Annotated in this window: 60 protein-coding genes (1 of these 60 only partly in view); 12 read left to right on the forward strand and 48 right to left on the reverse strand. The window is 41.4% G+C overall.

The window, feature by feature from the left end; all coding sequences use genetic code 11:
* Window positions 1-263: 263 nt before the first annotated feature.
* From ABFY09_RS10570 to ABFY09_RS10600, 7 genes are all read right to left on the reverse strand, one after another.
* Entirely contained in the window at window positions 264-506 is a 243-nt protein-coding gene (locus tag ABFY09_RS10570; protein ID WP_347984285.1) for a hypothetical protein, read from the reverse strand.
* 494 nt (window positions 507-1,000) lie between these two features.
* Window positions 1,001-3,634 carry an aminopeptidase N gene (pepN, locus tag ABFY09_RS10575; RefSeq protein ID WP_347984286.1) on the reverse strand — a complete coding sequence of 878 codons (2,634 nt, stop codon included), beginning with the start codon at window positions 3,632-3,634 and terminating at the stop codon, window positions 1,001-1,003.
* A 10-nt stretch (window positions 3,635-3,644) separates the two neighbouring features.
* Window positions 3,645-4,469, reverse strand: coding sequence for a DUF2797 domain-containing protein (locus ABFY09_RS10580; protein WP_347984287.1), 825 nt, complete (start codon window positions 4,467-4,469; stop codon window positions 3,645-3,647).
* Entirely contained in the window at window positions 4,469-4,750 is a 282-nt protein-coding gene (locus ABFY09_RS10585) for a DUF1315 family protein (RefSeq protein ID WP_347984288.1), read from the reverse strand. Before ABFY09_RS10585 ends, ABFY09_RS10580 begins: the two co-directional genes overlap by 1 nt.
* Window positions 4,751-4,793: 43 nt before the next feature.
* Window positions 4,794-5,666 (reverse strand): rhomboid family intramembrane serine protease, encoded by an 873-nt coding sequence (locus ABFY09_RS10590; RefSeq protein ID WP_347984289.1) that lies wholly within the window; start codon window positions 5,664-5,666, stop codon window positions 4,794-4,796.
* 61 nt (window positions 5,667-5,727) lie between these two features.
* A complete protein-coding gene (locus ABFY09_RS10595; RefSeq protein ID WP_347984290.1) occupies window positions 5,728-6,609 on the reverse strand; it encodes an NAD(+) kinase in 882 nt (293 codons plus the stop codon).
* 133 nt (window positions 6,610-6,742) lie between these two features.
* Window positions 6,743-7,678 (reverse strand): cysteine desulfhydrase, encoded by a 936-nt coding sequence (locus ABFY09_RS10600; protein ID WP_347984291.1) that lies wholly within the window; start codon window positions 7,676-7,678, stop codon window positions 6,743-6,745.
* A 201-nt stretch (window positions 7,679-7,879) separates the two neighbouring features.
* Between ABFY09_RS10600 and ABFY09_RS10605 the strand changes: the two genes are divergently transcribed.
* The 4 genes from ABFY09_RS10605 (at window position 7,880) to ABFY09_RS10620 (ending at window position 13,325) form a co-directional block, all read left to right on the forward strand.
* Entirely contained in the window at window positions 7,880-10,954 is a 3,075-nt protein-coding gene (locus tag ABFY09_RS10605) for an FAD-binding and (Fe-S)-binding domain-containing protein (protein WP_347984292.1), read from the forward strand.
* Window positions 10,955-11,036: 82 nt separating this feature from the next.
* Window positions 11,037-11,777, forward strand: coding sequence for a spermidine synthase (locus ABFY09_RS10610; protein ID WP_347984293.1), 741 nt, complete (start codon window positions 11,037-11,039; stop codon window positions 11,775-11,777).
* A 160-nt stretch (window positions 11,778-11,937) separates the two neighbouring features.
* On the forward strand, window positions 11,938-13,086 hold the full coding sequence (locus tag ABFY09_RS10615) for a Na/Pi symporter (protein WP_347984294.1): 1,149 nt from the start codon (window positions 11,938-11,940) through the stop codon (window positions 13,084-13,086).
* 14 nt (window positions 13,087-13,100) lie between these two features.
* A complete protein-coding gene (locus tag ABFY09_RS10620; RefSeq protein ID WP_347984295.1) occupies window positions 13,101-13,325 on the forward strand; it encodes a hypothetical protein in 225 nt (74 codons plus the stop codon).
* 66 nt (window positions 13,326-13,391) lie between these two features.
* Here ABFY09_RS10620 and pgm read toward each other — a convergent pair whose 3' ends face one another.
* Entirely contained in the window at window positions 13,392-15,035 is a 1,644-nt protein-coding gene (pgm, locus tag ABFY09_RS10625; protein WP_347984296.1) for a phosphoglucomutase (alpha-D-glucose-1,6-bisphosphate-dependent), read from the reverse strand.
* A gap of 469 nt (window positions 15,036-15,504) precedes the next feature.
* Here pgm and ABFY09_RS10630 point away from each other — a divergent pair, with 469 nt between their 5' ends.
* Window positions 15,505-16,644, forward strand: coding sequence for a patatin-like phospholipase family protein (locus tag ABFY09_RS10630; protein WP_347984297.1), 1,140 nt, complete (start codon window positions 15,505-15,507; stop codon window positions 16,642-16,644).
* A 16-nt stretch (window positions 16,645-16,660) separates the two neighbouring features.
* On the opposite strand, the gene murI is transcribed toward ABFY09_RS10630, so the two are convergent.
* The 8 genes from murI to ABFY09_RS10670 are packed head-to-tail and all read right to left on the reverse strand — an operon-like array spanning window position 16,661 to window position 23,257.
* On the reverse strand, window positions 16,661-17,464 hold the full coding sequence (gene murI, locus ABFY09_RS10635) for a glutamate racemase (RefSeq protein ID WP_347984298.1): 804 nt from the start codon (window positions 17,462-17,464) through the stop codon (window positions 16,661-16,663).
* A gap of 14 nt (window positions 17,465-17,478) precedes the next feature.
* A complete protein-coding gene (gene murB / locus ABFY09_RS10640; RefSeq protein WP_347984299.1) occupies window positions 17,479-18,546 on the reverse strand; it encodes a UDP-N-acetylmuramate dehydrogenase in 1,068 nt (355 codons plus the stop codon).
* A 5-nt stretch (window positions 18,547-18,551) separates the two neighbouring features.
* Complete coding sequence (locus ABFY09_RS10645; protein WP_347984300.1) at window positions 18,552-19,034, reverse strand: low molecular weight protein-tyrosine-phosphatase; 483 nt, start codon at window positions 19,032-19,034, stop codon at window positions 18,552-18,554.
* Window positions 19,031-19,228, reverse strand: a complete 198-nt coding sequence (locus ABFY09_RS10650) for a Trm112 family protein (protein WP_347984301.1) — start codon at window positions 19,226-19,228, stop codon at window positions 19,031-19,033. The genes ABFY09_RS10645 and ABFY09_RS10650 overlap by 4 nt, the downstream gene beginning before the upstream one ends.
* On the reverse strand, window positions 19,221-20,258 hold the full coding sequence (gene lpxK / locus ABFY09_RS10655; protein ID WP_347984302.1) for a tetraacyldisaccharide 4'-kinase: 1,038 nt from the start codon (window positions 20,256-20,258) through the stop codon (window positions 19,221-19,223). Before lpxK ends, ABFY09_RS10650 begins: the two co-directional genes overlap by 8 nt.
* Window positions 20,255-20,677: a biopolymer transporter ExbD gene (locus tag ABFY09_RS10660; RefSeq protein WP_347984303.1), complete on the reverse strand. Its 423-nt coding sequence runs from the start codon at window positions 20,675-20,677 to the stop codon at window positions 20,255-20,257. Before ABFY09_RS10660 ends, lpxK begins: the two co-directional genes overlap by 4 nt.
* Complete coding sequence (locus tag ABFY09_RS10665; RefSeq protein WP_317003758.1) at window positions 20,674-21,300, reverse strand: MotA/TolQ/ExbB proton channel family protein; 627 nt, start codon at window positions 21,298-21,300, stop codon at window positions 20,674-20,676. The genes ABFY09_RS10660 and ABFY09_RS10665 overlap by 4 nt, the downstream gene beginning before the upstream one ends.
* A gap of 13 nt (window positions 21,301-21,313) precedes the next feature.
* Window positions 21,314-23,257 carry a ComEC/Rec2 family competence protein gene (locus ABFY09_RS10670; protein ID WP_347984304.1) on the reverse strand — a complete coding sequence of 648 codons (1,944 nt, stop codon included), beginning with the start codon at window positions 23,255-23,257 and terminating at the stop codon, window positions 21,314-21,316.
* A 20-nt stretch (window positions 23,258-23,277) separates the two neighbouring features.
* On the opposite strand from ABFY09_RS10670, the gene ABFY09_RS10675 reads away from it, so the two are divergent.
* The gene (locus tag ABFY09_RS10675; protein ID WP_347984305.1) at window positions 23,278-23,817 is read left to right on the forward strand and encodes a DUF2062 domain-containing protein; all 540 of its coding nucleotides are present in this window, start codon (window positions 23,278-23,280) and stop codon (window positions 23,815-23,817) included.
* A gap of 84 nt (window positions 23,818-23,901) precedes the next feature.
* On the opposite strand, the gene ABFY09_RS10680 is transcribed toward ABFY09_RS10675, so the two are convergent.
* The 5 genes from ABFY09_RS10680 to dapA form a co-directional block, all read right to left on the reverse strand.
* Entirely contained in the window at window positions 23,902-24,588 is a 687-nt protein-coding gene (locus ABFY09_RS10680) for an ATP-binding cassette domain-containing protein (RefSeq protein WP_347984306.1), read from the reverse strand.
* Complete coding sequence (locus ABFY09_RS10685) at window positions 24,581-25,825, reverse strand: lipoprotein-releasing ABC transporter permease subunit (protein ID WP_347984307.1); 1,245 nt, start codon at window positions 25,823-25,825, stop codon at window positions 24,581-24,583. Before ABFY09_RS10685 ends, ABFY09_RS10680 begins: the two co-directional genes overlap by 8 nt.
* An 85-nt stretch (window positions 25,826-25,910) precedes the next feature.
* Complete coding sequence (gene purC / locus ABFY09_RS10690) at window positions 25,911-26,627, reverse strand: phosphoribosylaminoimidazolesuccinocarboxamide synthase (protein WP_347984308.1); 717 nt, start codon at window positions 26,625-26,627, stop codon at window positions 25,911-25,913.
* A gap of 34 nt (window positions 26,628-26,661) precedes the next feature.
* Window positions 26,662-27,735 carry a hypothetical protein gene (locus tag ABFY09_RS10695; protein ID WP_347984309.1) on the reverse strand — a complete coding sequence of 358 codons (1,074 nt, stop codon included), beginning with the start codon at window positions 27,733-27,735 and terminating at the stop codon, window positions 26,662-26,664.
* The gene (dapA, locus tag ABFY09_RS10700; protein WP_347984310.1) at window positions 27,732-28,613 is read right to left on the reverse strand and encodes a 4-hydroxy-tetrahydrodipicolinate synthase; all 882 of its coding nucleotides are present in this window, start codon (window positions 28,611-28,613) and stop codon (window positions 27,732-27,734) included. The genes ABFY09_RS10695 and dapA overlap by 4 nt, the downstream gene beginning before the upstream one ends.
* 192 nt (window positions 28,614-28,805) lie before the next feature.
* Here dapA and bcp point away from each other — a divergent pair, with 192 nt between their 5' ends.
* On the forward strand, window positions 28,806-29,255 hold the full coding sequence (gene bcp, locus ABFY09_RS10705) for a thioredoxin-dependent thiol peroxidase (protein WP_347984311.1): 450 nt from the start codon (window positions 28,806-28,808) through the stop codon (window positions 29,253-29,255).
* Between the two features lie 94 nt (window positions 29,256-29,349).
* On the opposite strand, the gene queF is transcribed toward bcp, so the two are convergent.
* Genes queF through ABFY09_RS10720 form a run of 3 tightly spaced genes read right to left on the reverse strand, consistent with a single transcriptional unit; the run spans window position 29,350 to window position 31,864 of the window.
* Entirely contained in the window at window positions 29,350-30,159 is an 810-nt protein-coding gene (gene queF / locus ABFY09_RS10710; RefSeq protein WP_347984312.1) for an NADPH-dependent 7-cyano-7-deazaguanine reductase QueF, read from the reverse strand.
* A gap of 12 nt (window positions 30,160-30,171) precedes the next feature.
* Window positions 30,172-30,945 carry an ABC transporter permease gene (locus ABFY09_RS10715; protein ID WP_347984313.1) on the reverse strand — a complete coding sequence of 258 codons (774 nt, stop codon included), beginning with the start codon at window positions 30,943-30,945 and terminating at the stop codon, window positions 30,172-30,174.
* Window positions 30,946-30,949: 4 nt separating this feature from the next.
* On the reverse strand, window positions 30,950-31,864 hold the full coding sequence (locus ABFY09_RS10720) for an ABC transporter ATP-binding protein (RefSeq protein WP_347984314.1): 915 nt from the start codon (window positions 31,862-31,864) through the stop codon (window positions 30,950-30,952).
* A 60-nt stretch (window positions 31,865-31,924) separates the two neighbouring features.
* Between ABFY09_RS10720 and ABFY09_RS10725 the strand changes: the two genes are divergently transcribed.
* Window positions 31,925-32,332: a PA2817 family protein gene (locus ABFY09_RS10725; protein WP_347984315.1), complete on the forward strand. Its 408-nt coding sequence runs from the start codon at window positions 31,925-31,927 to the stop codon at window positions 32,330-32,332.
* 41 nt (window positions 32,333-32,373) lie between these two features.
* Here ABFY09_RS10725 and fabF read toward each other — a convergent pair whose 3' ends face one another.
* From fabF to ABFY09_RS10760, 7 genes are all read right to left on the reverse strand, one after another.
* Window positions 32,374-33,615: a beta-ketoacyl-ACP synthase II gene (gene fabF, locus ABFY09_RS10730; protein WP_347984316.1), complete on the reverse strand. Its 1,242-nt coding sequence runs from the start codon at window positions 33,613-33,615 to the stop codon at window positions 32,374-32,376.
* 105 nt (window positions 33,616-33,720) lie between these two features.
* On the reverse strand, window positions 33,721-33,954 hold the full coding sequence (acpP, locus tag ABFY09_RS10735; protein ID WP_347984317.1) for an acyl carrier protein: 234 nt from the start codon (window positions 33,952-33,954) through the stop codon (window positions 33,721-33,723).
* Between the two features lie 130 nt (window positions 33,955-34,084).
* A complete protein-coding gene (gene fabG / locus ABFY09_RS10740; protein ID WP_347984318.1) occupies window positions 34,085-34,819 on the reverse strand; it encodes a 3-oxoacyl-ACP reductase FabG in 735 nt (244 codons plus the stop codon).
* Window positions 34,820-34,862: 43 nt separating this feature from the next.
* A complete protein-coding gene (gene fabD / locus ABFY09_RS10745; RefSeq protein ID WP_347984319.1) occupies window positions 34,863-35,786 on the reverse strand; it encodes an ACP S-malonyltransferase in 924 nt (307 codons plus the stop codon).
* Between the two features lie 12 nt (window positions 35,787-35,798).
* Window positions 35,799-36,743: a fatty acid synthesis protein gene (locus tag ABFY09_RS10750; protein WP_347984320.1), complete on the reverse strand. Its 945-nt coding sequence runs from the start codon at window positions 36,741-36,743 to the stop codon at window positions 35,799-35,801.
* Window positions 36,744-36,754: 11 nt separating this feature from the next.
* Window positions 36,755-36,934 carry a 50S ribosomal protein L32 gene (gene rpmF, locus ABFY09_RS10755; protein ID WP_347984321.1) on the reverse strand — a complete coding sequence of 60 codons (180 nt, stop codon included), beginning with the start codon at window positions 36,932-36,934 and terminating at the stop codon, window positions 36,755-36,757.
* A gap of 17 nt (window positions 36,935-36,951) precedes the next feature.
* Window positions 36,952-37,494: a YceD family protein gene (locus ABFY09_RS10760; RefSeq protein ID WP_347984322.1), complete on the reverse strand. Its 543-nt coding sequence runs from the start codon at window positions 37,492-37,494 to the stop codon at window positions 36,952-36,954.
* A gap of 116 nt (window positions 37,495-37,610) precedes the next feature.
* Here ABFY09_RS10760 and ABFY09_RS10765 point away from each other — a divergent pair, with 116 nt between their 5' ends.
* Complete coding sequence (locus tag ABFY09_RS10765) at window positions 37,611-38,219, forward strand: Maf family protein (RefSeq protein WP_347984323.1); 609 nt, start codon at window positions 37,611-37,613, stop codon at window positions 38,217-38,219.
* Between the two features lie 25 nt (window positions 38,220-38,244).
* Here the strand turns inward: ABFY09_RS10765 and ABFY09_RS10770 are convergent, their stop codons facing one another.
* The 9 genes from ABFY09_RS10770 to dinG all read right to left on the reverse strand — a co-directional run bounded on the left by ABFY09_RS10770 (window position 38,245) and on the right by dinG (window position 47,838).
* Entirely contained in the window at window positions 38,245-39,180 is a 936-nt protein-coding gene (locus ABFY09_RS10770; RefSeq protein ID WP_347984324.1) for a patatin-like phospholipase family protein, read from the reverse strand.
* 19 nt (window positions 39,181-39,199) lie between these two features.
* Window positions 39,200-39,994 carry a DUF4892 domain-containing protein gene (locus ABFY09_RS10775; protein WP_347984325.1) on the reverse strand — a complete coding sequence of 265 codons (795 nt, stop codon included), beginning with the start codon at window positions 39,992-39,994 and terminating at the stop codon, window positions 39,200-39,202.
* 42 nt (window positions 39,995-40,036) lie between these two features.
* Window positions 40,037-40,900, reverse strand: coding sequence for an alpha/beta hydrolase (locus ABFY09_RS10780; RefSeq protein ID WP_347984326.1), 864 nt, complete (start codon window positions 40,898-40,900; stop codon window positions 40,037-40,039).
* A gap of 71 nt (window positions 40,901-40,971) precedes the next feature.
* A complete protein-coding gene (gene sixA, locus ABFY09_RS10785) occupies window positions 40,972-41,451 on the reverse strand; it encodes a phosphohistidine phosphatase SixA (RefSeq protein WP_347984327.1) in 480 nt (159 codons plus the stop codon).
* Window positions 41,438-41,722, reverse strand: coding sequence for a DUF4389 domain-containing protein (locus ABFY09_RS10790; RefSeq protein ID WP_347984328.1), 285 nt, complete (start codon window positions 41,720-41,722; stop codon window positions 41,438-41,440). Before ABFY09_RS10790 ends, sixA begins: the two co-directional genes overlap by 14 nt.
* Complete coding sequence (locus tag ABFY09_RS10795) at window positions 41,715-42,743, reverse strand: NAD(P)H-dependent glycerol-3-phosphate dehydrogenase (RefSeq protein WP_347984329.1); 1,029 nt, start codon at window positions 42,741-42,743, stop codon at window positions 41,715-41,717. The genes ABFY09_RS10790 and ABFY09_RS10795 overlap by 8 nt, the downstream gene beginning before the upstream one ends.
* Window positions 42,744-42,786: 43 nt before the next feature.
* Window positions 42,787-44,208 (reverse strand): protein adenylyltransferase SelO, encoded by a 1,422-nt coding sequence (locus ABFY09_RS10800; RefSeq protein ID WP_347984330.1) that lies wholly within the window; start codon window positions 44,206-44,208, stop codon window positions 42,787-42,789.
* A 27-nt stretch (window positions 44,209-44,235) separates the two neighbouring features.
* Window positions 44,236-45,597, reverse strand: coding sequence for a DEAD/DEAH box helicase (locus ABFY09_RS10805; RefSeq protein WP_347984331.1), 1,362 nt, complete (start codon window positions 45,595-45,597; stop codon window positions 44,236-44,238).
* A 120-nt stretch (window positions 45,598-45,717) separates the two neighbouring features.
* Window positions 45,718-47,838, reverse strand: a complete 2,121-nt coding sequence (gene dinG / locus ABFY09_RS10810; RefSeq protein ID WP_347984332.1) for an ATP-dependent DNA helicase DinG — start codon at window positions 47,836-47,838, stop codon at window positions 45,718-45,720.
* A gap of 69 nt (window positions 47,839-47,907) precedes the next feature.
* Between dinG and lexA the strand changes: the two genes are divergently transcribed.
* The gene (lexA, locus tag ABFY09_RS10815) at window positions 47,908-48,528 is read left to right on the forward strand and encodes a transcriptional repressor LexA (RefSeq protein ID WP_347984333.1); all 621 of its coding nucleotides are present in this window, start codon (window positions 47,908-47,910) and stop codon (window positions 48,526-48,528) included.
* Between the two features lie 68 nt (window positions 48,529-48,596).
* On the opposite strand, the gene ABFY09_RS10820 is transcribed toward lexA, so the two are convergent.
* From ABFY09_RS10820 to topA, 3 genes are read right to left on the reverse strand one after another with little or no spacing between them, the layout of a single operon-like run.
* Window positions 48,597-48,863, reverse strand: coding sequence for a hypothetical protein (locus tag ABFY09_RS10820; RefSeq protein WP_347984334.1), 267 nt, complete (start codon window positions 48,861-48,863; stop codon window positions 48,597-48,599).
* Between the two features lie 2 nt (window positions 48,864-48,865).
* Window positions 48,866-49,333 (reverse strand): DUF6586 family protein, encoded by a 468-nt coding sequence (locus ABFY09_RS10825; protein WP_347984335.1) that lies wholly within the window; start codon window positions 49,331-49,333, stop codon window positions 48,866-48,868.
* Window positions 49,330-51,957 carry a type I DNA topoisomerase gene (gene topA, locus ABFY09_RS10830; protein ID WP_347984336.1) on the reverse strand — a complete coding sequence of 876 codons (2,628 nt, stop codon included), beginning with the start codon at window positions 51,955-51,957 and terminating at the stop codon, window positions 49,330-49,332. The genes ABFY09_RS10825 and topA overlap by 4 nt, the downstream gene beginning before the upstream one ends.
* A gap of 189 nt (window positions 51,958-52,146) precedes the next feature.
* Between topA and ABFY09_RS10835 the strand changes: the two genes are divergently transcribed.
* On the forward strand, window positions 52,147-52,926 hold the full coding sequence (locus tag ABFY09_RS10835; RefSeq protein WP_347984337.1) for a DNA topoisomerase I: 780 nt from the start codon (window positions 52,147-52,149) through the stop codon (window positions 52,924-52,926).
* 4 nt (window positions 52,927-52,930) lie between these two features.
* On the opposite strand, the gene ABFY09_RS10840 is transcribed toward ABFY09_RS10835, so the two are convergent.
* Entirely contained in the window at window positions 52,931-53,422 is a 492-nt protein-coding gene (locus tag ABFY09_RS10840; protein WP_347984338.1) for a hypothetical protein, read from the reverse strand.
* Window positions 53,423-53,486: 64 nt separating this feature from the next.
* Between ABFY09_RS10840 and ABFY09_RS10845 the strand changes: the two genes are divergently transcribed.
* A complete protein-coding gene (locus tag ABFY09_RS10845; protein ID WP_347984339.1) occupies window positions 53,487-53,921 on the forward strand; it encodes a universal stress protein in 435 nt (144 codons plus the stop codon).
* Between the two features lie 71 nt (window positions 53,922-53,992).
* Here ABFY09_RS10845 and cysS read toward each other — a convergent pair whose 3' ends face one another.
* The 4 genes from cysS to ABFY09_RS10865 form a co-directional block, all read right to left on the reverse strand.
* Window positions 53,993-55,375 (reverse strand): cysteine--tRNA ligase, encoded by a 1,383-nt coding sequence (gene cysS, locus ABFY09_RS10850; RefSeq protein WP_347984340.1) that lies wholly within the window; start codon window positions 55,373-55,375, stop codon window positions 53,993-53,995.
* 4 nt (window positions 55,376-55,379) lie between these two features.
* The gene (locus ABFY09_RS10855; RefSeq protein ID WP_347984341.1) at window positions 55,380-57,053 is read right to left on the reverse strand and encodes a glutamine--tRNA ligase/YqeY domain fusion protein; all 1,674 of its coding nucleotides are present in this window, start codon (window positions 57,051-57,053) and stop codon (window positions 55,380-55,382) included.
* A gap of 142 nt (window positions 57,054-57,195) precedes the next feature.
* The gene (locus ABFY09_RS10860; RefSeq protein WP_347984342.1) at window positions 57,196-57,519 is read right to left on the reverse strand and encodes an AzlD domain-containing protein; all 324 of its coding nucleotides are present in this window, start codon (window positions 57,517-57,519) and stop codon (window positions 57,196-57,198) included.
* Window positions 57,516-57,671, reverse strand: partial view of an AzlC family ABC transporter permease gene (locus tag ABFY09_RS10865; protein ID WP_347984343.1) — the 3' end only. The gene runs 597 nt beyond the window's last position; the window shows 156 of its 753 coding nt (coding positions 598-753); its start codon lies beyond the right edge, outside the window — the gene reads right to left on this strand; its stop codon occupies window positions 57,516-57,518. Before ABFY09_RS10865 ends, ABFY09_RS10860 begins: the two co-directional genes overlap by 4 nt.

Genomic DNA, 57,671 nt, shown 5'->3' on the forward strand with positions numbered 1-57,671 from the left:
ACTAAGAAGAATAGATATTATAATACCCAAACCACACCCCAATATAGCTATGCGGATATACTTATTATCTATAGTTAGTATGACACCAGTTATTTGAATATCTGTTTTAAATACATATCCATAAACAAAGTACCCAGCCACGCTATATAACATAAGAATAGTTATAAAATCATCCCACTCCCTTATATCAGACATATAATAAAAAATTAAAAATAAAAAATAAAAAAACAATATAAATATTTTTTTATAACAAACTTTTCTCATTATTTAGTACCTTTTTCATTATTCTGTTTTACCTCATAGCTTATTAAGGTTCCAATGCGGGTGGAAGCGGCTTCTGAAAAATCACCAGTCTTATTCAATCCGAAAGGCGTAATGGTGCTCCAAAATAGTGCTTTAGCGGTAGTTTCACTGCTTCCATCATTTGAAGTAAAGATTGAAAAAACATCAGTAAATATACTTGTAAATCCAGAAACGGCCGCAACTCGACCTACAGGAGTACGCAATAAAATGGCATCTGCTGTAGACTTTTTAAGGTGCCTGTCCTAGTAAGACTAGTAAGCAGCTAAAAAAGACCTAGGTAGTTTCTTTAAAATTTTCACAACTCTTTTCATTTACTATTCCTCAATATCGTCTGTTATGTTTGTAATAATATCTCGAAATATTTCTGTAATACCGCCTTTCTTGCTTTTATTCGAAACATTAGAGACATCAATTTTTTCTGACATCAAAATATTATTATACAGATTAAAATCACTTAAAGAGTTGTCTTGAGTGTATGTGGCCGTTATCTCAGGCAATTCAGATAATTAATTTGATAAAAGCTGACTCTTATTAATAATTGGGGTCAAAATAAAATTAAACTTTACACCATCCATTTTTACTTCTTCGTTTTATTGATTTAATTTCATTCTACCCCAAATTATAGAAGCTATAAAAAAACCTCCAAGATATTCTCAAGGAGGTTTTGAAAATGCTTATCTATAAAGCTTGCTTATATTTAAGCAAGGCACTTAGAAATCACTTCATAAACATCTTTCGACAAATCTTCTGCCAAAATTCGTTCAAGCTCTGCTTTCATTTTTTCACTTAACTCAGGCTGCATTTTTTTCCAGCGGGTAAGAGGTGTGCAAAGTCTAGATGCAATCTGTGGGTTACGTTTATTAAGCAAAATAATTTGATCTGCCAAGAAGCGATAGCCACTGCCATCTTCCTTATGGAAAGCCGCCATATTTTGACCAAACCCACCGAGCACTGAACGTACTTTATTTGGATTTTTAAGATCAAACGCAGGATGCTCCATTAACCCTTTCACTCTAATTAAAGCATCATCACTTTCTTGCCCTGCACTCAACATTAACCACTTGTTCACAACCAAAGGTTCGTTTTTCCATTTATCGTAGAAAGCCGCCAACATGTCCGCGGCTTTTTCATGCTGAGAATGCACTGCAATCGATAAAGCAGAGAATTGATCTGTCATATTATTTGCCGACTCAAATTGCTGGACAACCGCTTGCTGAGCCTCTGCCGAGTCAGTTTCAACCCAATAAGACAAAGCAAGGTTTTTTAATGAACGACATGCGATGTCTTCTGCATTAGCCTGATAAGCGCCTTGGCTTTGGTTGTTTATGTAAAGGCCTTCAAACTCGCTAGACAAAGCATTCGCAAGCTGAGTTTTCAAATAGTGCCGCGCTTGTTTTATCGCAGCTGGGTAAATCGGATTAGCCAACTCAGATAAATAAGCTTGGCTTGGCAAGGTTAAAATCAAAGCCACCATTGCAGGATCTAAACTGCTGTCACCGACCAAAGCCTTAAAACCATCAATCAGCTGAGACTCAATCGACAGTTTTTCCCCAGCGATAGCTTGCCCAATAAGCGCTTGAAGTTCATTCACTGCTAACTGCTGCGCGGAACTCCAACGATTAAAGCCATCCGAATCCGATGACATTAACAACAATAAGTCGGCTGGCGTGTAGTCATAATGCAGTTTCACTGGTGCCGAGAAACCTCTTAATAAAGAAGGCACTGGGCGAGCAGTTAACTCAGAAAACTCGAACACTTGCTCTGATGACGTTAAATGCAATACATGATCGTCGGCTGTGGTTCCATCCAAGGTCGTCGATAACTCGCTACCATTCTGATCAAGCAAACCAACACGAACCGGAATGTACAACGCTAACTTTGTTGGTTGATTAGGCGTAACAGGCGTTTCTTGTTTCATCGTCAATCGGTAAGTTCCAGACGCTGCATCAAACTCATCTGTTACAGTAACCACTGGCGTACCAGCTTGAGAATACCAGCGTTTAAATTGCGTCAAATCAACACCTGAAGCGTCTTGCATCGCGGCAACAAAATCATCGCAAGTCACAGCTTGACCATCGTGTCGCTCGAAATACAAATCTGAACCAGCTCGGAACTTTTCAGCACCCAATAAGGTGTGAATCATGCGAACAATTTCCGCGCCTTTTTCATACACAGTTAACGTGTAAAAGTTGGAGATTTCAATAAAAGAAGCCGGACGCACAGGATGCGCCATTGGACCTGCGTCTTCAGCAAACTGAGCGGTTCTTAAGAAAGAAACATCTTCAACACGTTTCACTGTCTCTGAGTGCATATCGGCCGAGAAAGTTTGATCACGGAAAACCGTAAAACCTTCTTTTAAACTCAGCTGAAACCAATCGCGACAAGTGACACGGTTACCAGACCAGTTATGAAAATATTCATGGGCAACGATGGCTTCCACGCGCAAGTAAGAATCGTCCGTTGTGGTTTCTGGGCTAGCAAGTAAACAGGAAGAGTTGAAGATATTTAACCCTTTGTTTTCCATCGCCCCCATATTGAAGTCATCAACCGCAACGATCATAAAAATGTCTAAATCGTATTCTCGACCGTACGCTTCCTCATCCCAACGCATAGAACGCTTAAGCGCTTCCATCGCGTAATCCACTTTGTCGATGTTGTGGGTTTCTGTGAATATTTGCAGTTTTACATCCCGCTTACTCTGCGTTGTAAAAATGTCATTTTTAACGGCAAGATCACCAGCAACCAAAGCGAACAAGTAAGCCGGTTTTGGGAAAGGGTCATGCCAAACAACAAAGGTTTTACCCTCTTCCGTTTTGCCACGTTCAATTTCATTACCATTAGAAAGCATGACTGGATAGCGCTCTGCATCAGCAATGATAGTCGTAGTAAAAACAGACATAACATCAGGACGATCTAAGTAATAAGTAATATGACGGAAACCTTCCGCTTCACATTGAGTACAGAACATTGAAGAAGAACGGTAAAGCCCTTCTAAACTGGTGTTATTTTGTGGCTCAATCAAGGTTTCACAGGTTAAAACAAATTCGTCAGCTGTTGCCGTAATAATCAGCTTGTTTTCGCTGATTCGATATTCTTCAGGAGGCAATGCGTAATCATCCATTGCCAGACCAATCAGCTTAACGCCTTCTCCACCGTCGAGAGTCAAAGGAACTGTGGATTTACCGTAAGCTGGGTTACGTCGCATGTGCAAACGTGACGTAACTATCGTCACAGCTTCGTCTAGATCGAAAGTCAGCTCAGTTTTGTCAATAAGAAAAGGAGGAACTGTGTAATCTTTCAAATATATCGTTGAAGGTTGACTCTCTTTCATCTCTTTTCTCCTAAAATGTCAGTGTCGCTTGATAACCAGTGTACTTGCGAATATTGATCACCCCTGTGTCGAGCATCCAATATTGGCCTTTTATGCCCATTAAGGTGCCTTCAATCTGAGGTGTTTTCTCAGCGTTAATGCTGGTTATCTTGGTCGGATATTCTAAAACTGGATAGTTAAATTCGTGGGTTTCGTTTTCATCCGATAAATCGGTAATAGACTGTAAGCCAAATTCATTTTGTAACGCGTCTAATCCTTCATAAAGCTGGCCAATTAAACGCTCTTGTTCACACTCAAGATCCATCACAATGGAAGAGCCTTTGAGCATGTTGCGCCAATTGGTTTTATCCGCCACTTCGTTTTTGAACAGTACTTCCACAAGACCAGACATTCTTCGGTTCTCTACACGAAACAATGGCCGAGCCTGTGTTGCGCCCTGATCAATCCAACGAGTAGGCAATTGATCACCACGAGTAATGCCGACTTTTAGAGCCGATGAATTTGCCAAATAAACATAATGACTTTGCATACAATACTTTTCGGCCCATTCTGGTTCCCGACAAGTTCCCAAATGAAAATGACACTTTTCTGGACTCATGATGCAGATATCGCAAGCCGCTAGCTTCCGAAAGCAGTTGAAACAAAAACCTTGGCTAAACGACTTCTTCGTTACCTTTCCGCAGTTTGTACAATGAATGGTTCCATCAATATGCAGAGCGACCTTTTGACCAAGCAAGTCATTCACAGCCACTCGATTAGTACCAAGGTTCAAGTAATAATGCACCTGTTTGTCTTGTACTTCTGTGGACATTTTCTTCAGCGTGCCTTGCAGCATTAATGCTTACCCTCAGGGCCTTCACCAACCCATTTTATGGTTTCATGCTCATTGGTTGATGTCTTGCTATCGCACGCATCATGTACTTTCGTATTGATGTAACCTACTCGATCTTCTTCCGATTTATTGCTGTAGTCGTAGGTGATGACTGCCTGCAAACAAAGCTCTGTTTGTTCTTCTGTTAAACGCACACCATTTGGCCACTTTCCAAGTTCTACTGCCTGTTTTAGGCTGGCATAAACTTCAGGAGACATGTTATCGATCATTTCTTTAAAATTCATTTGCTCTTCTCTCAAGGCTCAAACGAGCTTTTGTTTCATTCGTTTAGCGGTGACGACCTTTTGTCAAAAGCCAATACACAATACATAACCCTAAACCTACTAATAATCCAATACTGTGGGCAGTATTTGCGATGCTACCAAGACCGATCATTTCAGGGAAAGGTGTATAACCAATTCCCAGCCATACAATGAAAAAAACCATTAATTGCTTACTTATCATAGTTGGGAAACTTGTCTTCAAAACTGGCAGCAACCAAGCAAAACCAATCACCCCATAAACTACACCAGACAAGCCGCCAAATAAGGGATAACCACTTATCTCGTATTGCAGAATATTACTCAGCACCGCGACAATAAAGACACCAACAACCCATACAACCGAGCCGAGTATGCGCTCAAGCTTTCGGCCTATATCCCAAATCCAAAGAGTATTAAACACGAGATGCAAAACACTAAAATGCAACAATGTTGGCGTAAAAAGCCGCCAATATTCATATCTGGCCATCACTTCAGATAAGTTATAGAAATAAATTTGACCGTTCCTAACCTCAAAAGCGCTAATGGTAAATTGCCCTACCATATCTAAATTCGCCCCAAGCTCAGTCAAAGCAGCAACAAGTAGAGTCACTAACAGCAAAACGATGGTGACAGGAAACCGTTTAAATTGGGCGATTAAACTCACATTTGAAGATGATGAAACGCTAGAAACATTGGCTTTAGAGTAATCCAATTCTGAAGGAGACTCTTTCCATAAAGCGAAGATTTGCTCTAAAGCAGGAAGCTGACGCGGGTCTCGTAACCAAAGTTCATTATGGCCTTCGTTAAAAATAATTTGATGGGCAATTTTATGGTGCCATAAGGCCTCAGTTAATACCTTGGGATCTTCTGTTTTTTCAAACCGATAAACAAAATACATGGAGCCCTAAACAACCTTACTTTATGACACTTATTAAAAACCTTAGCCAAACGCGTTTTGACTAAGGACGATAACTCGACTGCCAGCCCAATTTATCACGGCAAACATTATAGAAATCATGATTTTTCGGGTGTATTAAGCGGATATTACCTGCTTTCTTGGTAATGTGAATTTCGTCACCAGGAGCCGCCGTGATGTTTAGCTGACCATCACAACTTACGCTTGGATAAGTTAAATTGGATTCACAAACCACAATACGAATAAGGGCGTTAGCATCGATCACTATCGGGCGATTACTTAGAGTGTGCGGGTGCATAGGCACCAATACTAAAGCGTCTAATTTAGGCAATAAAATTGGCCCACCAGCAGACAAAGCATAAGCCGTTGAGCCAGTTGGAGTAGATACGATCAAACCATCTGATTTTTGGTTCATTACGAACTGATCATCAATAAACAGATCAAAGCGAATCATTCGTGCCGATTTACCCGGATGAAGTACTAAATCGTTAAGCGCAATGCCTTCGCCGCTCGGGCGATTCTGACGCTTGATCTTCGCCTCTATCATAAAGCGTTTTTCTTCATGGTATTCACCACGAAAGATAGGATCTAATTCTTCTTGTAGACGGTGAGGAGAAATGTCCGTCAGGAAACCTAAAGTGCCTCGGTTAATACCCAAGACTGGAATATCATAGTTACAAATCGCACGAGCCGCGCCTAGAAAACTACCGTCGCCACCAACGACCATGACCATATCGCAGTTATCGCCTAGCTCTTTTAATGGCGAAGACGACACCTTGATACCAGGCATCATAGCGGCCAGTTCATCTTCCAAAACTGGAATGATGTTTTTTATTTCCAGATACTCCATCAGCTTCTTAACCGTATCTAGAATCTGAGGTTTATCTAATCGAGCAATAATACCAACACGTCTAAAAAGACTCATGCGTCACTCTCTTCCGTCTGTCTATGTAGTAAAACGGCCCATCGGGCAATCTTGTAACGGCTTTATTTTATTAATATAGGTTTTACCTAAGCTGCGCCACTTTAACATGAAGAACCCCATATTCGCCATCTCGTTAGGCCAACGAAAACGGATTACTGGCATCAGAATAACCTCGCCAACCTTGTAAACCACCAGTGTGAATAAATAATGTACGACGGTATGGCCAAGCTCTTTGTTCCATTAATGACAATACAGCAAACATGCTTTTGCTGGTATAAACAGGATCCAATGGCATAGCTGGATTTGTCGCCGCAAAAGATTCAAGAAACGCTAAGAGTGCAGGACTGTGTTTCGCATAGCCGCCTTCGTGACAATCTGAGTGAAAGAATAATCTATGACTATGGTTATCCTTGAGGTCGCCCCTTGCCACTTCATGAGTTTGCTCAATAATTTCATCCCGCTGACCCGACGTGCCTTTTAAAGCACTGAACACATGTAGGTCCGGTGTTGTTCCGTTCGCCAGAAAACCAGCGGCCGTGGTTCCCGTTCCTGCAGAAACAACCCAAGCATCATATTGATCATACGCCGCACAGATTTTCGAAGCCCAGTCTCGACAACCTAATGCTCCTAGCTTTCCTCCTCCACCTTCGGGAACCCAATACACATTTTTGTATTGGTGATTTATCGCTTGAGCAACGTCTGATTGTTCTCCCAACCGATAATCCGACCGTAACGAGGGCCATAACTCCACGCCACAGGCCACCATATCTAACAAAGTAGGTGTAAGTTTCGGCTGTAGCTCACCTCGAACGATGGCAACCGCTTTGAAAGATGTTTGCGCAAGAGTAGCTCCAAAAGCATGCAGATGATTTGAAAAAGGCCCACCAAAAGTAGCGATAACATTGGCATTCTGTCGCTGAGCTTCAACTAAGTGATGTTGAAGTTTATGCCACTTATTCCCAGGCGCTTTTGGATGTTCCAGATCACCACGATAAACATCCATTTCATATTGTGGTTGATAAGTATTTTCAACTAGAAAAGGGAGAGTTAGCGGAAATATTAACGACACCAGACAACCTAATAAAACATCAATAAAATGAAAATAGAGAGTAGCATATTAATCGATAAAAACGCCCGATCCCTCTACCGGGAATCACATGACAAATGAAAAAAGTAAGTTATTTGATCAGTAAATTTCATGTCAGAAATATCCCTATCTATAAGCTTTCTTTGTTAAAATCGGCGCGATCATCATTTATGGAGATGAAACATGATTCCTAAGCTTTCTGAAGTCTCGCCGATTCAGACAAAGTACCTTTCTTTTATTGAACGTCTGAATGCTTCAGGTTTTGCAGGAGACACCAATCCTGATTATGCTAACCGCGTTGTTCTATCAACTGATAACTCTATATATCAAGTACTTCCACAAGGCGTCATTTACCCTAAAAACACAGACGACATTCAGCGATTGATTCGCTTATCTAATCAAAAAGAATTCCATGACATTATACTGAGCCCAAGAGGCGGCGGCACAGGAACCAATGGTCAATCACTCACTGATGGTTTGATTGTCGATTTATCCAAATACATGAACCGTATTTTGGAAATCAATGTAGAAGAAGGTTGGGCCCGTGTTGAAACCGGCGTTGTTAAAGACCAACTCAATAAGGCTATAAAACCTCACGGACTATTTTTTGCTCCAGAATTATCGACCAGTAACCGAGCAACCATTGGCGGCATGATCAACACAGATGCCAGCGGACAAGGCTCTGTCATGTACGGAAAAACACGAGATCATGTTCTATCTCTGAAAACCGTTTTGTTAGATGGAGAGTTACTGGAATCCTTCCCGATTAATGATGAGACACTTGCCAGCATTCAACTCGGCAGCAATTACTCTGCTCACGCTCATCGCACTGTAGACGCTATTCAAAAAAACAAAGCACAAGAAATACAAGACACTTTCCCAGAATTAAACCGTTGCTTAACAGGTTATGACCTCGCGCACATTCGCACAGAAGACGGCTTATTCAATATGAACTCTGTGCTATGTGGTTCAGAAGGAACACTAGGATTCATTGTCGAAGCCAAAGTAAACCTGCTACCGATTCCAACCTATGCGGCTTTGGTTAATATTCGTTACAACAGCTTTGAAGGCTCATTACGTCACGCTCGTGAATTGTTAGCGGTTAATCCAACTTCCATAGAAACTGTTGACTCAAAAGTATTAGGGCTCGCCAAAGACGATATTATTTGGAATTCCGTTGCTGAGTTTTTTCCAGAAAAAACTGGCGAGAATATTCAAGGCATTAACCTTGTTGAGTACACAGATAACGATGAACAAAACCTTGCCGACAGAATCAAAACCTTAACCGATAAATTAGACGCACTGGCAGAACAAGGTGGCAGCAACACTTTGGGCTACACCATCGCTATGGGTCACAGCAATGTGAATAAAATCTGGGCGATGCGCAAAAAGTCAGTTGGCTTACTAGGTAATGCAGAAGGTGAAAAACGCCCTATTCCTTTTGTGGAAGATACTGCTGTTCCACCTGAAAACTTGGCAGATTTCATTATGGAGTTTCGTGCTGTGCTAGACAGTTACGAGGTTCAATATGGCATGTTTGGCCATGTGGATGCAGGTGTACTTCATGTTCGTCCTGCTTTGGACTTAAAAGACGAATCTCAAGAGCCTATGATTCGTGAAATCACTGATAAAGTGGTGGCATTAACTCAAAAATACAATGGCTTACTCTGGGGCGAACACGGCAAAGGCGTACGTTCAGAATACGCGCCTGCTTTTTTTGGAGACTTATACCCAAGCGTTCAACAGGTAAAAGGCGCTTTTGATCCACGTAACCAATTAAACCCAGGAAAAATTGCTACGCCATTTGAACTGGGCGTCGATTTATTAAAAATTGACGAAGTACCATTACGCGGACAATACGATCGACAAATCCCGGTCAAAAACCGCGAACAATTTAAAGAAGGCATGTATTGCAACGGAAATGGCGCTTGCTACAACTTTGATCCTAATGATGCGATGTGTCCTTCTTGGAAAGGCACACGCGACCGCAGACACTCTCCAAAAGGCCGGGCCTCCTTGATGCGCGAATGGCTGCGCTGCATGAGCGAGCAAGGCGTAGATACAGCGAAAACAAGCAAGTCAGTTAAACACAGTAATGCATTGATTAGTTTCTTTCCAAAGTTAAAAAACACCATAGAGAAGCACCGCGGTACTTATGACTTTTCGAATGAAGTTCATGAGTCCATGATGGGGTGTTTGGCGTGTAAATCCTGTGTTGGTCAATGCCCGATCAAGGTTGACGTTCCTGAGTTTAGAGCGAAGTTCCTAGAGCTATACTACAGTCGCTATTTGCGCCCAGCGAAAGATTACTTGATTGGCTCCTTGGAAGTTATGGTTCCAACCATGGCAATCTTTCCTCGTACTTACAATTGGCTAATGGATCGAAAATGGACCAACACTCTCAGTAGCAAATACTTAGGATTAACGGACAACCCTAAACTCAGCAAATACAACCTCAAAAAAGAAATGTCTTTGCGGGGCATCCGCTTAGCAACACCATTGGCAATTGAGTCCTTAAGTTATAAAGACAGATCCAGAGCTGTGATTGTCGTTCAAGACGCTTTCACCAGCTACTTTGAAACTCAACTGGTGCTAGACACTATGGAGCTTTTAAGTCGCTTAGGCTTCCAAGCGTATTTAGCGCCTTATATGCCAAATGGAAAGCCCTTGCACGTTCACGGCTTCATGAGAGCATTCAATAAAACAGCACGCAAAAACTTAGACATGCTACAAAGCTTGTCATTTTATGGGTTGCCCTTTATTGGTATAGATCCTTCAATGACTTTGACATACCGCTCCGAGTATACAAAAGCGTTTGGTCATAATAGGCAAATCCCTAAGATTCACCTGATGCAAGAATGGTTAGCTGAGAAGAAAGATCACCTGACCAAACAGCCATTAATGTGTGAAGGGTCAACGTACCATCTCATGACTCATTGCACAGAAAAAACTAATGCCGCAGGTTCCATCAAGAACTGGCAACAGGTTTACAGTCTTCTAGGCCTTGAACTGAAAGTCGAAAATGTAGGCTGTTGCGGTATGGCTGGCACTTACGGCCATGAAACAGCGAATAAAGACACTTCTAAAACCATCTATGAACTGTCGTGGAAAGAAAAGGTAAACGCCCCAGAGCTAAGCAATAAATTAGTGGCCACAGGCTATTCTTGTCGAAGTCAAGCAAAACGCTTTGATGATGCGAATCTGCCACATCCGATACAAGTACTTTTAAAACACATAAGAGAAGTTGTTATCCAATAAGCCCTCTTTGAGTAAGGCTCAATCTCTTTGAGCCTTACTTTTTTATAATCTCAACAATAAAGAGTAAGGAAAACGTGACATCATGAGCCACCACAACCTATTGCACGACAGTGCAGATGAATTAGGCCCTATTCGCGTTTTTGATGATGGGCAATATCGAGTACTTTCCTTTGCAGAAGGCGATGAACAAAGCCGCATTCGTCTATCTACACCACACGTCCTTCAACATGAATACACTCAAGCCATGACGCTTCCCTTGCTTTTCTCTCAGCCAAAGCGCGTTTGTATTCTAGGCTTGGGCGGCGGCGCTTTGCTTAATGCCTTGTATTACGCGATTCCAAACATACAAATAACCGCCGTAGAGTTACGCCAAGAAGTATTGGATGCAGCACAAATGTACTTCAAATTACCTCAAGGAAAGCGAGTAACCTTAGAAGTAGCCAATGCAACTGACCGTTTAGAAAAAGGCTTGACGAAAAAAGTCGATTTGCTCATGACGGATATCTATAACACGGATGGAATGGATCGTTCCGTTCTACAAGAAAGCTTCATTTCAAACTGCGCTAAGAATATTAAAGAAGATGGCTGGCTGGCTCTTAATTGCTGGAATGATTATAAAAATCATGACGAACTGAACGAGCTTATTAAGCGCCACTTTGTTGACGTCCGAGCGTTGGATACAGGAACAGGAAACTGGGTCATCATTGCTGGTAAAAAGAAAAACCATTCAACTGGCAAAGAGCTAAAAAATAGCGCCCAAAAGATTGGCGCGCAATTAGGCATTCCTTTAACTAAGTGGCTATCACGCCTAACTTCTGTCTGACTCATCATTTGGTTTTCTTGCTTTTCCTTTCTGAAAAGACAAGAAAACACCAAACCTGACCTTTCGTATAGTCATACCTGACCTTTCGTATAGTCATATTTCCGTAAAGAACTGCCCGTAGTATTCATTTTACCAATTAACTATTAGGTAGAAACTTACCATGAAAAATAATCAGGCAGTACTTCCCAACAGAAGTGAATATCAGAACTATATGCAATGGGCAATGGTTGCTCTTTTGGTCTATTTGTTAATTTGCGCTGTTGGCATGATTGGCGGTGGATTTAAAATGGCAACTGGCGGCCATGCAAAAGAATTGTTTGCTTTTGCGAGCAACCCTTTCGCAGGTCTTGTTGTCGGCATTGTGGCGACAGCATTAATTCAATCTTCTTCTACTGTTACGTCTATTATTGTAGGCTTGGTTGCAGGTGGATTACCTGTTGAACTTGCAGTACCTATGGTAATGGGAGCCAACGTTGGTACCTCTATTACCAACACCATTGTTTCTCTTGGTCACGTTCGAGCTAAAGAAGAATTCAAGCGCGCTTTCTCAGCGGCTACCGTACATGACTTCTTCAACCTATTGTCGGTGGCTATTTTCTTGCCACTCGAAATGGCTTTTGGCATTTTAGAAAAACTAGGCGGTTCGTTGTCTGCGCTGTTTTATGGCTCTGGCGATACATCAATTAATAGCTTTAATATCGTTAAATCAGCTACCGCCCCAGTTGTGAATACGGTCAAGAATGCAACTCATTCACTGGGTGATCAAATAGGCGGCGTGACACTTATTCTAATCGGCATCGCACTAATCTTTGTTGCCATTACTATGGTTGGCAAGCTACTGAAAAAATTGATGGTTGGTAAAGCAAAAGACATCATGCATACTGCGATTGGCCGTGGTCCTTTATCTGGTATTGCATCTGGGACCTTAGTAACTATTTTTGTTCAGTCGTCTTCAACAACCACCTCTCTGATGGTGCCTCTTGCAGGATCTGGCGCATTCAGACTAAAAGATATTTACCCATTCACTTTAGGCGCGAATATTGGTACTTGTGTGACGGCCGTTCTTGCTGCCACAGCCGTCACAGGTAATGCTGCTGCGGCATTGCAAATTGCCTTTATTCACCTTACTTATAACATCCTTGGTGTTGTCGTTATCTATGGCATTCCAATGTTGCGTGAATTACCTGTAAAAGCGGCAGAATCATTAGGTGCAACTGCATCAGAAAACAAATTTGCCGCCCTTGCTTATGTGTTAGGTGTATTTTTTATTCTTCCTGCTGTCTGTTTAGGTGTTAGTAGCTTAATTTAATTAAGGGAATTTTTATGAGTAATTTACAAGTATTATCGACTGAAAGATTGAACAAACTGATTGATGAAACTCAACTTACTTTGCAAGAGTTAAAGCAAGAAGTCATTCGTCGTGAGCACATTAAGCAATCCCATGAAATCAAAGACCTAGATCATCACATGACAAGTGCTGAGTTCAATTTGAATAGCATTAAGAACTTCATTGCGTATCTTTTAGAAGAGTCTAAAAAGCATAAGTAATGATGTAATAAAAAAATCCCCCAGCCTTCTTAACAAAGACTGGGGGATTTTTTTATCTAAATTCACTTATAAATTTAACACACTGTCGACCAATGCTTTTGCTTCTTTTTCCAGCTCTGCAAGGTGACATTCCGAAACAAAGCTTTCCAAATAAATCTTATAAACATTCTCGGTACCTGAAGGCCTAGCAGCAAACCAACCATTTTCAGTTGAAATTTTTAAGCCACCAATACCTGCACCGTTACCGGGTGCATGAGTTAGAACACTTTGAATCGCCTCACCTGCAAGTTCTGTTTGTGTGACGTTTTTAGTATCTAATGCTCCCAATATCGCTTTTTGCGCTGGTGTTGCCGCCACATCGATGCGTTTATAAAATGGCTGCCCGTATTTCGAAACTTGTGCATCATAAAGCGTTTGTGGGTCTTTGCCTGTTACAGCCAAAATCTCTGCAGCAAGCAATGCCATGATGAAGCCATCTTTGTCTGTCGTCCAAACACTGGCATCTTTACGCAAGAAAGACGCGCCTGCGCTTTCTTCGCCACCAAATGCCATAACACCGTCATACAGACCATCAACATACCATTTAAAGCCAACAGGGACTTCGCATAAGCGGCAACCTAGCCCGTTCACGACTCGGTCAATCATACCGCTCGATACTAAGGTTTTACCAAACTGGATGTTTTGTGGCCACTCAGCCCTGTGTTGAGATAAATATTCAATCGCCACGGCTAAATAGGCGTTTGGGGTCATTAACCCAGAACCCGCACAGACGATACCATGACGATCATAATCTGGGTCATTACCAACGGCGATATCAAAGTCATCTTTCAACGCCAACAAATTATTCATTGCGTAAGGAGATGAGCAATCCATACGAATACGACCATCTTTATCTAAAGGCACAAAGCGGAAAGTTGGATCAACTTCTGGGTTCACTACCGTAATATCCAAACCGTATTTTTTAGCGATTGGCGCCCAATAATGAATACCAGAACCGCCCATCGGATCTACGCCAATACGGATTTTTGCATCCGCAATGGCTTTCATATCGATAACATTTTCAAGGTCATCAACATAATGATTAATGTAGTCAAAAGACTCGATGAGTGCGCTCACTTCCATTTCTTTCGGTGTAAAACGCTTCACTTCTGTTAAACCATTCTGCAGAAGTGCATTCGCTCTTTTCGCTACCCAATCCGTAATATCTTTATCCGCAGGGCCACCTTTGATTGAGTTGTATTTGATGCCGCCATCTTCAGGCGGATTGTGTGATGGTGTAATGACGACGCCGTCACTTAAATCATTCTGAAGTTTGTTATGAGTCAAAATAGCATGAGAAATAACAGGTGTCGGTGTAAAGCCACCATTTAATTGAACTCGAACCTTAACGCCATTTGCCGTTAAAACGCTCAATACCGTTTGAAATGCAGCTTCAGATAAGGCGTGCGTGTCTTTCCCTAAATACAAAGGGCCAGTGATATTTTGCTCTTTACGGTACTCAGCGATGGCTTGGGAAATAGCAAGAATATGGTCTTCATTAAAACTCACCAATAAAGCACTACCGCGATGGCCAGACGTTCCGAAGCTAACGCCCTCTTCGGGGTTCTTAGCAACGTCTGGTTTTTTAAGGTAATACGCCGTCATCAGCTCAGGAAGATTTACCAAGGAATCATGGGGAGCAAGCTGTCCAGCTTGAGAATGAATTGCCATATTAAAACACCCTATTAAATCATTGAAAAATGTAATTAGTCTCCCTTAAATTAACATGAGTTTCAACGACTTAACCGAATAGCGTGCAAATGATTTGATTATGCTGAGCGTTTAACGCTTTTTCAGGATCAAACTGCCAATTGAATAACTGGCGCCAAACGAAAAAATAACACCTATGTTCCCTGCGTTTAAATCTTCATGATATTTGGCAAAAGCGATGATTTAAAAAAGCATCAACAAAAAATACTTATCGGAAAAGCATAGACAAAATTGTGACCGGCATGACTCGCTTAGTCTATAAATGTGATAACAATAAAGACTAGAAATACCTATAAATTATATCTAGTTTTTCTTAAAAGCATCCATACTATGAGGAAGTGAGTCATTGTTTCGATAGAAGAAAGCTCTGTTTTATGAGATACGTAAGAGCTTCGAATTATCCAATTTGGATCTGACTAAGCGAGTTTATATGGAAAATAACAAGGCATTAATTCTCTCTGGTGGCGGCGCTCGTGCGGCCTATCAAGTCGGTGTATTGTCTGCGATGGGGAAAATGCTCCCTAAAAATACGCCTTTACCCTTTTCTATTTTATGTGGAACCTCCGCAGGTGCACTCAATGCAACCATGCTTGCTACTCACGCCAGTAACTTTTCCAAAGCCGCTTCCACATTAGCTTTTGTCTGGCGCCACTTAACGCCAGATCAAATTTACACAGTGGGCCGTTGGCCTGTGGCGAGCTCTTTAACCAAAACTCTTATTTCGCTGTTTCACAAACACAGTCATGGTTCTTCTATTGCTCTAATGGACAATACGCCTTTAAAAGAGTTACTGAATAATCATCTAGATTTCTCGCGGGTTAATACGGCTATCGAAAATCAACAACTAACAGCATTAGCCATCACTGCCATGAGCTACAGTACAGGTGAGTCAACCACCTTTTTCCAAGGAAAAGCGGACTTAAAAGAATGGCAAGCAAATAGACGAAAAGGCATCAAGGATAATATAGAGATTGAGCATTTGTTGGCTTCCAGCGCCATTCCTATGATATTTCCTGCTCATAAAATACATCAGCACTATTATGGCGATGGGGCAATCCGACAAAAATCCGCCATCTATCCAGCATTACAATGTGGTGCGAACAAACTCTTTATTATTGGCGTGAGTGGCAATCGAAGCCCCAAGCCTTGGTCAACACCAGAGGACAATATTAAACACAGCGCACCAAGCGTGACACAGATACTTGGCCAATTATTAAATAGCGCGTTCATTGATAATCTTGAAGATGACATTCACCAATTAGAAATTATGAACCGTTTAATCAAGGATCTTCCTGAGGAAAAACAGGCTCAGCATCAGTACCTACCAACAGAGACCTTAATCATTTCTCCATCAGAAGAACTTAACGAAATAGCTCATCGTCATATTAGGACATTACCTAAAAACGTTCGAGTTTTACTAAAAGCAGCGGGTGGATCAACCTCTGAGAAAATTAGCTCTGCAGCCAGCTATCTGCTTTTTACTCCAGAATACTGCCGAGCTTTAATAGAATTGGGACACAAGGACGCTATGTGGGAAAAAGACCGCATTTTGGACTTTTTTAATGATTAATATCAGACTAGCTGAGCTAAATTTTAACAGCTCTTTGAGAAACAATACCCTTAGGTTCTGATACCCAAGACATTAAACGCGGCATGTTATTCATCCCCAAGGAACTGCATAACTCAACACTACTAACCTTTTCTGACAAGGTAAGCATCTTCATCTCATCAAGGTAATGATGAAATAAGCGCCTTTCAAGTTGAGCCGTCACCCCTTCGCTCGGCTCAATGATCTCACAATTGCTACCCAGCTCTTTTTCAAACAGAGACTTCACTAAAGGATAATGCGTACAAGCTAGCACCAAAGTGTCTACTTGTTGCTCTAGCATCTCAACACTCAGTTGGTGAATGGTTTGCTCTATTTTTTCTCGAGTTTCTGGCCAAGCATCAATATCAAAAGCCAATGAATCGCTCGACATAATGGACACTTGAGCATCTGCTTTCCACAAGTCAATTAGCTGATTAAGTCGAGAACTGCGAGCGGTAACAGGTGTTGCAAGTACGGCTACTTTTCGTTGTTTACTAATGCTGAAGGCAGGCTTAACCGCTGGCTCAACACCAATCACAGGTAAAGATGTATTTGCTCTTAATGCATCAATTGCAGTGACCGTTGCCGTATTACATGCAACAACAATTGCAGAGGCTTTTTCACCTTCAAAAAAACGTCCTATCTGAATCAACCTATTTTCTAACTGCTCCAAGCTTTTATTGCCATAAGGCGCAAACTCATCATCAGCTAGGTAGAGTAAATCAAGATAAGGGAGTTTTTTATGAATGGCATTAAGAATGGTTAACCCACCAGCACCTGAATCAATCACACCGACTTTCAATCCATCAACTCCATCTAGTGAGCGGTATTTGACTGAACAGGTAATTGAACTGGCTCTCGCTCTAGCTCAACACCGTAGCGCTCTAAAATCGACTGCTTAATTTGAGTTTCAAGATCTAATAAAGCATCAGCACTTTGTTCGGTGTAGTTCACCAATACCAAAGCTTGTTTGTCATAAACCCCAACACCTTTGCTTTTTTTCCCTTTCCAACCCGCTTGATCAATTAACCAACCTGCTGCCAACTTAAAATTATCTTCAAATGCAAAAGAGACCAAATCAGAAAATCGTTTTTTCAACTCATTATGCTGCTCTTGACTGACAATAGGATTTTTAAAAAAGCTACCTGCATTGGACAGCGTCTCTGGATTTGGCAGTTTTTCTGCTCGAACAGCACATACTGTATCGAATACTTTTCTCAGTGTCGGCTCACCGTCAATACGATTCGCCAATCCGCCATAACTTAGCAATAAATCAGCCTGTTTTTTAAGCATCAATTCCACCGATGTAATGATTAACTTATTTTTCCATTTGCCTTTGAAGTGACTGTCTCTGTATGCAAAGCCGCAATCTTTGGCATTTATCCAATAAACATCGCCAGAGGTTTGATCCATCACCTGCACACGAGCTAAAACATCTTTAATTTCAACACCGTAAGCACCAATGTTTTGAACAGGTGCAGCACCTACTGTTCCTGGAATCAACGCAAGATTTTCAATGCCATACCAAGACTGTTCAACCGCGTGCTCAACCACTTGATGCCATTTCTCTCCTGCAGAGACAGTAAGACAGATCAAGTTATTTGGATGCTCGTGAGCTTGCATTCCCTGCAAGCGGTTAATAATCACCAAACCACCGATATGATCAGAAATTAGTAAATTACTGCCACCACCAATCATAGTGACATTAACGTTTGAACGATTCGCCCAAGCCAATAAAACTTTGAGCGATTCACAACTGTCTGCAATTGCAAAGTACTCAGCCTGATAAGAAAAACCAAAAGTGTTGTAAGTAGCTAAAGAAACATCTTTCTGAATACTTGCTTCAACCGTTTGTACAAGAGAATCATCTGTATTAAATGGCATAATAATTAACGGTATGTATTGTCTTTAGAGTTAATGTGGAGCACGAATGCATTGGCGATGTCTGTTAGGTGTTCTCTCATGAAAGCAAAGCCTTCTGTGCCGCCATAATATGGATCATCCACTTCACCAAAGTTAGCAAGCTCATTAAACTCACCAAACATCACAACCTTGGCAGGACTATCCTCTGGTTGAATTTTACAAAGGTTTATTAGGTTCGCTCTGTCCATTGCAAGAATCCAATCAAATTCGTGGAAGTCTTCCACACTAACCTCACGGGCTTTTTGCCCACTGATATCAATACCAACTTTTTTCAAAGCCGATATAGAGCGAGAATCTGGAGGGTTGCCAACGTGATATGCCGCTGTTCCAGCGGAGTCCAGCTCTAAATACAACTTTTGAGTGGTGGCAATTTTTTCTAAAATACCCTGTGCAGCTGGCGAGCGACAAATATTGCCCAAACAAACAGTGAGTACTTTAAAAGATTTCATTTTACAGTGCCTGACTCAAGACGTTCATCCGCTGTTAACGTGCGCGCTTCTGTCTCAAGTAAAACGGGAATACCATCACGAATAGGATACGCCATCCCGCCTATTTTACTAATCAATTCATTACCCTCTTTATTCAGTGACAAAGCTGATTTCGTAACAGGGCAAACGAGGATATCTAATAACGCTTTATTCATCTTGATTACCTACTTTAATAAGGTTTAATTTTTCTAAAAAATCTTGTTGGAAAGATTCTGGTAAAACCAACGAAACAGGTAAATACCAAAGGTTCGGATTTAATAAGGCTAAACTTTGGCACTTCACAGCGTCTTTTTCTGTCATTACGACATTTCCTGTCTCTGGAATGTCGGATTCTTTAAACGAATGATGATCTGAAAACCATTTATGGGTCGTATTATTTTCTGCTAACCCTAATGCAGTCAAGGTATCTAAGAAACGCTGTGGATTACCTATTCCTGCCATAACATGCCATTGTTCATCAGCTGTAAAAGCGGCTTTGGAATTCAAAGAGCGAAGTCCATCTAATGACAATAAACGTGAGGACGTCAAACAAGTTAGAACAACTGGCAGGTTTAATTTGGTGAGCGGATCTGTCATCTGCTCTGAAATGCTCATAATAAAATCGACCTCAGCAAGCCGCTCAGCGGGCTCACGCAATGGCCCAACCGGTAACAACTGACCATTGCCCACTCCACGTTTTGCATCAAGCATGGCAATTTCGATGTCTCGATTAAGCTGATAATGTTGCATGCCGTCATCACTGATAATGATGTTTACGTCTGTAGTATTCAGTAGATGCTGAACGGCTTTATCTCTTTGAGGAAACACCACCAAGGGACAATGAGTTTGACGAGCCAGCATAACAGGTTCATCACCAACAGCACTGGCAAGACTATCTGAAGACACAGCGGTTGGCGCGTTAACTTTCACGCCATGCCCTCTGGAAACAATCCCAGGGCGATAACCTTGTTCTTTTAATAGCTTGCAAATCGCCACAACCATAGGCGACTTACCCGTTCCTCCCACACTAATATTACCAATAACAATAACGGGCACAGGAGCACGATAGGAAGGATTCGTCTGTTGTAAAAAGCCAGTACGTTTCTGTTTTACTAACTTCTTAACCAAAGGTTGTATCGGTTGGAAAATATGCGTCCAACCGCATTTGCCGTACCAAGACCGATTGATAAGACGCTCTAAGCTCACTGCTTTGGCTCTTTCTGTGCTGTATGGGCCAATTTAGTAATGCCTAGCGTCGCAGCGGCATCATATACTCTTAGCACCATGTCGTAAGAGGCTTTCGCATCGGCAGTGATGATTAACGGTTTTGAGCTATCACCTCTGGTCACTTCTTTTAAGCCTTGAACCAAGGTGCTGACTCTTTCATTAATCAAAGTTTGTCCATTGATGACATATTGGCCGTCAGCCGTAATAACGAGCTCAACATTCTGAGAAACATCAGATCTGGGGGCGTTAGAAGTAGCCGTTGGCAAATCAATCGTTAACTCGGTACTTTGGTTAAACGTTGTACTTACCATGAAAAAAATCAACAGTAAAAAAACGACATCAATCAAAGGAGTTAAGTTGATTTGAACGTCATCGATTTTTTGACGACGAAATTTCACTGTGCTGCTCCTGATTTGCTTTTGTCGCCATGAAGCGCATCTACCAACTTGGTCGATTGTTGCTCCATTGTCACAACCAGCACATCGATTTTACGACTGAAAAAGCGGTGAAATATTAACGCAGGAATCGCCACACCTAAGCCTGCTGCCGTGGTTAATAACGCCTCAGAGATACCTCCAGCTAAAAGCGCTGTATTGCCCGCACCATTTTCCATTAACACAGCAAACACCTTGATCATGCCGACAACGGTTCCAAGTAAGCCTAATAAAGGAGAAATGGCAGCTATAGTTCCCAATGTGTTCATAAAACGTTCTAGCTCGTGAATAACATGACTCGCAGCTTCTTGAACGCTCTCTTTCATGGCACTGCGTCCATGCTTTGAGTTTAATAATCCTGCCGCAAAAATCGAAGCCAAGCCCGTTTTTGATTGCATTGAGCGGATATAATCGAGTGTCATTCTGTCGTCACGTAAACGGGTCATTACCTCACTGAGCAGTCCATTTGGCACCACTCCTGATTTACGTAACGTCCAAAAGCGCTCAAGGATAATGGCCAACGTTAGGATTGAACAAGCCATTAACGGCCACATGAAAAAACCACCAGTTTGAATAAAGGCTAACACTTCAATCTCCAATTTAAGTTTGCAAGTAATTTACCACACTCTCTAACTTTTCTACACGCTTGCAAGTGTCAGATTTTAAGAGAAAAAATGAATATATACAGTTCGAATGTCTTAATGTAATTCTATTGTCTTGAAAATAAAAATTCAGCGATTCACCAGAAGAAACTAACAGCCAATTCACATTCAGTGCTTTTAGCATCGACTGAATATTTTTAGGCGGTGGTCTTTTAAAAATTATCCAATCTATTTCATGCTGTAATAAGGATTGAGGCGTTAAAGAAGACATCGCATTTGGCGCCAAGATGTAGCGACCTTTGATATTGTCTCCCAAGTAACCATTAAACAGTAATTTACTCAAATCTCCTCCAGCCCAAGTATCCGTTATCAGTGAGTTAACTCTGTTTTTAACTGCCAAGATATTTGCTTTATTTTCTATCTGAATATCTGCTTTATGAAGGTGAAGCCACACAGGTGAAAACAACACACACCAAATCACCAGCACACTCAACATCCCTCTTTTTAAGGGGCTTTGATACACCCAATAAGCAACCAATAAGAGCATAATTGTTCTTGGAATGGTTGAGGAAAAGTGATCGAAATAAAAAACAGGGGCAGTAAAAGCGGCCCATTCCCAAAAGCCCTCAATGTAACCAAGACCGTAATCTAATATTTGATAACTGTGTAGGGTTCCAAAAATCAAAACCTCAAAGCAAGCCATCATTCCCCACGGAAACCATATAACGCCCGCTACAGGAATAAGGAAAACATTCATCAAGATGGAACTGCTTGAAATCCCTTCCTGCCAACCCAGTATCAGCACCATAGATGCCGTACTTAGCATCACTTGTAATATCAGCAGCCGAGATAATTTCGTGGATAGCTGACAGAAGCCAATCAATAAATACACCATACTAAATGACAACCACAGGCCAGGACTTAATATGGATCTTGGCTCAACCAATAATACAAGCCATAAAGCAAACGTAATGATGCCATAAGGAGACACTTTTAACGCCAACATACGAGCACACATATAAACACTTAACATGATCGAAGCTCTTATAACTGGCTCTCCCCAATTTGTTATATAAGCGAAAAACAATAATAGAGGCTCGATTATGACGAAATCACAGTGCCATCGACTTAAACCTGCCAATAACAATTTATCTGGGCAAAATTGCCAAACACATCGACTCAACAAACGGCCAATCACAAATATGAAGCCTGTATGCAAGCCAGAAACTACAAATAAATGCGCCAAACCTAAGACTCTAACAATCCAAGTGTCCCTTTCACTCCAAAGGTCATTCACCCCAAGCAACAAGGCCTTGGAAAAACGCCAAGATGAAAAGCCCTGCATTGCATTATCCAATCGGGCTAGCAGCCACTCTCTTGGCTCAGGGACGTTACTTATTTGCAACCTGTCAAGATCAGAGCTTTCAAAGCGAACGTCAATTTGAGCAAGCTTTCTTTCTACATACAGCTTACGTTGCCATGGCGTACCATTTTTTTCAGGCCAAATAACCTTTTTAATCACACCATAAATTAGAGGGTTGCCAAGACTGTTAAAAAACAGGTTATCGAAAGACGAAACAGGAATAAGATTGAAATGCTCAAATGTTTGGCGGGAGCCGTCTTTCAGGAAAAACACTAAATTAACGTCATACTGTCTTGCTTTATTATTTGCCTGCAAAACCTCTGTTGACCTTAAGTAAATTTCTTCACGCTCTACATTTACCCCAAGCTTTTGTCCTGAAAATAATGACAAAGGCTCTGTCGCCGAGAACTCATGAAAAACAATTGAAATAAAGGAGATAAGTGTCAAACATGTCACTATTAACCCTTTTATACGGATTAAGTAGAGACACACTAGAATGATATAAGTAGAATACAACCATAAATACTCTACTGGCACCAAAATGGCGCCCACGAAGATGGACAAACTACTTAGTAACATCAAGACCTCCATGTCTTAAAGTGCTAACTTATTTTTATCTGATTATGCCGAAAAATCATCTAAGAAAATTCATACCTAATCCAGAAAAGCTTAAAAAGAGTAAAGTCTTAGGTATTTTAGGCTCCCAGATTTATGCCGCCAATCTATGGCATTTAAACAGAAAATCTGTAGCAAGAGGTTTTTTTAACGGCTTATTTTGGGCCTTTATTCCCATGCCATTTCAAATGCTGGCATCTGCCCTTCTCGCTATCCCAATGCGTGCAAACATTCCATTGTCGATTGCACTCGTATGGATTACTAACCCATTCACCATGCCTTTTGTTTTTTATTTTAACTATAAGTTTGGCAGCTTTATACTAGGCACCCATGATAAGAAACATTTCAAACTGTCCATAGAATGGATATGGGACAAGATGGAGCACATCTGGCTTCCGCTTTATGTGGGCTCGGTCATGTCAGGCTTAATTGCTGGTGCGATTGGTTATGCTTTGATTATCATTTTATGGCGCTTTCATGTAATCAAGCGCTGGAAAGAACGTCAATTACGCGCGAAGAAATAAAAAAGGCCAAAGCAGTTAACCTCGGCCTAAAATAACAATTCAAGAGAAACACTTCCCTTCTCTAGCAATATCCAAACATGAATATCACTTTAAAGTCTGTAGTGCTCCTTTAGATAAACGATAAGCTGAATCCATCCAACCCAACATTTTTTCGTCGTGAGTCACAATAAGGAACGCCATGTTATAGGTGACTTTCAACTCATTGATCAAATTCTGAATATCCAATGAGGTCGTTTCATCTAAGTTACCCGTTGGCTCATCCATTAGGACAAAAGCCGGACGATTAGCCAAAGCTCGAGCAATAGCAACACGCTGCCTTTCACCACCTGATAATTGTGATGGTTTATGATGCAACCGATCCTTTAGACCAACTTGACTCAATAATTCCTCGCCTCGTTTCTTTGCTTCACTCTTATTTATCCCAGCAATCCACATGGGCATTAAGACATTTTCTAAAGCAGAAAACTCAGGCAACAAATGGTGGAACTGATAAACAAAGCCCATCTCAGAGTTTCGCATTTTAGAGCGCTTAGCGTCTCTCATACTAGACCAAGAAACTTGCGCTAGCTTCACATCCCCTGTCGTAGCTAAATCTAATCCAGCTAATAAATTCAAAAGTGTTGTTTTACCAGAACCAGACGCACCAACAATGGCACAGGCTTGGCCTTTAAGAAGTTTAAAATCAATGGATGTAAATACATCAATGGTTTGCTTACCGTCCTGATACTGTTTAGAAAGCGATTGGCATTCTAAAACGATGTCATTATTCATAACGCAATGCCTCCGCTGGTTCTACTTTTGACGCCCGCCAAGCCGGATATATGGTTGCAGCGACTGTCATAATAAAGGCCGATATTACAATCAATTCCACATCTGACCATTCAAGCTGAGAAGGAAGGTAATTAATAAAGTACACATCTGAACTTAAGAACTGAACGCCCAACAAGGTTTGAAGGCCAGCAATCATCTCACTGACATTTAAAGCAAGCGTAACACCTAAAATCACACCGATTAATGTTCCAAGCATGCCAATAAAGATACCCTGAACAATAAAAATCATCATAACTTGGCTGGATGTAAGCCCCATGGTTCTAAGAATGGCTATGTCGTTACGCTTATCCGTTACCACCATTACCAAGGTAGAAACGATATTAAAAGCAGCAACAGCAACAATCAGCAGTAATAACAAACCAATCATGGTTTTTTCCATTTGAATCGCTTGAAATAAATTTCCATGAGTTCGAGTCCAATCACTGACTCGGTTCTGACCAGGTACTTCTCTGGCAATATCCCAAATACGAGAAGAAGCTACAAACAAATCATCAAACGAAATACGCAGTGCTTCAACTGAATCCTCACCGTAACGCTTTAACTTCGCTGCATCTTGAATATTAATATAAGCCAAACTACTGTCTAATTCAGCACCCACTTCAAACGTTCCCACTAAGGTGAAGCGTTTTAAAACAGGCGCAACACCAACAATCGAAACATTGGCTTTAGGCAAGATCGCCGTAACTTTATCGCCAATCTGAACCCTGAGCATTTTCGCTAATTGAGCACCAAGCACTATACCAAATCGAGTGTCATTAAGTGCATTTAACGACCCAGAAGCCATGTTCTCATCAACAATTGAGACCTTCTTTTCCATTTCTGGATTGATGCCATTAAGAATTGCGCCGTGAACACTGGCACCGGATTGAAACATGACTTGCGCTTGAATATTTGGCGCGACACCAACAACATCTGGCATTTTACTGACAAGCTCTGCCGTTGATCGCCAATCTTCCAATTCCGGATTTCCCCACAAAGTAGCGTGAGGCACCATACCTAAAACCCGCTGACGTAATTCTCGATCAAACCCATTCATTACAGATAAAACGGTAATCAGCACCATTACACCCAGCGCTAGACCTGCGATAGAAGAAAAGCTAATAAACGAAATAAAATGATTTGAGCGTTTTGCTCGCGCATAGCGCAAACCAATCGCGATAGGTAGGAAATTAATCAATGTATATCCTTGCATGGCATTTGTTTGACAAAAAAGGGAGGAAAAAACCTTTCCTCCCTTATGGACAAAATCGCCAATCTAAAACTTAAGCGTCGAAATCGATGCCTATGCGACGACCAACATCTTCATAGGCTTCAATCACACCACCTAACCCCTGACGGAAGCGGTCTTTATCCAGTTTCTCTTTCGTTTCGGCATCCCATAAGCGACAACCATCAGGAGAAAATTCATCTCCAAGTACAACTTCACCTTTATATAGGCCAAATTCTAACTTGTAATCAACCAGAATCATGCCGCCTTCAGCAAAAATCGCTTTTAATACATCATTCACCTTGTATGTAAGCTCTTTGGCTTTAGCAAGATCATCAGTTTTCGCCCAACCAAATGACTCCACATGAGATTCGTTGATCATTGGATCGCCCAAGGCATCATCCTTAAGGAATAATTCAAACGTTGGTGGTGTTAAAGTAATGCCTTCTTCAACACCTAAACGACGACATAAGCTGCCTGCAGCGACGTTTCGAACAACACATTCAACTGGCATCATGTCTAAGCACTTAACCAACGATTCTGTATCACTCAACAGTTTTTCAAAGTGCGTAGGAATGCCTGCTTCCTGCAACTTTGTCATGATAAAAGCATTAAACTTGTTATTTACCATGCCTTTACGGTCAAGCTGCTCAATGCGCTTACCATCAAATGCAGAAGTGTCATCACGAAACACTAGAACCATTTTGTCAGGATCATCTGTACGAAATACAGATTTTGCCTTACCTGCATACAGCTCTTGTCGTTTTTCCATTGGAAAATCTCCGATTATGAGGGGTTAATCTATTTTACTTTAAAAAACGTTGTACCAAATGGAACGAAGTCACTTCAGGAAAATCCATTGAAGAAACATCAATCACTAAGAAATCACCTGCTTTTTGGTGTGTAATTTCATAAGAGTATTCACGCTTGTCCCAATTTACATCGTCTAAATTACGACGATATACATTGAAGAGTTTTTGCTTCTCGCCATTTCCAGTTGGAATATTAAAGTCAATAATATCACCAATACGAGCAACGTCTTCAGGCTTCACTGGAGCAATTTTGCTTTCAGCGTCAGGCATGATGTAAAAACCAGCGGTTTGAAGTCGTGCTTCCAATTCTGCAGCGGAAAGTTTTTTGTTCAAACGAACCGCGAAAATACCGCGGTGGTTGACCCAAACAGGGAAATCAGATGTATCACCACGATTAGACAAATACGCCGATGATTGATTCAGCTGACGACCAATTGTCCCCCACAAACGTACTGCGATTGTGTATGTGTCATCGCTTACTTTTGGCGTCATCCAATCACTTGGTTCCGCATCACCTTCTTGCTCATGACGAAGCTGCATAGTGACAAGGGTTTTACCTTCTACTTCGCTAAACTTAAATGAGAAGACAGATTGGTCAGGATACACTCGTGTTATTTTGCTCCACAATGACGCCCACCAACCTTGTGGGTCAAAATCAAAAGGAACAGAAATAATTTCATCTTCTGTTTGAGAACGGACTGATTGACCAGCGCCATACAGTGCCGCGAGGAAATCTGAAACAATGCGTTTTGTTTGTGCTTTCGATGCAGGAACAAGCCATTCAATCGACTGCTCAGTTTCAGTCATTCCAACGGCAACCATTGGATAATAAATAAACTGAGCTCTTGGCGTTTCAAAAGGTGTAACAGACTCTAAATCAGCAATTCTGTCTTCATTCGGAATGACTAATGCATCTTTCGATGGCAAAGAGCCTTCAGGCGACTGCAACGAATTAGAAACCGCTCTTTCATTTTGATAATCATTAGAATGGTCCGTATAGAAAAGGCTACAACCAGACAATAGAGCTAAGAAGCTAATTTGGGAAAGGATTAATAAGATTTTTTTCATACTAACAAAACTCCAGCTTGGACCATAGATTCTCTAACAGCAGAATGATATTGCTCAGAAAGAGGGGTTAATGGTAAACGAATACCTTCACTACACAAGCCCAATTGGCTGCAGGCCCATTTCACAGGAATAGGGTTCGATTCTAAGAATAAGTTCTTATGCAATAAAGCAGCCGTAGCGTCTATTGCTTTCGCCTGCTCTGCATCACCTAATAATGAAAATTCCGCCGCTTTTGCAATGATTTTTGGTGTAACATTGGCCGTTACGGAAATATTACCTTTACCGCCCAATAGCATAAGCGCAACAGCAGTAGGATCATCGCCAGAATAAACGGCAAAATCTTCTGGTACAGCGTTAATCAAAGCCTCGCCACGCTCTAGATTTCCAGTAGCATCTTTTACTCCGACAATGTTTCTAATAGCAGACAATCTAACAACCGTGTCATTTTGCATATCACACATCGTACGACCAGGAACATTATAAAGAATTTGAGGAATATCTACGGCATCAGCGATGGCTTTAAAATGCTGATATAAGCCTTCTTGTGTCGGCTTGTTGTAATATGGCGTCACAAGCAAACACGCATCAGCGCCGGCTTCTTTAGCACGTCGAGTTAAATCTATTGCTTCATGTGTCGCGTTGGCACCTGTTCCTGCAATTACAGGAACTCGGCCGTTTACAGTCTTAACAACCTGACGAATAACATTGGCATGCTCTTCATGAGTCAATGTTGAAGATTCACCGGTTGTGCCTACGGCAACGATGCCGTGGGTACCTTCGTTGATATGAAACTCTATAAGATCATCTAATTTTTTAGTATCTACAGCGCCATCTGGTGACATGGGTGTGATAAGCGCAACTAAACTACCTGTGATCATTTCGAGTCTCCGATAAAATTATAAACGCGCCTATAGTAACGCCCAGACTCCGCTTTAACAATAATTGAGAGGCGTAAAGCGAGCGTAAATGGGGAAGATTTTTCAATCGAGAAGATTTTTGCCTTATGTCTTGCTAAGCTAATAATATTTCAATCGTTTTTTAAAAAATTTTCATTAAAAAAGAGTAATTTTATGACTATCGAAGTAGGACAAATCGCTCCAGATTTTACCGCCAAAGACCAAAATGGCGACTCAATTACATTGAGCCAGTTCAAAGGTAAAAAAGTGGTTTTATATTTTTACCCAAGAGACAACACCCCCGGCTGCACAGCCCAAGCCTGCGACTTACGTGATCACTACCAAACTTTACTAGACCAAGGCTTCATTGTTCTTGGTATCAGCACAGACACAGAAAAGAAGCACCAGAACTTTATTGCTAAATATGATTTACCTTTTCCATTAATCGCCGACACTGAAAAAGAAGTTCATGAATTGTATGGCACATGGCAACTAAAAAAGTTCATGGGGCGCGAATCAATGGGAACAGTAAGAACCACTTTTATCATTGATAAAGATGGTAAAATCGAAGAAGTTATTAGCAAAGTAAAAACCAAAGAACACGCCGCACAGATTCTTAAGTAAGCTTTCTTATGATTTTCAAACAATGACATCAAACAAAAAGGTTCAACCATGATTGAACCTTTTTTATTCTCTTTTCTTTATTTTAAAAGACCAATCATTGTCTCGTTAAACGATCGTTACCCAAAGCTACGGGCTCAGAAGACCGATAAGGGTTAATATCCAACCCACCTCTTCTCACATAACGAGCATAAACCGTTAAGCTTTCTGGTTTACATCGGCGCATGATGTCGATAAAAATTCGCTCCACACATTGTTCATGAAAGTCCGTATGTTCACGGAACGAAACAATGTATTTCAATAAGCTTTCATGCTCAATTTTTGACCCTTTATAATCGATGGAAACTGAACCCCAATCTGGTTGATTTGTTACTGGGCAATTGGATTTTAGCAAATGACTGACCAAACGCTCTTCAACTATTCCTTTCCCAATAGTTAGTAGATCTGCATTCGGATGATATTCATTCACTTCAACATCCAGCTCATCAATACAATAATCTGGCGTCAATACAACCAAAGAAGAGACTGATTCAAGGTTTCTGATAATCACTGTCACATTGGCTTTTGCAGCCTTTGACAAATCTTTTTCAAGTAGAGCTTGAACTTCTTCAACAGAGTCATATCGCATTTGATTAAGTGAATTCAAATACAACTTAAAAGACTTAGACTCAATAATATTTGGCGAATCGCAAGGTAAACGAAACTCAGCCAAAGCCACAACTGGTTTGCCTTTTAGATTCAACCATGACACTTCATAAGCATTCCAAACGTCTTCACCATAGAAAGGTAATCGCTCAGATTCAATATCCATTTCCCGCCACTTATCCACCCTTGCGATAGGGTAAAGCAAACTTGCATCATATTCAGAAACATACTCAGTTTGCTGACCTAAAGGTAAAAAACCCATACTATACTTTCCTCAATTACGAATGCCTTTGCCCTGATTCAGTAAACGCAAGCTATACCAAAACAACACAGCGATAGATACACCAATAATGATCAATGCCCAGTAAACATTGATATCTGACACACCAAGAACCCCATAACGAAAAGCGTTAACCATATAAAGCACAGGATTCAAAAGAGAGACCGATTGCCAAAAATTTGATAGCAGATCAATAGAATAAAAAACACCTCCAAGATAAGTTAGCGGCGTTAAAATAAAAGTAGGAACAATCGACACATCATCAAAACTCTGAGCGTAGATCGCATTCACAAAACCACCTAACGAAAACATAATCGCTGTTAAACACACAACAAATATCGTCATAAACACATTTTCTAGCGATAAATGAGTGAAAAACAACGACAAAACAGTTACAACTAACCCAACCAATAAACCACGCGCAACACCGCCCAATACATACCCAACTAAAATGACCCAATTAGGCGTGGGCGACACAAGCAGCTCTTGAACACTGAGCTGAAACTTAGCCGAGAAAAACGACGACGAGACATTCGAGTAAGAGTTCGTGATAACCGACATCATAATCAGACCCGGAACTATGTACTCCATATAACTGAAGCCGCCCATTTGGCCAATTCGATCGCCAATCAAATTACCGAAAATAGCAAAATACAATGTCATGGTAATCGCAGGCGGCAACAATGTTTGCGGCCAAATACGAGTAAAACGACGAATCTCTTTGATTAAAATAGTATAAAAAGCAATCCAAATTTCTGAGTTTTTCATCTAATTAGCCTTTGATTAATTTCACGAAGAGCTCTTCGAGTCGATTGGATTTATTACGCATACTTAAAACATTAATCGACATCTTATCCAATGCGTTAAAAATCGTGTTCAATGACTGCCCTTTTACCACCTCAATCTCCAGAGAAGTCGCATCTTTAGAGGTTGAAATAGCAAAGCCTGATAATGTCCAATTTTCTGGCAAACTAGCATCAAGATCTAAAATGAAAGTTTCTTGATTTAGCGTTTTAAGCAACTTTTTTACACTTGTGTTCTCAACAATCTCTCCGGCATTAATAATGGCGATATTGTGACACAACTGCTCAGCTTCTTCTAAATAGTGAGTCGTTAAAATAATCGTCGTCCCTTGTTCGTTTAGCTGCTTAATGAATTCCCACATAGAGCGACGAAGCTCAATATCCACACCCGCTGTTGGCTCATCAAGAATCAGCACTTCAGGCTCATGTATTAACGCCCTAGCAATCATCAAGCGACGTTTCATACCACCAGATAACATACGGGATTGAACATTTCTTTTTTCCCATAAATCTAGTTGTTTTAAATACTTTTCAGCACGTTCAACCGCTACTGAGCGACTAATGCCATAAAATCCAGCTTGAGTAACCACAATATTGAATACTGTCTCAAAAACATTAAAATTGAACTCTTGAGGAACAACACCTAAATGCTTTTTAGCAGTTGCAAAATCTTCATCTATATCCGTGCCAAAGATGGACACCTTGCCCGACGTTTTATTCACCAAAGAACACAGAATTCCAATCGTTGTTGACTTACCTGCACCATTAGGTCCAAGCAAAGCAAAAAAATCACCTTTATTTACTTTTAAGTCCACGCCTTTTAATGCTTCAAACCCACTTTCATAACGTTTTTTAAGGTCACTAATTTCAATTGCATATGTCATAATTAACACTCTCGTACGGCGATGCCGACTAATATAATTATTTACTTAATAGGGTTTTACGTGGAATCACGCACACAATATATACTTGATGCCTTTGCTGATTTACGACAGCGAATTGCAGAGCACGCTCCTTTTGATCAAACAGACTTAGCAGAAGAGGAGCTGGACTTTCTAGAAAAATGGGATCTGTTAATCAAAGATATTGAAGCAAACACTCACGATTATACTTTTCAAGCCCAAGAGATACTGTCACGTTTTATAAGATGCTACGCCAATTTAGTCCCACTGATTAAACGAGAGCTTTTATGGTTCAACGGTGGTGAATGCTTGCATTTCTTAGGTGATGAAGAAATCACGCTTTATCAAGAAATGGAAGAGCGTTTATACGAACTAGATAGCCAAAATAAAAGCTACAACATTTCCGAAGAAATTAATGCTCTGCGCGGCACACCCACTCAAATCCATTAATACATTAAATGGGCGGCTGACTGCATCCGCCCATTTACACCTTAATCGACCTTTTTGAAGACTAAAGTTCCGTTTGTACCACCAAAACCAAACGAGTTATTCAATACAACATCGATTTTTCGTTTCTGCGGTGTTCCTGGCACATAATTCAAATCGCAGCCTTCGCCCTGCTCTTCTAAATTAATCGTCGGTGGAGCCACCTGATCTCGAATAGCCAAGATCGAGAAAATAGACTCTACAGCGCCCGACGCACCAAGCAAGTGACCAATCATTGACTTGGTCGAACTGATTGCAACATCCGCGGCATCTTCAGCCATCAAAGATTTCACCGCCTGAGTTTCTGCTAAATCTCCTGCAGGAGTAGATGTACCATGAGCGTTTATATAATCAATATGCTCAGGTTTTAGATCAGCATCTCTTAATGCGGCACTCATTGCCGCTGCTGCACCTTCACCACCTTCTGGCGGCGCAGTCATGTGGTGTGCATCATCGCTCATACCAAAACCAGCAAGCTCTGCGTATATTTTTGCACCACGAGCAACAGCATGCTCATATTCTTCTAAAACTAAAATTCCAGCACCATCTCCCATTACAAAACCATCTCGGTCTTTATCCCATGGGCGACTTGCTGTTTTAGGATCATCATTGCGAGTAGACAGTGCTCTAGCTGCGCCAAAACCACCAATACCTAAAGGAGTAATTGCCATTTCGGCACCACCAGCAATCATGACATCAGCATCGCCATACGCAATCATGCGTCCAGCCATACCAATATTATGAGTACCTGTTGTACAAGCAGTCACAATAGAAATATTAGGGCCTTTAAAGCCAAAGCGTATTGCGACATGACCAGAAATCATATTAATAATCGCGCCTGGTACAAAAAAAGGAGAAATACGTTTTGGGCCCGATTCATTCAATAGCTCTAGGTTTTTCTCAATCATTGGCAAACCACCAATGCCTGAACCTATCGCACAACCAACACGGCTTAAATCTGTTGTGGCCGCATTTAGGTTAGCGTCCTCTAATGCTTGCACAGATGCGGCAATGCCATATTGAATAAAAAGATCCATTTTGCGAGCTTCTTTTACACTCATATATTGAGTGGCATCAAAATCATGCACTTGAGCTGCAAAACGAGTGGAAAATTGGCTAGCATCAAAACTGGTGATCTCTGACACACCACTTTTGCCTTCTAATATGTTATCCCACGTATCTTTCACATTATTGCCAAGGGGTGTCACCATTCCCATACCTGTGACTACAACCCGACGACGAGACATAAGACTCCTCCAGCCATTCGCCTTCAATTCTGAAGAGCTATTAATAAGAAAAGCCGCTGTAATAGAATACAAGCGGCTTTTCGGGAAACTCAGTAAACCAATATCTTACAAGTTAGCGTTGATGTAGTCGTTCGCTGCTTGTACAGTAGTGATTTTTTCAGCTTCTTCATCAGGAATCTCAGTATCAAATTCCTCTTCAAGAGCCATAACCAACTCTACAGTGTCTAGGGAATCTGCACCTAAATCATCAACAAAAGATGCAGAAGCAATAACGTCTTCCTCTTTAACACCTAGTTGTTCACATACAATTTTCTTAACGCGTTCTTCAATGCTACTCATTAGAAGTTCCTACTTTACTCATTAACAGCTCAGTGTGAGCAATTATAATATTCGATAACCTAAAAGGCATGATTCTATACATCAACCGGAGACGTATTTTCGTTGAATTAAATATAAAATTCAACTCAAATTACGACATATACATACCGCCATTGACATGTAATGTCTCACCGGTGATGTAAGCAGCGCCTTGCGACGCTAAAAATGCGACAGCAGCCGCAATTTCTTCTGGTTGACCAAGGCGCGAAGAAGGTACTTTTTCAACCAATTTCGCTTTGTGCTCTTCTGGAAGCACCTTAGTCATATCCGTTTCAATAAATCCCGGAGCAACACAATTTACTGTAATACCACGAGATGCAATTTCTGCAGCCAAAGAGCGACTAAAACCTTCTAGTCCAGCTTTTGCAGCAGAGTAATTTGTTTGCCCGCCGTTACCCATAGAGCCAACAACAGAACTAATGCTAATCACACGACCAAATTTTGCCTTGGTCATGCCACGTAGGCAAGCTTTTGTGACACGAAATACTGAAGTAAGGTTAGTGTTAACTACTTGTTCCCACTCATCTTCTTTCATTCGCATCATAAGGTTGTCACGAGTAATACCCGCATTATTAACCAAAATTGTTGGCGCGCCAAATTCTGCAGCAATTTCTTTTACAACAGTATCAACAGATTCACTTGATGATACATCTAGAACCCAACCTTTGCCTTTATCGCCTAAGTATTCGCTAATACTCTGCGCACCAGACTCGCTTGTAGCCGTACCAATCACAGTAGCGCCCTGCTCAACCAAAGCTGTTGCAATTGCTTTACCTATGCCACGAGTAGCTCCAGTTACTAGAGCGATTTTCCCTTCAAGACTCATTTTTGTCTCCAACAATTAATTCAAACAATTGTATCAATATCAATTAAGCAGATAGAGCCGCTTCAAAACCAGATAAATCACCTAAAGAAGAGGCAGCAAGACCTTTAACGATTCGCTTATTCAGTCCGCTCAATACTTTACCTGGGCCGCATTCTAGAGTTTCAGTTACACCCAGTTCAGAAAGCAAGATAACAGACTGAGTCCATAATACAGGCTCACTTAATTGAGCAACCAAGTTTGCTTTAATAACTTCTGGGTCTGATACAGCCTGAGCGGTCACATTTTGCACCAACACACAAGAGGGCGCATTGAATTCGATGGAGTTCAACTTTTCAGCCAACTTTTCGCCTGCAGGTACCATCAATTCACAATGAGAAGGAACACTAACAGGAAGTGGTAATGCACGCTTAGCGCCAGCTTCTTTAGCATTCGCCATTGCTGCTTCAACTGCTGAAACATGACCTGCGATAACCACCTGCCCAGGAGAGTTAAAGTTAACTGCACTAACAATACCCTCCGCTGCAGAACAAGCCGCTACAACTTTATCGTCATCTAATCCGATGATCGCCGCCATTGCCCCTTCACCTGCCGGAACCGCTTGCTGCATGTATTCACCGCGCAATTTAACAAGCTCAACAGCATCACTGAACGCCACGACACCAGAACATACCAACGCAGAATATTCACCTAAACTATGACCAGCAACATAATCAGGCTTAGCACCACCTTGTTGCTCCCAAAGACGCCACAAAGCAACGCTTGCCGTTAGAAGAGCTGGCTGAGTCTTATCGGTTTGACTCAACTTTTCAGCGTCATTTTGCACAAGATCCCATAAATCGTAACCAAGCACAGCTGATGCTTCCGCAAAAGTCTGCCCTATTACATCATGCTTTTCAGCTAAATCAGACAACATCCCTAACTGCTGAGAACCTTGCCCCGGAAAAACAAACGCTAATTTAGTACTCATTTAATCTCCTAACTATGAAGCCTTATCACAAAGTCGCGCTTCCATGGCAGAATATAAATCTGCTCGCGCTATATCAATGCCGTACTCGATTGCACCAATCATTGCTGGCACATCAGAACAACCATGACCTTTTACCAAATTGCCACGCACACCAGCTAAACAAGCACCATGTCTACGCTCAGTTTGGTAAAAAGTCTCGAACAAAGAGGAAATACCATCCACCCCTTTAAATTTCCCCATCAAAAAAGACAAAAGACCTTCCGATGCCTTTAATACTGCATTACCTACCATGCCATCACAAACAATGACATTTTTTTCACCTTCAAACAGCTCAGAACCTTCAGCATAACCAAGATAAGTGGGCCATTCTCTGTTAGATAAAAGATAGTCCGCCTCTTTAATAACCACACTACCTTTCGTACTCTCCACCCCAACATTCAACAAACCCACTTTAGGCGCTTCATTACTCAAGACTTCAACATAAGCCCCACCCAATTCAGCAAAACCAATCAGCATGGATGAAGGACAGTGAACATTCGCCCCCAAATCTACTAAACAACGCAAGGGGTTAGAATACAACTCCCTAATCAACGCAGGATAAAGCTTTGGTCTTAATAAGCCAAGAATGTGACGAGCAAGCGCCACCATCGCACCAGTATTCCCCAATGTTACAGCAACATCAGACGAGCCTTTTGCTAAAGCATCCAAGGATTGATAAAGCGTAGCATTACGACGACGAAATAAGGATAAAACGATCTCATCATCTCCATCAATTACGTCAGAGCAAGCTATCAGAGATAAACGTTCATTCGGAACTGGAAGGGATAATCCGGCATAAGGGGAATAATAAATAGTGATGGCCACATCATCATAACGCGAGAGAATTTCCTCAACACCATCAAATGCAATGCGGGGACCTAAGTCCCCGCCCATAGCGTCTAAAGCTACCCTGATCATGGGTATCTTAGTTACTCACCTTTAGGTGTAATAACTTGACGGCCACGATAAAAACCATCGGCAGAAACGTGGTGACGACGGTGAAGTTCACCAGTAGTCTGTTCTACAGATAGAGTTGCGCCTGTCAAAGCATCGTGTGAACGACGCTGGCCGCGACGTGAACGAGTTACTTTACTTTTTTGTACTGCCATTTTTGGAGCTCCTAACTTTACTTAGCCTTTAATTGGGCCAATATACTAAATGGATTCGGTTTTTCGTCATCCGGTGCGTCATCGGTAGACGAGGCATACTTTACAGCTGTTGGGTTGCAACCACTTTCTTCGTGATAAGCGACAATAGGTAAAGCAAGTATAATTTCTTGTTCCACCATATCTGCTAAGATTACGTCACCATCGGTCATGACAACAGGGTCGTAATCAGCCGGTATATTTTTCGCATGATCTTCGTCATAAACAAAGGCCAAAGATAAATCTAACGTCAGATCATGTGCCACAGGCCCCATACAACGTTGGCACACTAAGTGAACCTTCGTTGTTAATGAACCAGTCGCAATGTAGCGCCTATCCTCATCAACTCTAAAGTCTAGATGAATAGATACATCACCCTTATCTGAGGCCAATATAGCACAAAGCTCCTTAAATTGATTAAGAGGCATACCCCCATCAATCGCTGACTCATGGTTAGCGTATTTACGAGGGTCAAAATATTTAGGTAATGTGTCATTCAACATGGCGGCAGATAATATTGCCAAGGACTCTAATTGTCAAAGTCTAAGTGCTGTTTAAGCGTTTTTTTTCACTCTTTTAAGTTATTCGGCTCAAAAAAAAGTAAAATAACGTCTCATTCTAATTAAATGCTTGAATAACAATGCAAAAGATACTCATTTTAGGCTCCTCTTCTCCCTATAGAAAAGAGCTACTAGTACGCTTAAATCTTCCTTTTGAATGCCATTCACCGTCTATAGATGAAACACCATTTGACAATGAAAGCCCAGAGACACTAGTTAAGCGCCTAACAATAGAAAAAGCGTTTGCAGTCGATCAAGACCGTAAGAAATCAACTCAATCTCATGCCCTTATCATTAGCTCCGACCAAGTTGCCGTATTAGACAAACAAACATTAGGTAAACCACACACCTACCAAAATGCAGTTAAGCAGCTTTCTAGTTTTAGCGGTAAAAAAGTTAGCTTTCTGACAGGTCTTTGTCTGTTGGACCAAGAAGATCAGTCTTATCAATATGCGCTAAGCGAGTACCATGTGTACTTTCGAGAGCTAACACACCAAGAAATAGAAAGTTACGTGCAAATTGAGCAACCACTCAACTGCGCTGGAAGCTTTAAATGCGAAGGATTAGGCGTCAGTTTATTTGAAAGAATGGAAGGAGATGACCCTAACAGTCTAATTGGTTTACCTTTAATTTCTCTCTGTCGGTTATTACGAGAGCAAGGAGTAAACCCAATCAGTTCCTCTATATAAAACATACCGAAAATCAGAGCCCATATTAAGGCTTATAGCCTTTAGGGAAGGTGTAATAATTGGCTGCCGGAGTTTCTAAATCATCAATCGCTTTTAGCGTGATATCGTAGCCGAAATCAATCAGCTCTTTCGCCTTCCAAAACTCATAAAACCCTGAGATATCTTTTGGGATAGAAATCAATAAATCTGGTGGATAACCCGCTAATTTGTATTGCGTCAAAGACTCTTGCATTGTTTCAAACATCATATTGACGGTTTGTAATCGCCCCCAAGAATCGGAAGAGTATTTTGGTTTATCCTCATCCGAATCATCCTGCCCTTTATGAAAGAGCTTTTTTACACTTCCCCACCAAGCAGAGTCGTCTTCCTTATCATCTAGCTTTTCAAGCTCTATTTCATCAGGTATGCATTTCGCAGGGCCATTTAAATCAACCGCCACAATGTAATCTGCTGCAGCTGAGACACTTGGGGTAATTGGCAACGGGTTTAACACTCCACCATCAACATACAACTGCCCAGCTATCGAAACAGGTGCAACAATCGAAGGGATTGCGGAAGAAGCACGCATGGCTTCGATCAAATCTCCACGCTGAAACCAAAACTCTTTTTGGTTCAATAAATCCACAGCCACGGACGTATAATCAATAGGCAACGACTCAATATTTAAATCGCCTATAATGCTCTGGATTTTCTCAAAAAAGCGATCACCTTTAATGTAACCGCCATTCAAAAGAGATACATCAAGTAAGCGCAAAACACCCACTTTATCTAGGGATTCAGCCCACTCACGGTATTCATTTAATTTACCTGCGGCAAAAACACCACCGATAATGGCACCAATAGAACAACCCGAAATACTAATAATTTCATAACCACGTTCGTCTAACGCTTGAATAACACCAATATGTGCATTACCACGAGCTGCACCACTACCTAAAATAAGAGCAACAGTTTTTTTCATATTCATCAACACCTAAAACCTAAGGGCGCTCATAAACAAAGGAAACACGATTAACACCAAGTGATTCGCGACCAAGGTCAGCCAGATTAATAAAACGAACCTTCGCTTTCAGCTGATCACCCAAACCAGCTTCAATGGCATCAATAAGTTGATCCCCAGAGCCAATAGCAGAGCGACTTCCTTCTCTATTACTCGTCACAAATGCGATCACACTTTGATCACTAGACAAGTCTCGAACAAAACGACGAATCCGAGGAATATCTTGCGCATCCATTTGAGCGATAATACCAAATTCCGTATCTTGCAACTTAACAGGCTTTACCTGATCAAGACGAACCATAACATCGCCCGCACCACGACGATTCAAATATAAAATTTGATACTCCCCTGCTGAACCTTTAACAACAAGCAAAAACTGACTTTGGTCTGCACCATACAAAAGATAATCTTTAAAAAAGTTATTTGCCCAAGCGTTACTGCTGCCACAGCTACGGCTTTCACACTCAAATACAATCTCTTGTCCACTTTTTTGTAATCCTGCTCGGTAATGAGAATAAACCTCTCCCAAAAGCGCATTCCGGTTTATTTTATACAAAGACGTAAAGTGATCACCTTCTAAGCGAATAACTTCTTCTGGCTCCCAGCCGCTTCCCGCACGACGAATTTTACTAAGAGGCACCTCAACCAAAACGCTAACTTCTGATTGGCTTTTAACAAGTTGCGCATCACGATACGGATCAACTCTCGAAACATCTGCCGAAACAAAAGAACACCACAAAACCAACAAGCATAATATTCCACGAAACTTAGCCATATATTTTTCCTAATCGCCCATATTCAACTTAGGCTATGTAAATTAATTTTGATTAATAAAGCGTTTAATTTCCGTTGCTACACAAAAACAAGTGTCTGCCTCAAGATGAAAGTGATGATTCCCCCCTAACCACTGTAGTTTTATCCACGGAAACTGCGCGGCACGCTTTTCAACCAACAAATGGTCATCTTTATAAATACCGTCCCGAGCAATTAACGCCAATGTAGGACACTTAATCTCCTGAATAAAAGCTTCAATGCTCTCTTCATCCATTCTAAAAGGCGATGGGAAGGTTAGCTTGCCATCGTGACGCCATGTCCAAACACCTTCTGCATTTTGCTTCGCACCTCGCTCAACAAGTAAGCTCGATGCTGCTTTTGATAATTTAGTAAACCCATCCATACGAGCAAGCGTCATAGCTTCTTTTGTTTTGTAGCTCGTACCTCGATCTTTTCGATGTTTAAGCATCTTATTAATGGAGCGCTGTAAGGTCATGACTCTGTTTTCTGGTGAACCACTTAACGGCCCCATATTATCCAGAATCACCAAACCTCTTACTTTATCTGGCGCAATCGCAGCCACCAACATAGCCACAGCACCGCCCATGCTATGCCCAACCAACCAAACACTCTGATTCGATTGATTTAAGATCGACACCACATCCAACACATAATCCCATAGATGATAAAAACTGCCATCAGGACGATGTTGAGAAAAGCCATGCCCAGCAAGATCTAAAGCAACATGTGAGAACTCAGAAAAATGAGGAGATAAATTAGAAAAGCTAGCCGCATTATCCAGCCAACCATGCAATGACAAGATTTTTAAAGCAGAAGTGTTTTTTGGTAACCACTGCAAACCTGAAATTTCGGTATGCCTTAGTTTATAAACTATGTCATTTCCCATCGTACTTTTTACCAATAAATGAATGAAGTATGACTCGGCTATTCAACATCTAAGCTCAAACTAATAAGAGGCTAAAGTGCTGAAATTTTCCAACGGTATTGACAGCAAGCGCCAGCCAATAATTCCCCTTCAAGGGCAACCATGGTCGCAGTTTCCATCGAGAGATCTAGAGGCAAGGGTTCATCAACCAAATAATCAATTAACTGATAGGCAAAAGGCTGATGTGTTATCAGCAAAATCGTATTGTCAGCCTGCTCACCAAGCCAAGCTGCAACATTCATCGCTCGGCCATCTGGAGTGATTTCTGGGCAATCTTTCACCTCAACCGTCCCACCAAAGGTTGCAAGAAAGGTTTTCGCCGTTTGCTGAGCTCTTAAATACGGACTCACAAAAATAACATCAAGATGCTCAGCCCGTTCAACAAAAGCCTCTGCCGTCGAGATAACTTGCGCAACTCCTTTTTCTGTTAGTTTTCGTTGTGCGTCCTGACTGTGGCTATAAGGCTCAGCATGACCATGACGCAAAACGTATAAGCGCTTAAGCGTCTTCATCTATCTCTTCTTGCGGCCAAGGTTGGAATGGAAAAGGTTTTTCCTCTTCAGCGAAAGACAAAAATAAGAAAATCTGCTGAATAAAAGCCGTAACACTTTTTAACCATACAGATAACGTTTTCGGCTCATGCTTTGAGCCAAGTTTCACCAAGCTCACTATTACCAATAAGATGCCAAAAACGCTCATCACAATATTGAGCACCACCCAATAAACCAACATAAAAATCAAACGAAACCAAAAACCCTGATCAGCATAACCTGGCTTAGACATTGTTACTCTCCTCATTTGTCGCGAACTCCACATCCCATTTTTGCTCACCTGTCATCATTGAACCAATCAACGACTCAAGCTTTGCACCTTCAAATAATAGCTTAGATAAGCCTTCAGCCAACGGCATATATAAACCATGTTTATGAGCTTCTTCCACTACCATTTTTAACGTATTCACACCTTCAGCAACCTCTCCAATAGAACCGATTGCTTCTTCTAAATCTTGACCTGAACCAATAGCAAAACCAACACGATAGTTGCGGCTCAACGGTGAAGTACAGGTTGCGATCAAATCTCCCATTCCAGCCAAACCCAAGAATGTCATTGGATTCGCACCAAAATGTACAGCAAAACGACTCATTTCAGCCAAACTACGCGTCATAATCATCGACATGGTGTTTTCACCAACATTTAACGCCTTCGCAAGTCCACAAACAATCGCATAAATATTTTTGAGTGCGCCAGCGAGCTCCACACCTGCACTGTCTTTATTTTCATAGACACGAAACGCAGGAGATTTCAGCAACTCTATCGCTCTTTGTCTAACTTGATCATCTGAGCTAGCAATAACAGAGCCTGTCATTTGACCTGCTGCGATCTCTTTTGCCAAATTAGGACCACTCAGTACACCAATTTTTTGCGTGATAGGGTTTCGACGCAAAATATCACTCATTAGCTCAAAACGATTTGGATTAAACCCCTTTGTGGTACTGATTAAAATTTTATCTGCTGTCAACAAAGGCTCTATTCGCTGAACGACCTGCTCAAAAGACTTCGACGGAATTGAAACAAAAACCGTATCACTTTCTCGAATTGCTTGCTCCAAGTTCGACGTCGCCAGCAATTCACGATGCAATGGCGCATTAGGTAAATATCGATTATTCAACCCAGTTAAATTAATTTCTTCAACCTGCTCTTCATTTCGCATCCACTGGCTTACTTGATGACCATTGTTGGCCATAATATTTGCCAAGGCTGTACCAAAACTGCCGCCACCTAATACACATACCGAATGCTTCATAACCATAATTTCTCTTTGTCTATTAATATCATCTTAAGCCAAATTAAGATGAACAACTCACTTCTAATGACTTACCCCATTCAGGCACGCGCTGAGCAAGCGAATCCGACTCAGGGTGCTCATCGAAAGGAGAAGCCAGTACATTTAACAAACGTCTAAAAGGTAAATAATCACCCTGTTCCGCCGCCAAAATGGCACTGTGAGCCAAATAATTTCTTAGTATAAATTTCGGATTAACTTGAGTCATTGATTCGCTCACACTCTGCCAATCTGAACACCCAGCAATACGCGCTGCCTGATAGTCTTGCAACCAACTCTGTAGCCTCTGACGATCCACGACTTCATCAAGCAAAAGACTAAAACCATCCTTTTCAGAATAACTAAGCAAGCGAAAAAACACAGAGTAATCCATCTTCTCACTAGCTAAAATACTAAAAAGTGGCGGCAACAAGGTATGCACGTCTTTAGAGGAATTCAACCCAAGCTTCACCATCATCAATGCATCGTAATGGGTTTGTAATTCAACCTCATAACCTTGCAGAATGGCAACCAACTGATCTCGCTCTAAATGCTTTGAAAAACATTTCATCAAGCAGTTTAAATTCCACAACCCAATACCCGGTTGCCGAGAAAAAGCATAACGCCCTTCATAATCTGAGTGATTGCACACCCAATCCGGCTCATAGTCTTCCATGAATCCATAAGGGCCATAATCAAGCGTCTCACCAGTAAATGAGAAATTATCCGTATTCATCACGCCATGCTGAAAACCAACTGCTTGCCATTTAGCAATCATTCGAGCGGTTCGCTTCACTACCTCTTTGAGCATGTTTTCTAATGGAACGTCTGTTTTCAGAGAGTCTGGGTAGTAATGCTCAAGACAATAGTCAATCAGCTCGTTTAGCTGATCCTGCTTTCCCTGATAAAAGAAGTATTCAAAGTGACCGAACCGAATGTGCCCTTGAGCCACTCTCAACAACATAGCGCCAGCTTCTGGCTGCTCACGATAAACCGCCTCACGACTATCATAAAGCCCTAAAGCACGAGAAGTTGGGATAGACAAAGCGGCCATCGCTTCACTCGCCAAATACTCACGAATACAGGAGCGCAGCACTGCACGACCATCACCGCGACGAGAATAAGGCGTGGGCCCTGCACCTTTCATATGCAAATCGTATAAAAGACTGTCTTGACCTCGAACTTCTCCTAGCAATACACCTCGCCCGTCGCCAAGTTGAGGAGAAAAACCACCAAACTGATGACCAGCGTAAACCATACTTAAACTATGAGGCGCTGCATCTTCACCACTCAATAAACGCTTGGTTTGGGAGGACTTGATATCGATGAATAAAAACGTGGCGAGCGACTGATTAAATTCAACCAATCGCTGCTCAAGAAGTGGTTGAACGACTGTTTTCGATGAAAACATATCGCCCAACATTGAAAAGTGATGTTCTAAGTTCATCTTATCTCACTAAAAAGTAAGCGATGTTTATTGAGACATATCCACCATATATTCACAACGGATACTCTCACCGACAACTCTTTCTATTTCCGGAATCATAAAGGCGTCATCTTCACTTGCGAAGCTAACGGATTTACCTAATTCACCACCACGACCCGTTCGACCAATACGGTGAACATAATCTTCTGGATCTTCAGGTAAAGCATAGTTCACAACCAGCTCAACGTTGTCTACGTGAATGCCTCGCCCTGCCACATCAGTCGCAACAAGCACTTGAATAGAACCTTCTTTGAAGTTCTTCAGGGTTTTGACGCGCTTATCCTGAGCCACTTCACCAGATAAAATAGCGCAGTTAATATTCGCTTTACGCAAACGTTCAAAAAGGTCACGAGTTTCGTCGCGGCGATTGGCAAATATGATAGTACGTTGACCACCATTTTCTTCAATCAACTGCTTCAAGACAGGCCATTTCTGATCTGCTTCCACAGTATAAATAACTTGCTCAATGTTTTTGTTTGTCGCTTCCTTTGGCACAACAGACACTTCTTTCGGGAAGTAAGTCCATTGTTGAGCCAATGCTTGCACGTCTTTAGGGAAAGTTGCACTGAACAGCATAGTTTGTCGTGTTTCTTTATGCGGTGTCATGCGAATAATGCTTTTCACATCTGGAATGAAGCCCATAGACAACATACGGTCCGCTTCATCTAAAACAAGGCACTCCACTTTATTCAAAAGCACTTTACGATTTCGAGCAAAATCCAATAATCGCCCCGGAGTCGCCACTAAGATATCAACATTCTCAGTTTCTAAAGCAATTTTTTGCTTTTCATAACTCAAACCACCCACTAATGAAACAACATTCAAATGACAGTTTGACGTTAGCTTTTCAGCTTCATCGGCAATCTGCAACGCCAATTCACGAGTCGGAGCAATAATCAAACCACGCGCCAAGTTATTCGCACGTTTTTCTTCTAATGGGTAATCTAAGAAGTCACTGATCATAGCGATTAGGAAAGCCGCTGTTTTGCCTGTACCTGTTTGAGCTTGACCAATAATGTCATAGCCCTGCAAGGTCATCGGCAATGTTTCCGCTTGAATTTCGCTGCAGTACTCAAATCCCATTTCAGAAATAGACTTCAAAACACGATCAGGAAGGTTTAAATCATGAAAGCGCAACTTACCCTCAACTTCCGCTACTGGAAAGTCTTCAATAGACCAAATTGAAGCTTTTTTAGAACCACTCTGAGCCTCATCAACGGAATCAGGAGTTTGAGAGTCTTTTGCGTTTACTGGCTTTTCACTGTTGTTTCGAGGGCGCTTATTTGGACGGCGGCTACGCTTAGGTTTTACTGTTTTTTCTGATGACACTTCTTGATTTTGGTTTTCCATATTGGAATCTATACGCTTCTATAATGTTTTAAGGTTATATGTTTTTGATGATAAACATTTGTGTAAGGAGTGTACCTAATTGACAAGGCTTTATCACCCTTTGCTTTTTGTCTGGTGTGTTCATTGATATCGATAAGGCGGCAAACTACTAATTAATTGAGCCCCATAACGCTTTGTCTTTAAGCGCTTATCTAATATATGGATTTCACCAGAGTCTTTTTCATTTCTCAATAAACGACCAGTTGCTTGAACCAACCTCAAAGATGCATCAGGAATAGTAATTTCCATAAATGGGTTACCGCCACGTTTTTGAATCCATTCCGCCAGAGTTGCCTCAACAGGGTCGTCCGGAACCGCAAACGGAATTTTAGCAATATAGACTCTTGTTAAGTAATTTCCAGGTAAATCAACACCTTCAGCAAAACTAGCCAAGCCGAATAATAAACTTCCTTTGCCGTCATCAATCCGTGATTTATGAGAATCCAGAATAACGCGCTTGGATTGCTCTCCTTGCATAAGTAAAATTTCTTTCAACTTATCAGATAGAGACAAAGACACTTCTTCCATTTGTCGACGCGAAGAAAACAGAACTAGACTGCCTTTTGCAATATCTACTGATTTATTTACATAAGCAATAATTTCTGCCGTATGTTGCTCAACGCGGTTTGGCTCATTCTCCATATCAGGAACGATCAACAAGCCGTTTTCTTGAAAATCAAATGGGCTCAATACTCGCAAATATTCACTTTCAAGGGGAACACCGGAGCGCATATTAAAGCGATGAAACTGGTTGAGTGCCGTCAGTGTTGCAGAAGTCACCACAGCGCCAAAGCACTTATCCCAAAGTTGCTGTCTCAGTGTGTTTGCCGCCAAAATAGGAGAACCACCAAGTTCGATATCCTGCTCCATGCCTTGTCCAGATAAAACCAACCAACGAGCATTAGGCGGATAATTTTGGTCATCAACTATAGAATATAACCGCCACAAACTGACCGATTGCTCCAATCTACCCAAAATCACGCCCAATATTGGCTGCCAAGTTTCTGCTGTTTCCGGCGTAATTCCCATACCTTCATTTTGCTTGGTTTTCTTACATTCATCCTGAATGCTTTCGATGTTGTTAAATAGTTTCTGATAAGAGGTTTGTAGGCTGTAAGCCAATTGGCGCAGCTCATCTGGTATTAAACCAAACTCAAAACGATGCTGATTGTTTTCCTGGTCCAACCCTAAACCTTGAATATAAGGAGCTAAACCTTGTTGGGCATATTGAATAAAGTTGACAATACTTTGTATTTGCTGAGGAATTTTAAGTAAAAGCTGACCTGTTAAACTGACATCATCTGTTAGTTCTTGCTTGAGATTAACAAGATTCTTTTCCAATTGACGAAGCCAAACAATACTCTGCTGCAATCTAACTTCATGACGGAAATGACCAATCGCCTTATCTGGCAAATGATGACCTTCATCAAACACATAAATTGTTTCTTTCGGTGCTGACAAAATCGCACCACCAAGGGATAAATCCGCTAAAACCAAATCATGGTTTGCAATAATTACATCAGCCACTTCAATTTCGGCTCTCGCTTTAAAAAATGGGCACACTGAATAATTAGCACAATTTCGATTCGTACACTGCTGATGGTCTGTGGTTAAACGGCGCCAATCTTGCTCACGAATAACACCTTCCCAATTATCTTTATCGCCGTCCCAGCTACCTTTTTCTAACGCCGCATCCATTTCTTGATACAAAGCGGTATTCACATCATCCGACTGTAAATGCTGCTCAAAAAGCCCTGCAAACATATCATCAATAGCTTGTTCTTCTGAGCTTAAAAAACCCTCTAGATTATTCAAACACAAATACCGGCCTCGCCCTTTGGCTAAGGTATATTTGAAATTCAACTCGGTATGCTCAAGTAGGTCAGGCAACTCTTTGTGGAGAATCTGCTCTTGCAGCGCAACCGTCGCTGTTGAAATGACCAGTTTTAAACCACGTGCTTTCGCAATTGGAATGGCGGCAAGACAATATGAAAGCGTTTTACCGGTTCCTGTTCCAGCCTCAACAACAGCAACATGCTTTTCATCCAGCCTCTCGCCTTCCGTGCCTTGCTTAATATTCCCTAATGTACGAGCGATAGCACCTATCATTTGGCGCTGTCCAGCCCTTGGTTTATGGGACTTCGCATCCAAAGAAGCACGGTATGCGAGTTGAATTTGTTTTTTTAGTTCGTCTGAAAGCATTTATATCATTGAGATTAGTTAAGAATGCTGTATATAATAACAGTTACTGTATAAACAACCAGACTCCTTATGATTAAATTAACCAAAAGACAATCTGACGTACTAGAAACCATTCGTGAATTTATTAATGAAACAGGGTTTCCACCTACTAGAGCAGAAATCGCCCGTCGCCTTGGGTTTAAATCACCCAATGCTGCCGAAGAGCATTTAAAAGCCTTATCAAAAAAGGGGGCGATTGAAATGCTATCTGGCGCCTCTCGTGGGATTCGCCTCATTGAAGAAACCTCCAATGACGAGCCAGAGGACTTAGGCTTACCAATCATTGGAAAAGTTGCCGCCGGCTACCCTATTCTTGCTCAAGAGAACATTGACTCACATGTCAACATTCCAGCCAATATGTTTTCACCTCAGGCGGATTACTTCCTTTCGGTCTCAGGAACCAGCATGAAGAATATCGGCATAATGGAAGGCGACCTTCTTGCTGTTCACAAAACCAATACTGTACACAATGGCCAAGTAGTCGTTGCACGCATCGGTGATGAAGTAACAGTAAAACGCTTTGAGCAAAAAGGCAGCATTGTTCGCCTAATTCCTGAAAACGAAGAATACAATGACATCATTGTTGACCTCGAAAGCGAAGACTTTGCCATTGAAGGGCTGTCTGTCGGCGTAATAAGACAAGGCCTTTAAAAGTTTGTCAGCACCAATAGAAAAGCGAAGCATTTGCTTCGCTTTTCTAAATAACAACTAACGATCAATTAATGCAGAATTTTTGGTCGAAACTCTTCATTATCAAGATATTCAGCACCTTCATCAAAAAAAGACTCATCTGAGTAAACATAATCAATGCCTGCATGAAACATGCACTTTGCCAGTTCGAAGTAACGATCTTTCAAATAAGATCGAGTGTCGTCTGATATTTGCAATGTTGCTAGCGGTGTTGTTTCCTCACCATCTTCACTGGCTGGTCTCAGCACAATATCACCGTTCTCCAGCTCAACAATTTCTAGGTAGGACTCTTTCATATTCAATACTCTGATGACTCTTCTCTAAAACGCAAAATCAACTCAGCTAAATTCGCCAAATAGAAACCCACTGAAGCGCCCGCATCGTTGCCACGACCAATAAGGTTATTACTGCTCATAACTGACACAGTAGCACGACACTCCAACTGAGCAAGGTAAGCCTGCTCCAATTGAGCACACCAAGAATCTTTGCGATCACATAAATCGGCCAATTCACTCAATGCCGGCACAACCATGTGTTTGGATTCTGCCTCTTTCATAAGCACAGAAACCGTCAAAGAACCTGACAGCGAATAAGCAGATGAAATTTCCTTCAACAAGCCATTCAACGCACTTTTAAGTTGAAATATTGCTGAACTTTCTAGCCCAACACTTAACCACTTCTCACCTATATCTTGGCTTTGTTGAATAAAACGTCTTGCTGTATCAATTTTCTGATTAGTTAAACTTGCTAAACTAACACCACTCATTTCTTTTTGCCTTCCTCGATGGCCCATTTAGAGCCAACATAAAAGGCCTTCCAGCCAGTCGGTTTCCCTTCCTCTTCCGTCATAACATATTGTTCTTTGGTTTTACGGCTATAACGAATAATGGTTGGTCGACCTTCTGAGTCAGCAACTGGCGCCTTTGCAAAGAAATGGTATTTAGGATCAATTTGATCCATGTACGGTAGCAATTCTTTCACTAATGGTGCACGTGTTTCTCGTTTTCGAGGAAACTGACTTGCCGCAAGGAATAAGCCTGTCGCGCCATCACGCAATATGTAATGGTCTTCCACCTTGACACATGCTAAATCAGGCATTGGCACAGGGTCCATTTTCGGAGGCGCAGCTTCACCACTCTTCAAGAGCTTACGAGTGTTTTTACAATCTTCATTGGTACAACCAAAATACTTACCAAATCGACCTGTTTTAAGCTGCATATCAGCAGAACATTTATCGCACTCAATAACAGGACCATCGTAACCTTTAATTTTGAATGTGCCTTTCTCCACTTCATAACCAGAACAAGATGGGTTGTTACCACAAACATGCAGTTTGCGTTTTTCATCCATCAAATAGCTGTCCATTGCAGAGCCACAAATCTTACAACGTTGCTTATTAATAAGTGCTTTAGATTCACCTTCTTCGTCGTCAACGGCAACCGCTTCATCACCACGAACTAGGTTGATCGTTGCCTTACAGCGTTCTTTTGGTGGTAAAGCGTAACCAGAACAAGACATAAATACACCTGTGCTGGCCGTACGAATTTGCATAGGACGAGAACAAGTAGGACACTCAACATCCGTCGGCGTTGGCTCGTTCAGCATCATACCACCTTCAGGCGACTCTGCTTTCGCCAAAACACCACTAAAGTCTTTATAAAATGCGTTAAGCGTTTTAATCCAGTCTTTGTGGCCTTCTGCAATATCGTCGAGTTGCTCTTCCATTTGCGCTGTAAAACTGAAATTCATCAGTGAACTAAAGCTGTCTACTAGACGCTCAGTAACGATATCACCCATTTTTTCAGCATAAAAACGGCGATTCTCAACACGAACATACCCTCGGTCTTGAATCGTCGAAATAATAGAGGCGTATGTAGAAGGTCGGCCGATACCACGCTTTTCAAGCTCTTTTACCAAACTTGCTTCACTGAAGCGCGCAATTGGTTTAGTAAAGTGCTGCTCTGGTAAAAGCTCTTTTAAATCGAGATATTCACCTTTACCTACATCAGGTAGGATATTATCTTCACCTTTTTTGACAACCGTTTGCATGGCACGGGTGTAACCATCAAAACGTAAAATTCGGCCTTTTGCTTTAAACTCGTATTCACCACTGGTTACTGTAATTGTGGTCGAAGTATACTCTGCAGGCGTCATCTGACACGCCATAAATTGACTGCGAATTAAGTCATATAAGCGGTGAGAGTCTTTTTCCATACCGAGCAAATCATCCACTCGCACATTTACATCAGAAGGTCGAATCGCTTCATGGGCTTCTTGCGCCCCTTCTTTGCTGCTGTAACGAATAGGTTCTGCTGGTAAATAAGCTTCGCCAAAATGAGTTGAGATATAGCCCCTCAATGCCTCAACCGCATCGGCACTCAAGTTTGTCGAGTCTGTACGCATATAAGTGATGTAACCCGCTTCATAAAGCCTTTGGGCCAACATCATGGTCTTCTTAACACCGTAACCTAAACGCGTGCTGGCAGCCTGCTGAAGTGTTGAAGTAATAAATGGTGCAGACGGCTTACTCGTCGTCGGTTTATCTTCTCGGCTGCTAACTAGGTATTTGGCTTTCTCTAAACGGCCAACATGCTCATCAGATTGAGCCTGATTGACTGGTCGATATTCTTTGCTCTGATATTTGGTTGCTTCGAACTTGATCACTTCTTTCGAAGGTGTTGCCAACATAGCATCCAACTCCCAAAATTCATCAGGAATGAAAGCTCGAATTTCTTTTTCTCGCTCAACGATCAAACGAACTGCAACGGATTGAACTCGACCAGCAGACAAGCCGCGAGCTACTTTCGCCCATAATAAAGGAGATACCATGAAACCAACAACGCGATCCAAGAATCGACGTGCTTGTTGAGCGTTAACACGATTCAAGTCTAATTCAGAAGGTGTATCAAAAGCTGCTGTAATGGCTTTTTTTGTAATTTCATTGAAGACCACTCGCTTATATCGGCTATCGTCACCACCAATAGCTTCACGCAAATGCCAAGCAATCGCCTCACCCTCTCTATCCAAATCGGTCGCAAGATAGATAGTGTCAGCATTTTTAGCTAAGCGTTTTAATTCATCGACAACCTTTTCCTTGCCAGGAAGAACTTCATAATGGGCTTTCCAATGATTTTCTGGATCAACCCCCATTCTGGCAATCAACTGCTTTCTAGATTTAGCACTTTTATATGCAATCTTTTCCTCTGGGCTCATTTTACGCGTCAACGCAGCCTGCTTTGCACGCTCCTGAGGCGTTGATGAGGAAGTTGTACCTGTTGGCAGGTCTCGAATGTGCCCTACACTCGATTTAACAATAAAGTCATTGCCCAGATATTTGTTTATGGTTTTCGCCTTAGCTGGCGATTCCACGATAACCAGTGATTTTCCCATTGAACTGTGTAAGCCTTTTATAAATTAGGTCTGCAAATCCACATTGCACGAAGTTTAATCTCTTGGGGCGCTGATATTAAGCAAACACCTTTTATATGACAAGCGATCCCTGTATTGTTTCTCATATTATATCTTGCTGAACTTAGTATTTCTTATTTAACATACTGAATTCATTGCTTAAGGACAATCATGGCTACGCTTCAAATTTTAACAATTGCCTTTTTAATCATCATAGTCATCTTATCTGTGATCATTGGATCACGCGCACATCAAAAAGAAAAAGAGATAACGGCACGCCGAGTAAAACAATTACATCTATCAAATAGAGCCGATCGCATTGAACAACACATCAGAGGTATCAAGGACATTAACACAGATACCATAGCAACGGATGTTCTTTATGATTTTTATCTAGACACACTTCGCGAGCTTCTACAGTATTCTGATGACCCAGAAAAAACAGAAATTCGTATTGCCAAAGCAGAAGAAGGGCAAAACAGTGACGCCATTGAGTTTAGCCCCGAACCAGAAATATTAAATTTTCAAGAAAAGAGTAATTTAAAAGAGCGTTTAACCAAACTTGCCAAGCTACTACTTTACCTACGCAGGAAAGGCAGAATCAGTAACACCCATTATCAAGCTTGCTATGATTATCTAAGATGGTTAAATCTATGGCTTCAATTAAACCGTCAGCTCGTTCAAGCCAACAAAAACTTTGACGATGGTGACATGCGTGTAGCACAAACTCTTTATGGCGTTATTCTTTCACACATCAAATCAGACTCAGTGGAGCGACCTGAAAAGAAAATCTTAAACACTTTTGTCACAGATCGCATGAAAGCCATTCTCTCTCCGCAGATTGAAGCCATTAAAAACAGCGACAATCCAGAGGAAGCACTTGGGGGCTTAATTCAAAATATTGATAACAATAAAACAAGCACACAAGAGTCTGAAAAAGAAGAACTTTAAAAGCTTATTTATTTAGAACAGATGAAATGTCAGTCAATGAGAAAATCATCTTAGCAAGCTCTTCCAGTCCTTCTTTGTCCGCAGCCTCATTCCAATAAAGTGAAACAGACTCCGGCGTAATTTCAATTGCCTTTAATATTGCGCCATATTTTTCTAACGTCTTAATCGATGTCACTGTCAGAACAATGTTGTCACTAGACCACCAGCCATCTCCAACAGCCTGATACTTCCACACTTCATAAGGCAACAGCCAAATAACCTTTGGCAAAGAAGTTAACGCCTTTACACGATAAAACGAATAAGCAACAACTTTACACCTTTCCTTTGATTTATCCCACTTGTCTGGCAATTCAATTGATGTAAGCTGAACAATAAGACCAAGTTTTCGAGCCTGCATACGTAAATCCATACGATGTCGCTCTTTTTTAGAAGGCAAAACCCACAGCGCCGAACCCATTAAGGACAAGGTAATGAAGATAACGATAAAAGCAGTCATAAATAATGTTTTTCTCGGGTTTTAAACTAAAGTTAATAGTATCTTGTAAATTTGGAGGTTTTCTATGATGTATAACAGAATTCTACTCGCTGTCGATCTAACAGATGAAAGTATCAAAGTCGCCAACAAGGCGGTTGCATTGTGCCAAGCAACCGGCGCAGAACTCATCATGCTTCACGTTATTGAGTCACTTAACTACGCTTATGGTGGTGATGTACCTATTGATATAACAGACATCCAATCTCAACTTCAAGAAACAGCCAAAGAACGAATTTCTATTCTGGAAGCTCAATTATCTATTCCATTTAAAGAAAGCTGCATTACTCAAGGTGGTATAGAGAGTGAAATACACCGCATCGCCGAAGAAAAACAAGTGGACCTCATTATTGTTGGAAGCCACTGTCGTCACGGTTTAGCCTTATTACTTGGTTCAACCGCAAATGGGGTTCTTCATGGCGCTCCATGTGACGTCTTGGCTATTAAAGTCAGCAAAGACTAAGCACCTAAACATAGACAAAACAGCTATCCAAAGCAAAAAGGTGATGCGCTTGCATCACCTTTTTTGATTACCTAGCTACGCGTCCAGGTTGTGCCTTCACGACTGTCTAGCAACTCAATTCCTTGGCTCGTTAGCTCATCACGAATCTCGTCACTACGGGCAAAATTTTTGTCTTTTCGCGCCTGAGCCCTCTGCTCAATTAGCGACTGTATATCTGCTTCACTCAAGCCTTCTGACACAGTACTGTTTTGCAAGAAGTATTCAGGGTCCTGATACAACAAGCCAAGCAATTCAGCCAAAAAGCGCAATTCAGCAGCAAGAGAAATCGCTTTCCCAGCATCTTCGGTTTTCATCTTGTTCAATTCACGAACCAATTCAAACAAAACAGAAACCGCAACAGGTGTATTAAAGTCATCTTTCATAGCTTCTTCAAAGCGACCTGTGAAGTCACTAGGAGTATAAGTATCGGCGATCTTTTGATCACGCAATGCATTATAAAGACGCTCTAAAGCAACTTTCGCTTCCAACAAACTCTGATCTGAATAATCAATCGCACTGCGATACTGGCTAGACACCATAAGATAACGAACCACCTCAGGATTAAACTTCGCCAAGACATCTCGAACTGTGAAGAAGTTACCTAAGGACTTAGACATTTTTTCATTGTTCACACGAACAGCACCACAATGCATCCAGTAATTTACGTACTTTTCGCCTGTGCAAGCTTCGGATTGTGCAATTTCATTTTCATGATGTGGGAATTTAAGATCAGGACCACCGCCATGAATATCAAAATGGCTACCTAGGCAATTTGTCGACATAGCAGAACATTCAATATGCCAACCTGGGCGACCATTTCCCCATGGTGAAGACCAAAATACTTCACCTTCTTTTGTTTGTTTCCACAATACAAAGTCAGCCGGATGCTCTTTCGCTTCTTCTACATCAATTCGTGCGCCCGCCAACATATCTTCAAGCTTACGATTATTAAGCTTTCCATATTCTTTAAACGCACTTGCACGATAATAAACATCGCCAGACGTACCTTGATACGCAAAGCCTTTTTCTACAAGTGTTTGAATCATATCAATGATTTCTTGCATGAATTCTGTGGCTTTTGGCTCGCGATCAGGCATCTTATTACCAAGGCGCAATTCATCTTCTTGCTGAGCAGCAATCATTCGTTCCGTTAATTCTTTTGGCGTTTCATTGTTCTCTTGAGCACGTTTTATAATTTTGTCTTCAACATCAGTAATGTTGCGCACATAATTCAATTCATAACCAAGGTGGCGAATAAAACGGGAAATAATGTCAAAAGAAATCATGGCGCGCGCATGCCCAATATGACAATAGTCGTACACTGTATTACCACAGACATACATGCCGACCTTGCCTTCTACAATGGGTTTGAAAACTTCTTTCTTTCCACTTAAGGTATTAAAAACCTTTAACATGCGCTTATTTTCCTTTTGCTTCTATTTTTGCCCAAGAGTCACGCAATGTGACAGTACGATTAAATACCATGCCGTCTTCTTCTAAATCACGACAGAAGTAGCCTTCTCGCTCAAACTGAAAACCTTGACCCTTTTCTGATTCAACCAATGATGGCTCTGCTTTTGCTGCAGCAATCGTTGTTAAAGATTCAGGGTTAATAAAATCTAAGAAACTTTTATCTTCGTAATTAGCATCTGGGGCTTCGTTAACAAACAAGCGATCGTAAAGATTCACTTTTGTATCAACAGCGTGTTTCGCACTTACCCAATGAATTACGCCTTTTGGCTTATAGCCTTCTGGATTCACACCCAATGTATTTTCATCGTAACGACAAAGTAGCTCAACCACTTCACCCGCTTCGTTTTTAATGGCTTCATCACAGGTAATTACATATCCACCACGAAGACGAACCGCACCTTCAAGCGTTAAACGTTTCCACTTACGCGGGGGAACTTCAGCGAAATCCGCTGCGTCTATGTAAAGATTTTTGCTGAACGGTACTTCGCGCGCGCCCGCGTCTTCGTTTTTAGGATGGTTATTTACCGTGAAGATTTCTTCTTTATCTTCTGGGTAGTTTGTCAGCGTTACTTTGATTGGATTTAACACAACCATGGCACGGTTCGCATTTGCATCTAAATCTTCACGAATTGCATGTTCTAACATGCCAACATCAACCACACTGTCGGACTTGGTCACACCAATACGATCACAGAAATTACGGATAGATTTAGCTGTGTAACCACGACGACGTAAACCTGAAATTGTCGGCATACGAGGGTCATTCCAACCATTTACATGATTTTCATCCACCAGCTGCTTCAATTTACGTTTACTTGTTACCGTGTAATTTAGGTTCAAACGAGCAAATTCGATTTGTTGAGGGTGAAATGTTCCCAACGTTTCCAAAATCCAATCATAAAGAGGACGGTGATCTTGGAATTCCAATGTACAAATAGAATGTGTCACTTGCTCTAAAGCATCGGATAAACCGTGGGTGAAGTCATACATCGGGTACACACACCATTTATCACCAGTTTGATGGTGATGAACATGGCGCACACGATAAATGATAGGATCACGCAAGTTAATGTTAGGACTTGCCATATCAATCTTGGCACGTAATACCACTTCACCATCTTTGTATTTGCCAGCCTTCATATCCATGAATACAGCCATATTCTCTTCCACGCTACGATCGCGGTATGGGCTGTTTTTCCCTGGCTCTTTCAAGGTGCCACGGTATTCACGCATTTGCTCTGCATTCAGTTCGCAAGTGTAGGCTTTGCCTGCTTGAATAAGCTGTACGGCAAAATCAAATAATTGATCAAAATAGTCAGAAGCGAATTTTGGCTCTTCTTTCCATTCAAAGCCAAGCCACTCAACATCACGTTTGATAGATTCAATATATTCAACACTTTCCTTTTCAGGGTTTGTGTCGTCAAAACGAAGATTACATTGACCATTGTAACGTTGCGCCAAACCAAAGTTTAGGCAAATGGATTTAGCGTGACCAATATGTAAATAGCCGTTTGGCTCAGGTGGAAAACGAGTAAGTACTTTTCCTCCGTGCTTGCCGGCTTCGTTATCTTTATCAATGATTTGGGTAATGAAGTTACCTGGTTTTGACGTTTCTGACATGTTAGATGTAAGTCCCGATAAATGTTCGTCTGACGATAATGATTACTTTGACCGACAAGTATATATGATTTAGGTTTCCATAGGATATTGAGACACTAAATCTTTTACCTATTTTCTTAATTTTTATTATGAAGCCGGAAAACTAAAGCGTATATTTCGCGATAAAAAATACAGTCACACCAACAAAGATGGTCAATAGTTGATGCTGCCGCCAAATTCCAACAGCGAATGCGGCAAAAGCACCAACCAGCCAAGGGCTATTTATGGATATATTCATCTGCCTCTCCGTCATAAAAACCATCGGAGTAATAATGGCAGTCAACACAGCAACAGGAACAAACTTCAGCGCCCTTTCCACGAAGACAGGCATAACCACCTTGTGAGCTCGTGCGAACAAAACAAATCGCACACCAAAGGTCACAACAAACATTCCCAAGATAATAAGAACCGATTCTAGCAAGCTCACTGTTTATCTCCTTGCACAGTTTGATCTGTTGCAGAGCGAGGACGAACCGATTGATCTGAAGCAATGGCTATATCTGCTAGATATCCAGCAACAACACCAATCACAGCAGATACCAGCAAACCAAGGTTATTAGGCAACTCAAACAACACAAT

It is taken from the genome of Marinomonas sp. 5E14-1 (assembly GCF_039939215.1).
GTDB lineage: Bacteria > Pseudomonadota > Gammaproteobacteria > Pseudomonadales > Marinomonadaceae > Marinomonas.

Bases quoted from the DNA above. Each gene is read 5' to 3' on its own strand.
- pepN (WP_347984286.1), bottom strand. From the start codon at position 3,634: ATGAAAGAGAGTCAACCTTCAACGATATATTTGAAAGATTACACAGTT.
- ABFY09_RS10580 (WP_347984287.1), bottom strand. From the start codon at position 4,469: ATGCTGCAAGGCACGCTGAAGAAAATGTCCACAGAAGTACAAGACAAA.
- ABFY09_RS10585 (WP_347984288.1), bottom strand. From the start codon at position 4,750: ATGAATTTTAAAGAAATGATCGATAACATGTCTCCTGAAGTTTATGCC.
- ABFY09_RS10590 (WP_347984289.1), bottom strand. From the start codon at position 5,666: ATGTATTTTGTTTATCGGTTTGAAAAAACAGAAGATCCCAAGGTATTA.
- ABFY09_RS10595 (WP_347984290.1), bottom strand. From the start codon at position 6,609: ATGAGTCTTTTTAGACGTGTTGGTATTATTGCTCGATTAGATAAACCT.
- ABFY09_RS10605 (WP_347984292.1), top strand. From the start codon at position 7,880: ATGATTCCTAAGCTTTCTGAAGTCTCGCCGATTCAGACAAAGTACCTT.
- ABFY09_RS10610 (WP_347984293.1), top strand. From the start codon at position 11,037: ATGAGCCACCACAACCTATTGCACGACAGTGCAGATGAATTAGGCCCT.
- ABFY09_RS10615 (WP_347984294.1), top strand. From the start codon at position 11,938: ATGAAAAATAATCAGGCAGTACTTCCCAACAGAAGTGAATATCAGAAC.
- ABFY09_RS10620 (WP_347984295.1), top strand. From the start codon at position 13,101: ATGAGTAATTTACAAGTATTATCGACTGAAAGATTGAACAAACTGATT.
- pgm (WP_347984296.1), bottom strand. From the start codon at position 15,035: ATGGCAATTCATTCTCAAGCTGGACAGCTTGCTCCCCATGATTCCTTG.
- ABFY09_RS10630 (WP_347984297.1), top strand. From the start codon at position 15,505: ATGGAAAATAACAAGGCATTAATTCTCTCTGGTGGCGGCGCTCGTGCG.
- murB (WP_347984299.1), bottom strand. From the start codon at position 18,546: ATGCCATTTAATACAGATGATTCTCTTGTACAAACGGTTGAAGCAAGT.
- ABFY09_RS10645 (WP_347984300.1), bottom strand. From the start codon at position 19,034: ATGAAATCTTTTAAAGTACTCACTGTTTGTTTGGGCAATATTTGTCGC.
- ABFY09_RS10650 (WP_347984301.1), bottom strand. From the start codon at position 19,228: ATGAATAAAGCGTTATTAGATATCCTCGTTTGCCCTGTTACGAAATCA.
- ABFY09_RS10670 (WP_347984304.1), bottom strand. From the start codon at position 23,257: ATGTTACTAAGTAGTTTGTCCATCTTCGTGGGCGCCATTTTGGTGCCA.
- ABFY09_RS10680 (WP_347984306.1), bottom strand. From the start codon at position 24,588: ATGAATAATGACATCGTTTTAGAATGCCAATCGCTTTCTAAACAGTAT.
- purC (WP_347984308.1), bottom strand. From the start codon at position 26,627: ATGGAAAAACGACAAGAGCTGTATGCAGGTAAGGCAAAATCTGTATTT.
- ABFY09_RS10695 (WP_347984309.1), bottom strand. From the start codon at position 27,735: ATGAAAAAAATCTTATTAATCCTTTCCCAAATTAGCTTCTTAGCTCTA.
- dapA (WP_347984310.1), bottom strand. From the start codon at position 28,613: ATGATCACAGGTAGTTTAGTTGCGCTTATCACACCCATGTCACCAGAT.
- bcp (WP_347984311.1), top strand. From the start codon at position 28,806: ATGACTATCGAAGTAGGACAAATCGCTCCAGATTTTACCGCCAAAGAC.
- queF (WP_347984312.1), bottom strand. From the start codon at position 30,159: ATGGGTTTTTTACCTTTAGGTCAGCAAACTGAGTATGTTTCTGAATAT.
- ABFY09_RS10715 (WP_347984313.1), bottom strand. From the start codon at position 30,945: ATGAAAAACTCAGAAATTTGGATTGCTTTTTATACTATTTTAATCAAA.
- ABFY09_RS10720 (WP_347984314.1), bottom strand. From the start codon at position 31,864: ATGACATATGCAATTGAAATTAGTGACCTTAAAAAACGTTATGAAAGT.
- fabF (WP_347984316.1), bottom strand. From the start codon at position 33,615: ATGTCTCGTCGTCGGGTTGTAGTCACAGGTATGGGAATGGTGACACCC.
- acpP (WP_347984317.1), bottom strand. From the start codon at position 33,954: ATGAGTAGCATTGAAGAACGCGTTAAGAAAATTGTATGTGAACAACTA.
- fabG (WP_347984318.1), bottom strand. From the start codon at position 34,819: ATGAGTCTTGAAGGGAAAATCGCTCTAGTAACTGGAGCTACTCGTGGC.
- fabD (WP_347984319.1), bottom strand. From the start codon at position 35,786: ATGAGTACTAAATTAGCGTTTGTTTTTCCGGGGCAAGGTTCTCAGCAG.
- ABFY09_RS10750 (WP_347984320.1), bottom strand. From the start codon at position 36,743: ATGATCAGGGTAGCTTTAGACGCTATGGGCGGGGACTTAGGTCCCCGC.
- rpmF (WP_347984321.1), bottom strand. From the start codon at position 36,934: ATGGCAGTACAAAAAAGTAAAGTAACTCGTTCACGTCGCGGCCAGCGT.
- ABFY09_RS10765 (WP_347984323.1), top strand. From the start codon at position 37,611: ATGCAAAAGATACTCATTTTAGGCTCCTCTTCTCCCTATAGAAAAGAG.
- ABFY09_RS10770 (WP_347984324.1), bottom strand. From the start codon at position 39,180: ATGAAAAAAACTGTTGCTCTTATTTTAGGTAGTGGTGCAGCTCGTGGT.
- ABFY09_RS10775 (WP_347984325.1), bottom strand. From the start codon at position 39,994: ATGGCTAAGTTTCGTGGAATATTATGCTTGTTGGTTTTGTGGTGTTCT.
- ABFY09_RS10780 (WP_347984326.1), bottom strand. From the start codon at position 40,900: ATGGGAAATGACATAGTTTATAAACTAAGGCATACCGAAATTTCAGGT.
- sixA (WP_347984327.1), bottom strand. From the start codon at position 41,451: ATGAAGACGCTTAAGCGCTTATACGTTTTGCGTCATGGTCATGCTGAG.
- ABFY09_RS10790 (WP_347984328.1), bottom strand. From the start codon at position 41,722: ATGTCTAAGCCAGGTTATGCTGATCAGGGTTTTTGGTTTCGTTTGATT.
- ABFY09_RS10795 (WP_347984329.1), bottom strand. From the start codon at position 42,743: ATGAAGCATTCGGTATGTGTATTAGGTGGCGGCAGTTTTGGTACAGCC.
- ABFY09_RS10800 (WP_347984330.1), bottom strand. From the start codon at position 44,208: ATGAACTTAGAACATCACTTTTCAATGTTGGGCGATATGTTTTCATCG.
- ABFY09_RS10805 (WP_347984331.1), bottom strand. From the start codon at position 45,597: ATGGAAAACCAAAATCAAGAAGTGTCATCAGAAAAAACAGTAAAACCT.
- dinG (WP_347984332.1), bottom strand. From the start codon at position 47,838: ATGCTTTCAGACGAACTAAAAAAACAAATTCAACTCGCATACCGTGCT.
- lexA (WP_347984333.1), top strand. From the start codon at position 47,908: ATGATTAAATTAACCAAAAGACAATCTGACGTACTAGAAACCATTCGT.
- ABFY09_RS10820 (WP_347984334.1), bottom strand. From the start codon at position 48,863: ATGAAAGAGTCCTACCTAGAAATTGTTGAGCTGGAGAACGGTGATATT.
- ABFY09_RS10825 (WP_347984335.1), bottom strand. From the start codon at position 49,333: ATGAGTGGTGTTAGTTTAGCAAGTTTAACTAATCAGAAAATTGATACA.
- topA (WP_347984336.1), bottom strand. From the start codon at position 51,957: ATGGGAAAATCACTGGTTATCGTGGAATCGCCAGCTAAGGCGAAAACC.
- ABFY09_RS10835 (WP_347984337.1), top strand. From the start codon at position 52,147: ATGGCTACGCTTCAAATTTTAACAATTGCCTTTTTAATCATCATAGTC.
- ABFY09_RS10840 (WP_347984338.1), bottom strand. From the start codon at position 53,422: ATGACTGCTTTTATCGTTATCTTCATTACCTTGTCCTTAATGGGTTCG.
- ABFY09_RS10845 (WP_347984339.1), top strand. From the start codon at position 53,487: ATGATGTATAACAGAATTCTACTCGCTGTCGATCTAACAGATGAAAGT.
- cysS (WP_347984340.1), bottom strand. From the start codon at position 55,375: ATGTTAAAGGTTTTTAATACCTTAAGTGGAAAGAAAGAAGTTTTCAAA.
- ABFY09_RS10855 (WP_347984341.1), bottom strand. From the start codon at position 57,053: ATGTCAGAAACGTCAAAACCAGGTAACTTCATTACCCAAATCATTGAT.